At 45.1% G+C, this 50,224-nt stretch carries 48 protein-coding genes (1 of these 48 only partly in view); 31 read left to right on the top strand and 17 right to left on the bottom strand.

Features of this window, described 5'->3' with window-relative positions; all coding sequences use genetic code 11:
- From QUA27_RS27260 to QUA27_RS01665, 3 genes are all read right to left on the bottom strand, one after another.
- Positions 1–1,818 (bottom strand): ABC transporter ATP-binding protein (locus QUA27_RS27260; RefSeq protein WP_445251460.1); only part of this gene is annotated, 1,818 nt, incomplete at its 3' end.
- Positions 1,819–2,230: 412 nt separating this feature from the next.
- Entirely contained in the window at positions 2,231–3,874 is a 1,644-nt protein-coding gene (locus QUA27_RS01670) for a WD40 domain-containing protein (protein ID WP_333065929.1), read from the bottom strand.
- Positions 3,875–4,035: 161 nt separating this feature from the next.
- The gene (locus QUA27_RS01665; RefSeq protein ID WP_333065928.1) at positions 4,036–4,242 is read right to left on the bottom strand and encodes a hypothetical protein; all 207 of its coding nucleotides are present in this window, start codon (positions 4,240–4,242) and stop codon (positions 4,036–4,038) included.
- Between the two features lie 256 nt (positions 4,243–4,498).
- Between QUA27_RS01665 and QUA27_RS01660 the strand changes: the two genes are divergently transcribed.
- Together QUA27_RS01660 and QUA27_RS01655 are read left to right on the top strand one after the other, a co-directional pair.
- Positions 4,499–4,897 (top strand): DUF4160 domain-containing protein, encoded by a 399-nt coding sequence (locus QUA27_RS01660; protein WP_333065927.1) that lies wholly within the window; start codon positions 4,499–4,501, stop codon positions 4,895–4,897.
- 137 nt (positions 4,898–5,034) lie between these two features.
- Positions 5,035–5,514: a DUF2442 domain-containing protein gene (locus QUA27_RS01655; protein WP_333065926.1), complete on the top strand. Its 480-nt coding sequence runs from the start codon at positions 5,035–5,037 to the stop codon at positions 5,512–5,514.
- Between the two features lie 76 nt (positions 5,515–5,590).
- On the opposite strand, the gene QUA27_RS01650 is transcribed toward QUA27_RS01655, so the two are convergent.
- Complete coding sequence (locus QUA27_RS01650; RefSeq protein WP_333065925.1) at positions 5,591–6,289, bottom strand: pirin family protein; 699 nt, start codon at positions 6,287–6,289, stop codon at positions 5,591–5,593.
- Positions 6,290–6,405: 116 nt separating this feature from the next.
- Here QUA27_RS01650 and QUA27_RS01645 point away from each other — a divergent pair, with 116 nt between their 5' ends.
- Positions 6,406–6,744, top strand: a complete 339-nt coding sequence (locus QUA27_RS01645) for a winged helix-turn-helix transcriptional regulator (protein WP_333065923.1) — start codon at positions 6,406–6,408, stop codon at positions 6,742–6,744.
- Positions 6,745–6,817: 73 nt separating this feature from the next.
- A complete protein-coding gene (locus QUA27_RS01640) occupies positions 6,818–7,216 on the top strand; it encodes a DUF4112 domain-containing protein (protein ID WP_190737102.1) in 399 nt (132 codons plus the stop codon).
- Between the two features lie 199 nt (positions 7,217–7,415).
- On the opposite strand, the gene QUA27_RS01635 is transcribed toward QUA27_RS01640, so the two are convergent.
- Entirely contained in the window at positions 7,416–8,438 is a 1,023-nt protein-coding gene (locus QUA27_RS01635) for a threonine aldolase family protein (protein WP_333065920.1), read from the bottom strand.
- 82 nt (positions 8,439–8,520) lie between these two features.
- On the opposite strand from QUA27_RS01635, the gene QUA27_RS01630 reads away from it, so the two are divergent.
- The 5 genes from QUA27_RS01630 (at position 8,521) to QUA27_RS01610 (ending at position 13,046) form a co-directional block, all read left to right on the top strand.
- The gene (locus QUA27_RS01630; RefSeq protein WP_333065919.1) at positions 8,521–8,733 is read left to right on the top strand and encodes a DUF2997 domain-containing protein; all 213 of its coding nucleotides are present in this window, start codon (positions 8,521–8,523) and stop codon (positions 8,731–8,733) included.
- A gap of 11 nt (positions 8,734–8,744) precedes the next feature.
- Positions 8,745–9,527, top strand: a complete 783-nt coding sequence (locus QUA27_RS01625; RefSeq protein WP_333065918.1) for a nucleotide exchange factor GrpE — start codon at positions 8,745–8,747, stop codon at positions 9,525–9,527.
- A gap of 96 nt (positions 9,528–9,623) precedes the next feature.
- The gene (locus QUA27_RS01620) at positions 9,624–11,321 is read left to right on the top strand and encodes an Hsp70 family protein (protein ID WP_333065917.1); all 1,698 of its coding nucleotides are present in this window, start codon (positions 9,624–9,626) and stop codon (positions 11,319–11,321) included.
- Positions 11,322–11,430: 109 nt separating this feature from the next.
- A complete protein-coding gene (locus QUA27_RS01615) occupies positions 11,431–12,288 on the top strand; it encodes an HIT family protein (RefSeq protein WP_333065916.1) in 858 nt (285 codons plus the stop codon).
- Positions 12,289–12,476: 188 nt separating this feature from the next.
- The gene (locus QUA27_RS01610; RefSeq protein ID WP_333065915.1) at positions 12,477–13,046 is read left to right on the top strand and encodes an Alr1449 family protein; all 570 of its coding nucleotides are present in this window, start codon (positions 12,477–12,479) and stop codon (positions 13,044–13,046) included.
- 91 nt (positions 13,047–13,137) lie between these two features.
- Here QUA27_RS01610 and QUA27_RS01605 read toward each other — a convergent pair whose 3' ends face one another.
- Complete coding sequence (locus QUA27_RS01605) at positions 13,138–13,692, bottom strand: GNAT family N-acetyltransferase (RefSeq protein WP_333065914.1); 555 nt, start codon at positions 13,690–13,692, stop codon at positions 13,138–13,140.
- 334 nt (positions 13,693–14,026) lie between these two features.
- Between QUA27_RS01605 and QUA27_RS01600 the strand changes: the two genes are divergently transcribed.
- The 6 genes from QUA27_RS01600 to QUA27_RS01575 all read left to right on the top strand — a co-directional run bounded on the left by QUA27_RS01600 (position 14,027) and on the right by QUA27_RS01575 (position 19,734).
- Positions 14,027–15,376 carry an ATP-binding protein gene (locus QUA27_RS01600; RefSeq protein ID WP_333065913.1) on the top strand — a complete coding sequence of 450 codons (1,350 nt, stop codon included), beginning with the start codon at positions 14,027–14,029 and terminating at the stop codon, positions 15,374–15,376.
- Entirely contained in the window at positions 15,373–16,278 is a 906-nt protein-coding gene (locus tag QUA27_RS01595; protein WP_333065911.1) for a tetratricopeptide repeat protein, read from the top strand. Before QUA27_RS01600 ends, QUA27_RS01595 begins: the two co-directional genes overlap by 4 nt.
- Before the next feature lie 87 nt (positions 16,279–16,365).
- The gene (gene ilvA, locus QUA27_RS01590; protein WP_333065935.1) at positions 16,366–17,898 is read left to right on the top strand and encodes a threonine ammonia-lyase, biosynthetic; all 1,533 of its coding nucleotides are present in this window, start codon (positions 16,366–16,368) and stop codon (positions 17,896–17,898) included.
- Between the two features lie 33 nt (positions 17,899–17,931).
- Positions 17,932–19,140, top strand: coding sequence for a hypothetical protein (locus tag QUA27_RS01585; protein WP_333065909.1), 1,209 nt, complete (start codon positions 17,932–17,934; stop codon positions 19,138–19,140).
- The gene (locus tag QUA27_RS01580) at positions 19,137–19,316 is read left to right on the top strand and encodes a hypothetical protein (RefSeq protein WP_333065908.1); all 180 of its coding nucleotides are present in this window, start codon (positions 19,137–19,139) and stop codon (positions 19,314–19,316) included. Before QUA27_RS01585 ends, QUA27_RS01580 begins: the two co-directional genes overlap by 4 nt.
- Before the next feature lie 274 nt (positions 19,317–19,590).
- Positions 19,591–19,734, top strand: a complete 144-nt coding sequence (locus QUA27_RS01575; RefSeq protein ID WP_333065907.1) for a hypothetical protein — start codon at positions 19,591–19,593, stop codon at positions 19,732–19,734.
- Between the two features lie 280 nt (positions 19,735–20,014).
- On the opposite strand, the gene QUA27_RS01570 is transcribed toward QUA27_RS01575, so the two are convergent.
- A complete protein-coding gene (locus tag QUA27_RS01570; RefSeq protein WP_333065906.1) occupies positions 20,015–21,070 on the bottom strand; it encodes a 2-oxoglutarate and iron-dependent oxygenase domain-containing protein in 1,056 nt (351 codons plus the stop codon).
- A 190-nt stretch (positions 21,071–21,260) separates the two neighbouring features.
- Between QUA27_RS01570 and QUA27_RS01565 the strand changes: the two genes are divergently transcribed.
- The 3 genes from QUA27_RS01565 (at position 21,261) to QUA27_RS01555 (ending at position 22,516) form a co-directional block, all read left to right on the top strand.
- Positions 21,261–21,554, top strand: a complete 294-nt coding sequence (locus tag QUA27_RS01565) for a helix-turn-helix domain-containing protein (RefSeq protein WP_333065904.1) — start codon at positions 21,261–21,263, stop codon at positions 21,552–21,554.
- A gap of 408 nt (positions 21,555–21,962) precedes the next feature.
- Positions 21,963–22,169 (top strand): hypothetical protein, encoded by a 207-nt coding sequence (locus tag QUA27_RS01560; RefSeq protein ID WP_333065903.1) that lies wholly within the window; start codon positions 21,963–21,965, stop codon positions 22,167–22,169.
- On the top strand, positions 22,169–22,516 hold the full coding sequence (locus QUA27_RS01555; protein WP_333065902.1) for a type II toxin-antitoxin system PemK/MazF family toxin: 348 nt from the start codon (positions 22,169–22,171) through the stop codon (positions 22,514–22,516). The genes QUA27_RS01560 and QUA27_RS01555 overlap by 1 nt, the downstream gene beginning before the upstream one ends.
- A 361-nt stretch (positions 22,517–22,877) precedes the next feature.
- On the opposite strand, the gene QUA27_RS01550 is transcribed toward QUA27_RS01555, so the two are convergent.
- Both QUA27_RS01550 and QUA27_RS01545 read right to left on the bottom strand, forming a co-directional pair.
- Positions 22,878–23,738, bottom strand: a complete 861-nt coding sequence (locus tag QUA27_RS01550) for a DUF6920 family protein (RefSeq protein ID WP_333065901.1) — start codon at positions 23,736–23,738, stop codon at positions 22,878–22,880.
- A 46-nt stretch (positions 23,739–23,784) separates the two neighbouring features.
- Complete coding sequence (locus tag QUA27_RS01545) at positions 23,785–24,159, bottom strand: DUF1257 domain-containing protein (RefSeq protein WP_242724949.1); 375 nt, start codon at positions 24,157–24,159, stop codon at positions 23,785–23,787.
- Positions 24,160–24,421: 262 nt separating this feature from the next.
- Here QUA27_RS01545 and QUA27_RS01540 point away from each other — a divergent pair, with 262 nt between their 5' ends.
- The 4 genes from QUA27_RS01540 (at position 24,422) to QUA27_RS01525 (ending at position 30,342) form a co-directional block, all read left to right on the top strand.
- Positions 24,422–25,612, top strand: coding sequence for a WD40 repeat domain-containing protein (locus QUA27_RS01540; RefSeq protein WP_333065899.1), 1,191 nt, complete (start codon positions 24,422–24,424; stop codon positions 25,610–25,612).
- A 517-nt stretch (positions 25,613–26,129) separates the two neighbouring features.
- Positions 26,130–28,505, top strand: a complete 2,376-nt coding sequence (locus QUA27_RS01535; RefSeq protein ID WP_333065897.1) for a PAS domain-containing sensor histidine kinase — start codon at positions 26,130–26,132, stop codon at positions 28,503–28,505.
- Complete coding sequence (locus tag QUA27_RS01530) at positions 28,505–30,202, top strand: putative bifunctional diguanylate cyclase/phosphodiesterase (RefSeq protein WP_333065896.1); 1,698 nt, start codon at positions 28,505–28,507, stop codon at positions 30,200–30,202. Before QUA27_RS01535 ends, QUA27_RS01530 begins: the two co-directional genes overlap by 1 nt.
- A complete protein-coding gene (locus tag QUA27_RS01525; RefSeq protein WP_333065895.1) occupies positions 30,163–30,342 on the top strand; it encodes a hypothetical protein in 180 nt (59 codons plus the stop codon). The genes QUA27_RS01530 and QUA27_RS01525 overlap by 40 nt, the downstream gene beginning before the upstream one ends.
- Before the next feature lie 67 nt (positions 30,343–30,409).
- Here the strand turns inward: QUA27_RS01525 and QUA27_RS01520 are convergent, their stop codons facing one another.
- Positions 30,410–31,891 (bottom strand): J domain-containing protein, encoded by a 1,482-nt coding sequence (locus QUA27_RS01520; RefSeq protein ID WP_333065893.1) that lies wholly within the window; start codon positions 31,889–31,891, stop codon positions 30,410–30,412.
- Positions 31,892–31,915: 24 nt separating this feature from the next.
- Positions 31,916–32,119 (bottom strand): transposase, encoded by a 204-nt coding sequence (locus QUA27_RS27615; RefSeq protein WP_510175253.1) that lies wholly within the window; start codon positions 32,117–32,119, stop codon positions 31,916–31,918.
- Between the two features lie 515 nt (positions 32,120–32,634).
- Between QUA27_RS27615 and QUA27_RS01515 the strand changes: the two genes are divergently transcribed.
- On the top strand, positions 32,635–34,614 hold the full coding sequence (locus QUA27_RS01515) for a sensor histidine kinase (protein ID WP_333065891.1): 1,980 nt from the start codon (positions 32,635–32,637) through the stop codon (positions 34,612–34,614).
- A gap of 23 nt (positions 34,615–34,637) precedes the next feature.
- Here QUA27_RS01515 and QUA27_RS01510 read toward each other — a convergent pair whose 3' ends face one another.
- Together QUA27_RS01510 and QUA27_RS01505 are read right to left on the bottom strand one after the other, a co-directional pair.
- Complete coding sequence (locus tag QUA27_RS01510; RefSeq protein ID WP_333065889.1) at positions 34,638–35,297, bottom strand: response regulator transcription factor; 660 nt, start codon at positions 35,295–35,297, stop codon at positions 34,638–34,640.
- Positions 35,298–35,458: 161 nt separating this feature from the next.
- Positions 35,459–35,728, bottom strand: a complete 270-nt coding sequence (locus QUA27_RS01505) for a hypothetical protein (RefSeq protein ID WP_333065887.1) — start codon at positions 35,726–35,728, stop codon at positions 35,459–35,461.
- Positions 35,729–36,119: 391 nt separating this feature from the next.
- On the opposite strand from QUA27_RS01505, the gene polA reads away from it, so the two are divergent.
- The 4 genes from polA (at position 36,120) to QUA27_RS01485 (ending at position 42,966) form a co-directional block, all read left to right on the top strand.
- Complete coding sequence (gene polA, locus QUA27_RS01500) at positions 36,120–39,143, top strand: DNA polymerase I (protein ID WP_333065886.1); 3,024 nt, start codon at positions 36,120–36,122, stop codon at positions 39,141–39,143.
- 68 nt (positions 39,144–39,211) lie between these two features.
- The gene (locus QUA27_RS01495) at positions 39,212–39,727 is read left to right on the top strand and encodes a thermonuclease family protein (protein WP_333065884.1); all 516 of its coding nucleotides are present in this window, start codon (positions 39,212–39,214) and stop codon (positions 39,725–39,727) included.
- 544 nt (positions 39,728–40,271) lie between these two features.
- Positions 40,272–40,793 carry a hypothetical protein gene (locus tag QUA27_RS01490; protein ID WP_333065883.1) on the top strand — a complete coding sequence of 174 codons (522 nt, stop codon included), beginning with the start codon at positions 40,272–40,274 and terminating at the stop codon, positions 40,791–40,793.
- 457 nt (positions 40,794–41,250) lie between these two features.
- Positions 41,251–42,966 (top strand): sensor histidine kinase, encoded by a 1,716-nt coding sequence (locus QUA27_RS01485; RefSeq protein WP_333065881.1) that lies wholly within the window; start codon positions 41,251–41,253, stop codon positions 42,964–42,966.
- 285 nt (positions 42,967–43,251) lie between these two features.
- Here QUA27_RS01485 and QUA27_RS01480 read toward each other — a convergent pair whose 3' ends face one another.
- On the bottom strand, positions 43,252–43,944 hold the full coding sequence (locus QUA27_RS01480) for a DUF2259 domain-containing protein (RefSeq protein WP_333065880.1): 693 nt from the start codon (positions 43,942–43,944) through the stop codon (positions 43,252–43,254).
- 249 nt (positions 43,945–44,193) lie between these two features.
- Between QUA27_RS01480 and QUA27_RS01475 the strand changes: the two genes are divergently transcribed.
- Both QUA27_RS01475 and clpB read left to right on the top strand, forming a co-directional pair.
- A complete protein-coding gene (locus QUA27_RS01475) occupies positions 44,194–44,349 on the top strand; it encodes a hypothetical protein (protein WP_333065879.1) in 156 nt (51 codons plus the stop codon).
- Positions 44,350–44,354: 5 nt separating this feature from the next.
- Complete coding sequence (gene clpB / locus QUA27_RS01470) at positions 44,355–46,970, top strand: ATP-dependent chaperone ClpB (RefSeq protein WP_333065878.1); 2,616 nt, start codon at positions 44,355–44,357, stop codon at positions 46,968–46,970.
- Positions 46,971–47,087: 117 nt separating this feature from the next.
- On the opposite strand, the gene QUA27_RS01465 is transcribed toward clpB, so the two are convergent.
- Entirely contained in the window at positions 47,088–47,264 is a 177-nt protein-coding gene (locus tag QUA27_RS01465; RefSeq protein ID WP_190737742.1) for a type II toxin-antitoxin system antitoxin, read from the bottom strand.
- A 201-nt stretch (positions 47,265–47,465) separates the two neighbouring features.
- On the opposite strand from QUA27_RS01465, the gene QUA27_RS01460 reads away from it, so the two are divergent.
- Positions 47,466–47,699: a hypothetical protein gene (locus tag QUA27_RS01460; protein ID WP_333065877.1), complete on the top strand. Its 234-nt coding sequence runs from the start codon at positions 47,466–47,468 to the stop codon at positions 47,697–47,699.
- Positions 47,700–47,861: 162 nt separating this feature from the next.
- On the opposite strand, the gene QUA27_RS01455 is transcribed toward QUA27_RS01460, so the two are convergent.
- Complete coding sequence (locus QUA27_RS01455) at positions 47,862–48,524, bottom strand: hypothetical protein (protein WP_333065876.1); 663 nt, start codon at positions 48,522–48,524, stop codon at positions 47,862–47,864.
- 231 nt (positions 48,525–48,755) lie between these two features.
- Complete coding sequence (locus QUA27_RS01450) at positions 48,756–49,781, bottom strand: YihY/virulence factor BrkB family protein (protein ID WP_333065875.1); 1,026 nt, start codon at positions 49,779–49,781, stop codon at positions 48,756–48,758.
- Between the two features lie 129 nt (positions 49,782–49,910).
- Between QUA27_RS01450 and QUA27_RS01445 the strand changes: the two genes are divergently transcribed.
- On the top strand, positions 49,911–50,224 hold the 5' end (the start) of the coding sequence (locus QUA27_RS01445; protein WP_333065873.1) for a hypothetical protein. 319 nt of this gene lie beyond the right edge of the window; the window shows 314 of its 633 coding nt (coding positions 1–314); it begins with the start codon at positions 49,911–49,913; its stop codon lies beyond the right edge, outside the window.

The following is a 50,224-nucleotide window of genomic DNA, read 5'->3' as shown; positions in this document are numbered from 1 at the left end:
AATCGGTTCTGGTTGAGGATGTTCAATCGACTCTACCGTCTGTGAAACTTCTAGATTTTCAACAATCGGTTCTGGTTGAGGATGTTCAATCGACTCTACCGTCTGTGAAACTTCTAGATTTTCAACAATCGGTTCTGGTTGAGGATGTTCAATCGACTCTACCGTCTGTGAAACTTCTAGATTTTCAACAATCGGTTCTGGTTCCTGATGCTCTAACGACTCTTGCCTTTCGACAACTGGTTCGGATTCTGGTTCACGATGCTCTAGCGACTCTAAGGTTTGTGAAACTTGTAGATTTTCGACAACTGGTGCTGGTGGAGAAGGTTCTATCGGGAGTATCTCCCTTTTGGAAAAAACATTTTTTACAAAAGTGAGCATCCTGCTTGCTTGTTTAGATATCTGTAGCGAGTAAGATGATCGGGTTCCTGTGACACCCAAACTGAGATGCTTCCCTTTTATCGGCTGTACAGTTTCTGCAACTGGTTCTGATTCTGGTTGAGGATCTTCAATCAACTCTACGGTTTCTATAACTGGTTCTAATTCTGGTTGAGGATCTTCAATCAACTCTACGGTTTCTGCAACTGGTTCTAATTCTGGTGGAGAAAGTTCTATCGGCTGTACGGTTTCTGCAACTGGTTCCGATGCTGAATGAGAATGATAAAGCAACTCTTCAGTTTCTGCAACTGGTTCCGATGCTGAATGAGAATCATAGAGAGACTCTGGTTGATTTGAAACTGGCAGATTGTCCACAATTGGTTGTGATTCCGATTGATGAGAATCCGCGATCGAATTTTGAATTTCTGTAGCTTCTTGGAGATTGCGATCGACCTCCGGTTCGCTGTGAACCAGACTTTCTTCCGGTTTCTTTTCAGCCGCTGTCAGCCTTAAAAACACATCTTCGAGAGTAGCGCGAGAGCGGCGCATTTCGCAGAGTCCGAATCCAGAGGCGAGGATAGCTGTAGCAATTTCTCGTCCGGGTTCTCTTTCCGGTTCGCACAAAGCCCGCAGGCGGTAGCGATTCACTAAAAATTGCTGGCTGGGAATTAATTCGACCGATCGAACTCCCCGCAAGTTTTCCAAAGAAGGCAACAGCAGACTGTTTACCAAATCTGCCTCGCCTTCGACTTCGAGTTCGTAGCCCTCTCCCACCGCCAACTCTCCCATCAAATTTTCGGGACTACCCGCAGCGACGATTTTTCCGCGATTGATGATGGTGACGCGGTTACAAGTCATGCTGACTTCCGGCAGAATGTGCGTGGAAAGGATGATTGTGTGCTGGCCGCCAAGACTTTTGATTAAATTGCGGACTTCGATGATTTGTCGGGGGTCGAGGCCGACGGTTGGTTCGTCTAGGATAATCACTGGGGGGTCGTGGACGATCGCCTGGGCGATACCGACGCGCTGGCGAAATCCTTTAGAAAGCTTGCGGATTAAAACTTTGCGTTTATCAACCAGACCGCAGCGTTCGATCGCGGAGGTTACTCGTCGCGCGCGATCGCCTGCAGGTACTTGCTTGATCCGGGCGACAAAAAACAGAAACCCTTCCACAGTCATTTCTGGATACAGTGGCGGGTTTTCCGGCAGATAGCCGATGCGCTGTCTGACGGCCATCGAGTCTTCGTGAACATCCATGCCGGCGATGCGGGCCGTACCGCTGGATGCCGGCAAATATCCCGACAAAATCCGCATCGTTGTGGTTTTGCCCGCGCCGTTTGGCCCCAAAAAACCGAGAATTTCTCCTGATTCGACCGAAAAAGACACGTCCGCGATCGCTGCGGTCGAACCGTAAGTTTTGCTTAAGTGTTCTACTTCAATCATTTGTCAGAAGTCACGCGATTTTAGGTTTTAGATTTTAGATTTACTTTGCCAACCACAGGCGGGACGCCTGTTCCACGAATTTGAGAGTCCCGCCCGATCGGCGGGTCGATCGAATTTATGGCGAAATTTTTAATTTGATTTTGTCTTCCAGTGTAGTCTGGCAAGAACCAAATCTATCATAAGGGTCGAGCGTACTTTGAAGCAAAATGCTAGGGAGTACGGTGCGAAGCGCGGAAATGATTAGCCGATGTACATCGAATCGCTACCAAAGGACGCACCCTACCAGTAGAGTCCGTGCTTAACCGAACCCTCCACTAGCTGACTTCGCTACAGACGTGGGGCTGTTTCTAGGTTGAGTAGCGCTTGCGCGCCCCTCCGCCTAACGCGCCTTTGCGGTTCGTTCAAAAAAATCTCAACTCCTTTTCCAAATCTTAATTTCCCCCAACCAACCCGCACTAACAATAGTCTTACCGTCGCTGCTAATCGCCACAGCGCTAACGTAGCCAGCATGACCGCTCAAATTACCTCTCAATTCGCCCGATCGCACATCCCAAAGTCTCACACTCTTATCCCAACTCCCAGTAACCAGCGTAGTGCCATCGCGACTGAATGCCACCGACCAAACTCCGTCGGTATGCCCGCTTAAACGCCTGATTAGTTGCCCGTTTCCGGCATTCCACAACCCAACAGTGCCGTTGCTATTTCCCGCCGCTAAACTCTTGCCGTCGGGAGTAAAAGCTAGCGACAAAACAGACAAGTTTTTGCCACTAATCGTGCGAATTGCTTGACCAGTGGTGAGGTTCCAAAATCTAATTGAACCGTCTTTGCTGCCGCTAGCTAAAGTTTTGCTGTCGGGACTGATAGCAACAGCATTCACCAACCCAGAATGCCCGGTCAAAGTCCGCAGCAACTCCCCCGTTTTCGCATTCCAAATCTTCACAGTTTTGTCCCAACTGCCGCTGGCTACAAATTGACCGTCAGGACTGACGGCAACGCTCGAAACAGCATTGGAATGCCCGCTTAAAGTGCGTACAACCGCGCCAGTTTCTAAATTCCAAATTTTCACAGTTTTGTCGTCGCTACCGCTAGCTAACACCTTGCCATCCGCACTCGCTGCCAGTGCGTTTACTGCTTCCGTGTGTCCTTGGAGGGTAGTTTTTAATTGCCCGCTGGGGAAATTCCAAACTGAAATTGTGCCGTTGCTATTTCCTGTAGTAAAATAAGCGGAAGCTAGGGCAAGGGAACTGACAACTTCCGAAGGCCCTTTGAGGGTATTTGTAGCCGCAAAGGCGATCGCACTTGCGGGCGTGCGGGGCGCATTATTCGCCGGAGTTTTTGGGCTTCCGGCAGTAGGAGATTGGGGAACTACTGGCAGCGAAATAGTCGATCGCCATTTCATGAAAGTATTAATTTCTATCCCGGCCGCCACGATTTTATCCGAGTTATCCTCTAACCTGACAATACCGTTAATTGCGACAACTCGCCCTGCATCGTCGAGTACCGGCCCGCCGCTCATGCCGGCTCTCACTAAGTTGTTGTAGACCAAAGTATAGCCGTTCCAGGGAGTTTGGCGGCCGGTAAGCTGACCTTCCGTGGCGATGAAAATCGGCTGTCTCAGAGAACCGCCGGATATCGGCCAGCCGGCCACATAAGCCTTGTTTCCCTTAGTTGCTGCGGAATTGGCTAATTGAGCCAGGGGGTAGCTTTGAGTGCTGCTGAAAGGTACGACGGCCAAATCCGCACCGGGCATTCGCCGCACGAGGCTATAGTATACAGAGTGAGCTTTGCCGTCCGGAGTTACGACCTCGTAATCGCCAGCTTTATCGACAACGTGCCAGTTCGTGAGAATATAGTATGTGCTGCCTTGTTTCTCTAAAATTACTCCAGAACCGCCTTTTGGCCCCTGGATGCGAACAGTAATTTGTTGGGCAACGGTTTTAACTTTGTCGGCCGTTAATGCGAGGGCGATTTGAGGTGATGTCAGTGGGATGAGGGCGATCGAACTCAGAGCGATCGTAGCACTCAAAATAGCCGGAATTGTTCTGCTGTAATTCATTATTGTGTAAATTTAACATACCCACATATCAACTGACAGATAACTTTTCCGGTTTGTGGCATATTGACGGTTGAGAACGCCAAAACGCCTGCGCGATCGAACTTTCGACATTCGCACAAGCCTCACAATATTTGACACAGCCCTCTGCCTAGCAGAAAAATTTAGAATCGGGAACCGCACCTAGCCTCAACAATAGCAACTGGCTGATCTCTATTCTTTTCTCGGCAAATCAGAATTTGAGCCAAACGCTGCTCGGAATAATACCCATTAGCCATCCAGCCGAGGGGTGCGCCCGCGATCGCGCCGACAGCTAAACCAGTGATCAGGCTCCAAATAAGATGCTTTCTGGCGATCGGCTGTTGTTCCATAAAAATTTATCCTAAACATTTATCCTTAGAAAAAATACCACAAATAAAATTTACTTTCTTCCTCCTATTTACTTATTTCCTAAGTAGTAACCCATGAGTAAGTATCATGTTCTTCACAGTCCGCTTAAGACAATCCCAGGCAACAGCAAAAGGTGCGTCAGGATTGATGATTTTTTACCAGATTGTTATTAGCTTCGCGCTGACGCACCCTACGCACAAGTATTAGTAGAATGCGTCACTTGACAAAACCCAACGCTTGGGTTATTATTCAATTAGGGCTTATGCCACAATCCAAAAAATAGGGGCAACAACGGGGGCGATTGCCCCTACTACAGGCAGGCTGTGCATAAGTCCTGCAAACCCTAACGTTGGAGAACAGCGTCTGATGCCCAAAGTTCTTGAAGACCGCCAGAACAATCTATTTATATATATTTATACTAACGACCATATTCCAGCTCACGTGCACATCTTCAAAGGTAGAAAAAATGATAAGAACCAGATGGAAATCAAAATTAATATTGGCACTGAAAAACAAGCTCCTAGCTTAGTTTACGCACACGATCGAATAAAGGATAAAGATTTAGTGAGCGCTCTTAGATTAGTAGCCGATAATCAAGAAATGTTGTTAAGCAAATGGCAAGAAATACATCAATGAGTATGGAAAAAATAAAATTTGTTTACCAATCTGAAGCTACTGTAAAATCAGTAGTTCCGCCTTAAATTGATGAGAGATTCTGTCTTTCGTTACCGGAAAGACAGAATCCATACGGGACAAGAGTTTGAGAATATTTAATGTCGCAAGTCACAAAAGAGGAATACATGGCAGTTAAGAGCTGGGACAAAGAATTAACCGAGGAAAATCTCCGAGAGCAAATAGCCCAAGCTAAGCAAGCATGGAAAACCGCTGAGGCTACAGAACCGCGTGCCGAATCCGTGCAATATAATCAGTCTGAAGATTTAATAGTTATCCAACTGAAAAACGGCGCTATTTTTTGTTTTCCTCCAAAGCTGGCACAAGGCTTAGAAGGTGCTTCACCAGAACAGTTGGCTGATGTTTGGCTGCCTCCTTCTGGCAGCAGCGTACACTGGGAAAGCTTAGATGTTGATTTTGGCATTCCCGAACTTGTAGCAGGTATTTTTGGGACAAAATCTTGGATGGCTGAATTAGGTAGGAAGGGAGGACAGGCAATTTCAAGCTCTAAATCGGCAGCAGCACGAAAAAATGGTAAGAAAGGCGGACGACCTAAAAAGAATATTTCTGTTAATTCTTGAAATCCATTTGAGCTGTCAGATGCCAGCGGATTAAATCCCCGACTTCTGGGAGAAGCCGGGGATTTCGTATGCAATTCTATGCCAAATCAAACAGCAAAAATTCAGCATCTTCCGTAGCTTCAATCGCCAATTCAGACTCGCCGCTAACCGCCGCCGCGTCGCCATTTTTCAAAGGCAAACCGTTGAGCAAAACCGAGCCGCGAGCAACTTGCACCCAAGCGTGGCGATTCGGCTGCAAAGCATGAGAAACCCGCGAATCTTTATCCAAAACAGCGGCATACAAATCCACATCTTGATGCACTTTGACAGCACCATCTCTCGCATCTCGTGCCGCCACTAAACGCAGTTTTCCGTGCCTTTCTGCTACGGGAAACTCCCGCTGTTCGTAACTCGGAGGCAAACCCTGTGTATCGGGTAACAGCCAGATTTGCAGCAAATGAACCGGGTCTGTTTGCGAGTTATTGAACTCGCTGTGCTGGATACCCGTACCTGCACTCATCCGCTGCACTTCACCGGGTTTAATCACTGCACCAGTACCCAAACTGTCCTTGTGCTCTAATGCTCCTTCTAATACATAAGTAATGATTTCCATGTCACTGTGCCCGTGAGTGCCGAAACCTCTGCCGGGGCTAACTACATCCTCATTAATTACCCGCAAAGATCGAAAATTCATATAATTTGGATCGTAATAGCCGGCAAAAGAAAATGTGTGGTAACTGTCCAGCCAACCATGATTAGCGTGTCCTCTTGCTTCACTTTTTCTAACGGTAATCATCTTGTGAATCCTCAGTGAAATTTATCGGGTATTTCTTTGATGTTTTTATTTTAAACCTAGTCAAGCTATTATGGATAGTACGCACTTAAAAGTGCGGTACTTACCAAAAAGATACTATGCAAGTTCAAGAAGCAAAGGTCGATCGAGCAAATTGCCCTGTAGAACGCACTCTAGAGGTGATTGGCGGGCGCTGGAAAGTCTTGATTCTGCGGGAGTTGTTTCAAGGAGTGAAGCGCTTTAACGAGCTGCAACGAGCTGTCAACGGAATTACTCAGAAGATGCTGACGCAGCAACTGCGGGAAATGGAATCAGACGGGATTGTACACCGGGAAATTTACCTGCAAGTGCCGCCAAAAGTTGAATATTCGCTAACGCCTTTGGGCGAAAGTCTCAAACCGATTATTAATGCCATGCACGAATGGGGAATTCAGCATATTAGCGAAGATGGAAAATGAGCGGTTTCTAGAGGTTTTTTTTTTCCGTCTTCCGACAGATTTCAAATTTTCAACCTAGTTCAACAATAATAATATGAACAACATAGAGCGTCTCGCCACCCTCAACCGCATCCGCAAACTCAGCCGCCTGATGGATACCGCCATTGGCATCCCCGGCACTAAATTTCGCATTGGTTTAGACCCCATTATCGGTTTAGTTCCGGGTGCTGGGGATATCGTAGATACCGCGTTTTCCGCTTACCTAATTTATTTGGCAACTCGATTCAACATTCCCCAAAAGACTCTAGGGAAAATGATTTACAATATCGGTCTAGAAGCCGTCGTTGGTTCAGTACCTTTAGTCGGAGATATCTTCGATGCTTTTTATAAATCAAACATGAGAAATCTGGCGCTTTTAGAAGCACACCTCGAAGAAGCTGAACCAGAACTAGCCGCAGTTGCCGAACCTGTTCCTCAATCTATTAAATTGTAGGTACGAATTTCACAAACAATAATTTTAAATAACCAACAATCTCTCAAGCTCGCCCCCATTAAACGAAAAATCAGAATGTAGATTTTCCGCATTCGATTCAAATTTAATATTGATGTGGGTTATCTGTTGTGGGGGGGGGTTTATCTAGATTGTTGGTACTCGTCACATATTATTCGTAAAACTCGCCCTTACGAAATAATCACTGATGTCGTTTAGCCACTTCCACCAAAGCAATAACATCTGCTTCCAGAGTATTAAAAGCCGTTACCAGTCTAACAGTACATTCATCCCACCTATAAAACAGAAAACCCTCAGCTAAAACCGATGTAATTACAGATTCGGGAAGTTGAATAAAAATCTCGTTTGCTTCAACCCGATGGCAAAACTTCGCTCCCTTAACTTCCGCCAAACCTTGGGCTAATTTAGCTGCCATATTATTTGCATGAGCCGCATTCTTCAGCCACAAATCATCCGTTATATACGCTTCCAACTGCGCCGACAAAAACCGCATTTTCGAGAAAAGATGCCCGCTGCGCTTGCGGTAAAAAGGGAAAGTCTTTGCTAATTCTCGATTAAAAAAAACCACAGCTTCCGCACCCATCGCCCCGTTTTTTGTCGCTCCAAACGAGAGAATATCCACACCAGCCCGCCAAGTGACATCCGCCGGAGAACAGCCAAGACTGGCGACAGCATTGGCAAAGCGAGCTCCATCCATGTGCAGGTGCAAATTGTGAGCGCGAACCACTTCCGAAATGTGGGAAATTTCTGCTGGATTGTAGACTGTGCCAGCTTCCGTTGCTTGAGTGATGCTGACGGCTGCAGGCTGTACGTGATGGACGACACCTGCACCAGCGCGATCGAGCATTTTTCCTAAAGTCTCGGCCTCTATTTTACCATGATTTCCTGTTACTGTCACTAACTTTGCACCGCCTGTAAAAAACTCCGGCGCACCGCATTCATCCCGATTAATATGAGAGTCCGCGTGACAGTAAACAGCCCCGTAAGGAGGAGTAACAACCGCAAGGGCTAGAGAATTAGCAGCAGAACCAGTTGCTACCGGAAAAACAGTCACCGATGTCTCGAACAAATCAGAAAATTTAACTTGCAAACGCTGCGTATATTCATCATCTCCGTAAGACATCACAGCACCGGAATTAGCCGCTGCAATGGCCGCCATAATCTCCGGCGAAACCCCGGTTGCATTGTCGCTACAAAAATTCATTAGAATAATTGGTAAATAGAATCTATAATATAGCTCAATCCTCAGCAGTCAACACTCAAGCATTAAACCAAGAGGCAGAATTATGGCAGAATACCGCCAAATAGAATACCGCATCGGCAAAGACGGCAAAATTACCGAAACCGTCCTCAACGCCACTGGTTCGAGTTGCACTGAAACCACCGCCGAAATTGAAAAAGCCCTCGGAAAAATAGAATCTCAAGACTTGCTGCCAGAATACTACGAAGGCGAAGAAAATTTGATCGTTGAACAAACGCAGACTTTAAAACAAGTTTAGAAGAGTTAAAGATGTTTGAGATCCTCGGTGCAACAGTTGATGTAACAACAGTGCCTGCCTTCAGCTTCGCGCTGGCTGTCGGGGGCATTTTTCTCATTTTAGTCTACCTTTATGCTGCATCTGAGGCGGGAGACGCGATCGAGTTTAAGTACGATAAAATTCTGCGGGAACGCATGAATCAGCTAGACATTCTCGATTGGCAAGACTTAGGCGAAAAAGCAGGCTTAAGTCGCTTTGGGGTACGCCTAGTGCGGCAGGGAGACGTGGGAAAACTCACGCTAGACCAACTGAGACGGCTGGCAACAGTGCTGAATTTGAATTTTCAAGAGTTCGATCGCACTTTGCTCGCACTGCCAATATCCGCTACAATCACAACTGATCCCAGCGAAATAGAAGAATTGAGGCAGCAGTGTTTCCGGCTGCGATCGGAATTGCAGCAGCAAAAAGCTCAACTAACTGCCGATTTTCGCCGCGCTACTTTTGAACAGTTGCAAACTTTGTTAACCAACTATCCCGCCGCCCGCAAAATGGCAGAAGCCAAGCCGGATATGCCCGCCAAAAATCTCTCAGCTTTGTTTACTCCCTTAGAAAATCTCTTGTCAAGTTGGGATTTTGAAATGATTGGTTCTGCGTGGGAACAGACTGCTTACAATCCGCAGTTGCACCAGCCGGATGTTGAGGATATAACCGAAGGAGAATTAGTTTATATTCGGTTTGTCGGCTATCGAGAGGGAGAGCGAATTCTTACTCCTGCTAAAGTTAGTCGTACCCTTCCAGCGGGAATGAAAAATTAAATCTACCATCTAAAATCTAAAATCTAAAATTACCATGACTACACTTGCCAATGAAAAATTAAATCTAAAATCTAAAATCTAAAATCTAAAATCACCATGACTACAGTTGCCATTGACTTCGGTACCAGCAATACGGTTGTCTGCATTCTTAACCCGGATACGCAAACACCAGAAACTTTGCGACTGGGCGAGATGTCCCGCATTTTTAAAACGAAGAATTTGAGCGGAGATATTCGCGAAATATCTGTAGTTCCGACTTTAGTCTTTGTGAAAAATGCCGGAGAGTTGGTGCTGGGAGAAAAAGTGCGATCGCAGCGTTTGGGGCAATCCCAGCCCGACCGTTTTTTCAAAGCTTTTAAACGCAATTTAGCTGCCGACTTTCAGCCGCCGCCCCGCAATATCGACGGCGACACCTACACAGCAGAATCAGTAGCAGAACAGTTTATCAAAACTATTTGGAAACAATTATATTTACAAAATATACAGCCAGAAAAAGTAATTTTTACAGTACCCGTCGGAGCATTTGAGCGATATCTAGATTGGTTTCGCGACTTAGGAGAAAATTTGGGAGGTTCTGAAGTTCAGGTAATAGATGAATCCACAGCCGCCGCCCTGGGATATGCAGTAAAACGCCCCGGATCTCTAGTTTTAGTAGTTGATTTTGGCGGCGGAACTTTAGATTTAAGTTTAGTCCGTACTGCTCTAACCCCCCCCTTACCCCCCCTTACCAAGGGGGGGAGAAATCTCGCTCCCCCCCAAAGCCAGGGGGAGAGAAATCTCGCTTCCCCCCAAAGCCAGGGGGAGAGAAATCTCGCTCCCCCCCTTACCAAGGGGGGGCTGGGGGGGGTGCGTGCCGAAGTGTTGGCAAAATCCGATGCTTATGTAGGCGGCGAAGATATTGACATCTGGATTGTCGAAGATTATTTGCGACAAATTGGTTCGTCGCGGGCAGAAGTCGGCCCAGTTGGCTGGCAAAATTTATTAGAAATAGCGGAAAAATTAAAAATTCAACTTTCTCAAGTTAATGAGGCTAAGGAAAGTTGGTTGGACGATGAAAATTTTATGTCTTACGACTTGCAGCTAAACCGAGACAAGCTTGAGGAAATTCTGGAATCTAGGCAGTTGTTAGAACAGTTGCGGGAAAGTTTAGATGAAGTGCTGAGCATTGCCAGGGGAAAAGGTATCGCAAAAGCAGATATCGAACAGGTTTTGCTGGTAGGAGGAACTTCTCTAATTCCCGCTGTATCTAATTTAGTGGTTTCGTATTTTGGGCGGCAAAAAGTCCAAAGAGACAAGCCTTTTGAAGCAGTGGCACACGGTGCTTTAGCGTTCACACAATTGGTAAGTGTTGACGATTATTTGCGCCACAGCTATGCAATTCGCCTCTGGGAACCTTATGCTAAAGCTTATACTTATTCGCCGATATTTAGCAAGGAAATGAAGTATCCCTGTCAAAGTTCCGAAGAGTTGACGCTGCAAGTGGCAATAGAAGGGCAAAGGGAAATTCGGTTAGATATTGGGGAAGTTGCGGAGGTATCGCAAGCGGAGGTTATTTTTAACGAAAAAGGGCAAATGACGAGCAGTTGGCTCAACAAAAAAACGGATTTTCGGTCTCTGGAAAGCCACCACCAGCAGGTTTGCGTAGCGCATTTGAATCCGCCCGGGGTATTGGGAATTGACAGGGTTTCGGTGAGTTTTGAGGTGGATGAGAGGCGGGTTTTGTTGGCGACGGTGCGGGATTTGGTGACTGGTAAGGTGTTGGTGGAAAAAGGGGCGATCGCCAAACTGCAATAATGGTAAAATTTTTAGATAACATTCGTATCTGGAAATTGCTACTCCACAAACTCTCGTCTGGATGGTGCGCTGACTGAAGAATATCGCTTTAAATCAAATTTATGCCGCCATGAAAAAGCAACAAAATAAATTCAGCCACCTGACGGCCATCGAAAGAGTTTACCTGTCATTTCCAGCCAGATTTTTATTGGATAAAAACTTGCTGCAAGGGAAAATCTTAGATTTTGGGTGTGGCTTGGGCAGCGATGTGAGATTGTTGCAGCAAAAAGGCTTCGATATTACGGGTTATGACCCTTATTATTTCCCGGAATTCCCCGAAGATAAATTCGATACAATCATTTGCTTTTATGTTTTGAATGTTTTGTTTCCCGAAGAACAAGCTAATGTCCTGATGGAAGTGTCGCACCTGTTGAAACCGGGAGGGAATGCGTATTTTGCGGTGAGAAGGGATATTAAAAAAGAAGGCTTTCGAGAACATTATGTCCACAAAAAACCTACATATCAGTGTATTGTCAAACTTCCATTTCAGCCAGTTCACCTAGATGAGTCTTGCGAAATTTACAAATACGTGCATTACAACCATCAAAGGAATTCTACTAATAACTGCATCTTCTGCAATCCGTATAAAAACCTAATTTTGCTAACAGAATCAGCAACAGCTTATGCGATGTTTGACGGTTATCCCGCCAGCAAAGGTCATGTTTTAATCATTCCCAAGCGTCACGTTGCTAATTATTTTGAACTGCCTTTTCGAGAGCAATCGGCTTGCTGGTTTATGGCTAATAAGGTGCAAGAAATGTTAAGTAAAGAGTTTCAGCCTGACGGGTTTAATGTGGGAATAAATATTAATAAACAGGCTGGTCAAAGTCGCAGTCACGCGGCTATTCATGTTATCCCCCGTTACCAGGGCGATGCGGCTGGGAATAAAGGCGGAATTAGGTATGTGATTCCCAAGAGTGAAAAATAAAAGTTAGCCAATTGTGAAAGGAATTATTTTTTACCGCAGAGGCGCAGAGAACACAGAGGTATAGAGAAGAGAGGAATTCATAATTTTTGTAAGGATTGTTATATTTGAGCAAACGGCGATCAAAAGAGAGTTAAAATGTGTTTGCAAGGTCTAAAACTACACATTAGCAGCAATTTGGTGTTCTGTTTATGTCTAAGCGCAAAAAGCAAGAATGGCTCAAGGAAACTCTAGAACTCAAAGAAGACCACAATTGGAAGTCAAAGCCTGGAACTCGAATTTTTGTAGCAGGAAGAGGTGCAGTCCGCTTTGATGTCCCGGAAGATTGGCATTTTGAACCGGATACTAATTCGTTCCGATTTACGGATAAAAAGCCGCCGGATGATGATTGTCGTTTGGAGGTTTCGTTTAATTTGCTACCACCTGGTAACTGGGCAGATTTTCCGCTGGTGCCGCTATTACAGAAGGTGGTTGAAGATGATACCAGAAATCCGATCGCTCCTGGGGACATTATCCAATTGAAGCGGCAAACAGCCCGCATTGTTTGGACTGAATTTAAGTTTATCGACCCTCCAGAGCAGCGGGAAGCTTATTCGCGAATCTGTATTGGGTTGGGTTCTAATGTTCAGTGTTTGATTACTTTTGATTACTGGGTTGACGATGCAGAGCGTTTGACTCCTGTCTGGGATACGGTGATGGATTCGTTAGTTCTGGGTTTGTTTATTAGCGACCCTCGAACGGGGTTCGCACGTCCAGACTAGACCGATTTTCTGGGAAACTTTCAACAACTAATTTTGCTAAGTGTTGAATAGACAAGCGACCGGCCAGTAAATTTAGAACCTACATTAAACTTTACAACCGCTTTGCCATGAAAATATCTGGCTTGCCAATTCCGTTGGCGTCGGGCATCACTCCGACGATCGCAAAACCCATTTTTTGATAAAATTCGTAGGGATGACCGCGCAAATTTCTAATTTTGGCGACGTGTTCCCAAACGTTAGGATAAAGATTGATGCCGGAAAGAGTGGTTTGATTGTCTTGGTCGTCGGTACCCACCCAAAGCACGAGCCCTCCCCGGTTTTTAGCTTCTGCTGCTAAATCAGCTACGAGCGATCGACCAATTCCTTGTCCGCGAAATTCTGTTCTCACTACCAGCGGGTGCAGTTCCCAAACATTACCGTCATACTGTTTAATCCCGCCAATCCATCCCAAAACAAGATTGCTGTCGCCGACAGCAATTCGACTGATGCGATCGGCTCCTAAAGATTCTTGGACTTCTTGCAAAGCAGAATTTAGATCGGGCCAAGCATCGGGCCAATGCTCTTTAAAACCTTCAACTATTAATCTAGCTACCTGTTGAATTTTTTGCTCGTCAACCGCACGCAAATCTGTAATTTGTACGTTCATGAGTTTACATACTAAATTAAGGATTACGGACTAATACGCTCACAAACTCGATTTTATAACGGGGGAAACGGCAAAAACGAAGTCAGGACTCACGAGGGCAATATTCGCTACAGCTTGCCCGATCGCTAGCTTTCATATTTCAGTCTAGGCTAATTTTGCCATAAAATCGGATTTTGCGATCGGGTAAGGGCGATCGATATTCTGTGGAGATAGTTGGCGATCGCTAGTTTGCTAGATTTGAGGCGATCGGCTAATCCCGAAAATTCTATCCTCCTTCAATACCTTGTAGATTATACTGGTGCTTGTGAAACAATTTTACTTAAGGTAGCTGGTGATGCTAGATTTGCTAACTGAAATCTACAGTTCCTTTGAACCATTTCAGCCTCCGTCGAAAGAGGCTTATGTCGATTGTCAGGAAGTCCGTGGTGGTTGGGAAGTAGTACGGGAGTTAGGGCGAAAGATTACGCGATCGAAGAAACCGACTTGCCAGCTTTACTCCGGCCACCGAGGAGTAGGAAAATCCACAGAACTTCTGCGCTTGAAGGAATACCTAGAACAACAGAAGTATTTTGTGGTTTACTTTGCAGCAGATGATGAGGACATTGAACCCCAGGATGCGGAGTATGCCGACATATTGTTTGCTTGCACTCGGCATTTAGTAGAAGCGATCAAGCTACAAAACCATAACCCTTTACTAGATTGGCTGAAAAATCGAGGCGAATCTCTCAGAGATTTGGCACTGACAGAACTATCATTTGAAGGTTTAAATTTAGAGGGACAAGTTGCCCAGTTTGGCAAAATTACGGCAAATTTACGAGCAAATCCAGATAAGCGACGCGAACTGCGACAGAAAATTAATGCTAATACTCCGTCTTTGGTAGAGGCCCTGAATGATTTCATCAAAGAAGCTGAGAAATCCCTATCTACTGACTGTCGTGGCATTGTGATGATTGCCGATAATTTGGATAGAATCACAGAAACTAAAGAGGAAGGAACTCCCAGCAATTATGACGAAATTTACTTAAATCGGAGTGAAATTCTGCGGGGCTTGGTCTGTCATGTAATCTATACGGTTCCGATCGCAATGGTATATTCGGGACGAGCGACACAGCTTGAAGATAACTACGAAAAGACTAATATTTTACCGATGGTGATGGTGAAAAATCCCGATGGTACAGTCAACTCAAATGGACTAGGCAAATTGCGGGAAATTATCTCTCGGCGGCTTGAGGCGATCGACTCCAGACTGACTCAAACTATGGATGGTAGTGTGAGCGGTTTAGATCTTCCCGCTGTGTTCGATAGTTCAGATACATTAAACCAGCTTTGCATCATGAGTGGTGGTCACGCGAGGAATTTGATGCAGATGATCCGAATCGCTGTCAACTGGACGGACGAGTTACCAATTAGCGCTGAAGCAGTGCAAAGGGCAATTGCAGAAACACGAGAAACCTATCTCAATGCAATTCTAGAACATCAGTGGGGAATTTTGGCTGATGTTTATTGCACAAAGCAGGCAAACAATAACGAACAGTTTCTGCGCCTGTTGCTCACCCGCTGTTTGTTGGAATATCGCTATTATGATAAGGGTAAGCTAAAACGCTGGTACAACGTTCATCCTTTGATTGAAGAAATCGAGCAGTTTCAAGCTGCAGTTGCCAAAATTCGGCAATTACCATCATGAGTCAATCTTCTTCTACTCAAGCACTTGACACTAGCCCAGAGGGAGTCTATCGGGCTTTATTGCGATGTCTCAAACGAACTAAAGGGTTCGGTATTGTGTTTGTGCAATGCTCTCCGGCAGAAGGTACTGAGTTAATTTATAGGGTGCAAGAAGATTTATCTGATAAAAAAATAGCAGTTTTAAAATTGACAGAACCAATTGATAATCTGTATGACCTTGTTGCAAATCGGGGCGATCGCAACGATCTAAACATTCTCTTCATTCAAGGACTAGAAAAGTCACTGGAACCTTATATCAAACCAGGATATGGTGGTGATGGTGATTATTATAATTTAGATACAGTACCTGCTATTCTCAGTCACCTCAATCAACGACGGGAAATTTTTCGCGATCGTTTGGGTAACATTTGCTTTGTTTTTATACTGCCACTTTTTGCTATTAAATATATTATACGTCGTGCTCCCGATTTTTTTGATTGGGGTTCTGGCGTGTTTGAGCTATCTACTACTATTATCTCCAAATTTATTAGCAGCTCTCTAGAGCTAAATAGGGCTCAGCCGGGGTCACTACTTTGGATAGTAAAAAATATATTAGTTAAAATATCTGAAGAACCGCCACAAGAAATCGATCTTAAGCTTCAAGCATTGCTATATGTACTATACATGAAAGCAGGGAATTCATTTATTGAATCCCGTCATTATGAACAAGCGATACAACAATATGAAGGAGCTATTGAATGCAAGCCTGATTCATGCGAAGCGTGGAATTTACGCGGTATTGCTCTACTTGAACTAGGGCGCTATCAAGAGTCAATTGCCAGTTTTGATAAGGCATTAGAAATTAACCCAGATTATCAAGAGGCTAAAACTAACCGAGATATTGCATTAAAGGAATTGAATTAGGGTAACTTTGGCGATCGAACTATCCTTCTCCCTAAAATTTCAACCTAAATATCGCACAAGTGCCGTACAATTATCCCACCATCCGGCATCAACCAACCTGCTAACCCCATGCTTTGCGATTACCTGGTACAAATCCTCACCGCCCGCGTCTACGATGTTGCTCAAGAAACAGCCCTAGAATGCGCCCCGAATCTATCAGCACGGCTCAACAATAAACTTTTGCTGAAGCGAGAGGATATGCAGTCGGTGTTTTCCTTCAAACTGCGGGGCGCGTACAACAAAATGGCGCAACTGTCGCCGGATTTGCTAGCACAAGGTGTGATTGCAGCTTCCGCCGGCAACCACGCCCAAGGAGTCGCCCTCGCCGCCCGCCACCTGGGAACTCGCGCGATCATAGTCATGCCCGTAACGACGCCGCAGGTGAAGGTAAATGCGGTGATAGCCCGTGGTGGAGAGGTAGTCTTGCATGGGGATGCTTACGATGATGCTTACGCTTTTGCGCGTCAATTAGAGGCGGAAAAAGGTATGACTTTTATTCACCCTTTTGATGACCCCTACGTGATTGCTGGACAGGGTACGATCGGCATGGAAATTCTGCGGCAACATCAAAAACCAATTCACGCGATTTTTGTGGCAATTGGCGGCGGCGGATTGATTTCGGGAATTGCGGCCTATGTCAAGCGGTTGCGGCCGGAAATTAAAATTATTGGCGTCGAACCGGTGGATTCCGATGCCATGAATCAATCGCTGAAAGCCGGTAAACGGGTGCGTTTGTCGCAGGTGGGTTTATTTGCAGACGGCGTTGCTGTGCGGGAAGTGGGGGAGGAAACTTTTCGCTTGTGTCAGGAGTATGTGGATGAGATTATTTTGGTGGATACGGATGATGTTTGCGCGGCGATTAAGGATGTTTTTGAAGATACGCGATCGATCTTAGAACCTGCTGGCGCTTTGGCGATCGCAGGTGCGAAAGCTTACGTCGAACGGGAACAAATCGCAGGACAAACATTAATTGCTGTTGCTTGCGGCGCGAACATGAATTTCGATCGGCTGCGTTTTGTAGCAGAAAGAGCCGAGTTTGGCGAACGCCGCGAAGCCATTTTTGCAGTCACAATTCCCGAACAACCGGGAAGTCTCCGCAGGTTTTGCGAATGTCTGGGCAAACGCAATTTAACGGAATTTAGCTATCGAATTGCGGATGAGAAAGAGGCACATATTTTTATCGGCGTACAAATTCAAAACCGTGCCGATGCGGTGAAGATAGCCGCAAGTTTTGAAGATTGTGGCTTCAAGACTTTGGATTTAACTGATGATGAATTAACGAAATTGCACGTGCGGCATATGGTGGGCGGGCGTTCGATGCTGGCGAATCATGAATTGTTTTATCGCTTTGAATTTCCCGAACGTCCGGGTGCGTTGATGAAGTTTGTGGGTTCGATGAGCCCTAACTGGAATATCAGCGTTTTTCACTATCGGAATAACGGCGCAGATTACGGGCGAATTGTGGTGGGAATTCAAGTACCGCCCGATGAGATGCAAGAATGGCAGGCTTTTTTGGATACGCTTGGCTATCAGTATGGAGATGAGAGTCAGAATCCGGCTTATAAGCTATTTTTAAGATAGTTTGGTTTGTGGTTTAGAAACAAATTAATATTTATGAATGCGATCAAAAAAATATTGCCGTTTTTTTTGATGATTTTTGCTGTTGCTGTTGTGGCAGCAGTTGCACATTTTGCGATCGAACAACTTTCCAGCCCAGTCAGTTATTTTCAACCTGTGGATACCAGAGATGGTGCAGAGTTGTACAAAAAAGAACTACCCAACGGAAATGTGGCTTATTTGCAAGTTATTAACGTCCAAAAAATGCAAATAGACCAGCTAATTGGAGAGGTAGATCGGATGGCTTTCAATAAAGGATTGTATTATCAGGGAGAAAACAAATATTACAGTCCTTTCTTTAAGAGCAAGTTATTCTCTGAAGTTACAGGAGGATACAAAAAGCTTTACGCTAACGGTGTTTTTTCCGTCATTAACTGTTCTTTTTTTGAACAATACGAACGCAGCACGCAGCTATCTTTTCCTATCAAATTCAACGGTCAAGTTATTACGGGCGGTAACGGCCTCTACGGCCCGGTCAAGAAGCCCAAAGATGGGCAGTATAAAAATGTTCGATTGAAAGCTTTGGTGTGGAACGATGGAGAAGCATATATCACCAATTACGAACCGCAAACGGGAAAGCCCTTGAATCAAAAAGAAGTACAAAATGCAGTTGTGACTTACGAATACAAGCACCATCCAGCTAAACTCATATCTAAAAATCCAGCAAATAGGTATCACGTCATCGGTACGCTGGACAAAGATGGTCGCAAGGGTAATGAATTGCTGGCAATTATCACGGTTAATGAAGCGACATTAGATGCAGCAGCTAAGTTAATGCGAGAATTCGGAGTCAAAGGAGATATCGTGACGATCGACGGCGGACTCTCAACTTATCTATTCAATCCTAAAATCGGGGAGATTATGTTGCCTCAATCAAATAATATTGCCACTCGCGAACTGCCGCACTATTTAGGATTTAGGAATAGAAAATCTCAGACAGCTTCACCAAAAATATTGGTGGATAAACCAGCAGTCCAAGTGCAGGTGGAAGCAAATAAACCTTATTTGATTTTGTGGAGAGACAATATTCAGGATGAGGTGAAGATTGAGCTGTATCGAGAGAATAAGTTGGTTGAAAGCATAGCCAACCGCGCGACTAGCGATGGGGTTTATGAATGGAAGCCTAAGATTGCTGTAAAATCAGGCTCTTTGATTCGGATTTCAAGTGTTAAAAATGCCAAGGTGTCTGGGACTTTGCAGTTGTGATGATTGTTGGTCAAGAAATCTCATGGCGATCGCAAATTCCGCACATCCTCAATACTGAGTCCCGTTGTTTGACCGATCGTTGCATCATCCAGGCGATCGACCAATTGCCGCGCGATCGCCTGGATGATGCGATCGCCCGGCTGTATGATATTCCTTACGTTGAAACGATTTGGTAGTTGCGGGCGATCGCACTTGGGTTTTCTGGTTAGGGCGATCGGGCAAAACGTACAATGCCCAAACCTTGCTATAATAAAGAATCTTAAAAACTTAACACTAAAGGCTGAGGTTAAATTCCTGACAATAACTTCACAAGAAACGGATGTAGAGATTCAATAATTTCCCATTGTTCTGGGACAGGGAGGGGAAATTACTATTCCCCAGTTTTTACAATATTCTCTCAATGTTAATCAGGGAGATATGCTGGTATTACTCCCAATAGGTAATCTGATTGTGATCGATTCCAAACAACCTCAAGCTCCCCAATTAATCGATCGGATTGCAACGATTATGGAAAATGAAAATGTGGCTTTGACTGATTTATTGGCTGGTTTAGAAGCCGATAGAGAGGCGATTTGGCGGGAGAAACAATCTTGATGCGTAGGATATTTACACAGGAAACTCTAGAGGCAAGCCGATGGAGTTAATCTTCAAGTAGCGTGAATTATGCAATTTTAAATATTTTCGGAAGTGAGTTTAAAAGAAGATATTGCTGAATCCAATTTGCCCAAGGGAACTACTGCAATTATACCTCAGTAGGTGAGCGCGCACTGATTTTGAAGCTGGATACATGGATAAAGACGATCGCTATGGTGAAAGCATCGTTATCCCTGCTACCGAAAAACTTTGCTTCTTATCTCTGCAATGCGATGGCTTTTTACACTGTCGTCAAACGACGAAGACCCTCATTTTTCAAAACACCTAAAATTGACAAGCGGTTTTCGTCAATAATCCGGCGTGTGGTAATTCGGTCTGGATAACACCTCATAAACATATTTGTAAAGTGCGAGCCGTAGTGGATATGCTCATCGCTTGAGGGAGCGAAAAGAGGGCGGACACAAGCCTCGAAATTCGGCTCGTGGAAGTAGGCTAGAGCAAATCGCTCCCTCGTATTCAGCCTGACTTTATGTGGTGTTGAGAGGAGGTAGCCATTGGTGAGGAATTGCAGAATATCGCCTGGAAACACCGTTAGTACGCTTGGCACAGGCTTCACGAATATCCAGGGTTCCTCATTTTCATACATACCCCCCATACTTTCAGTCGGCAGCCAATTTCTGTTTCTCTTTTCCCCTTCAACTGGTGGACGTATATAGAGGCCACCCACATCATCCTGGGCCGCGATCACCAATAGGCCGTAATCAGTATGTGCACCGATTCCTCTCGTTGATTTTTGAGATAACGCCGGGAATCGCAATACGCGCATATGATGCCAACCATCCTTGGTCAATTCCGTCAAAGCGTTAATGTCATCCAGTTCCAAGCCCAGGGCCGTCAGTTTCAGCAATTTCTCGCCGATTGAGCCTAGCTCGTCCATGTATGCTTTCATGCTTTGTTGGTAGTCCTCATCAGGCCAAGGCGCCGGACCATGACAAGGCCATTGCGCTTGTACACGCCTATCATTTAGTGGAACATCTTTGCAAACAGTGAATATCTCGGAATAATCGGACTCCCCAGCGGTGACTTCCTCGCCCGAAGCAATATACCCACTGTAGGTAAGATCGCTAATGAATTGGGATTTCGACTCCAGAGGCATACCAAAGAACCGCCTGCTCGCGGCAAAAGTTCTCTCGCTCTTTCGCTCCTGTATTTTGTTCGTGGCCACGTGAAAGATACCGTCCCTTCTCCATGCCTGAATCATCTGGCGAGCTATGTCAATATCGGATTGTATTCCAGTGATACATTCGGGCAGATGAAATATTTGCAAATTAGACACTTCGATTTTCTCTTGGTATTTATGGGTCAGATGTATATAGCAGTTATTGGATAGATGAGGTAGAGATTTCAACTTAAAAAGCTTGAGCACACTGGGTTTAGGCTTACTCCATCTTTGTGAGAACCGCTATATGTATTTTTATATATAAATAGATATAATAGCTTGCTCACCACCTGTCAAGCCAAAAAAGTTGGAAAAAGTTTGGTATAGTAACCATACCTATCTCACCATCGCACCTATGGACAGTCCTGAGATATTGCAATTTGTCGATAAAGCTGTTTGCGCCAACACAGGCAAACATCTAAATAACTTGCAGCGGGGGATTCTTGCCGGAACACTGAAGCCTCAAAGATATGCTGACGTTGCAGAAACTTATGGTTATAGCTCCCAGCACGTTAAAAAGGCTAGTCACGAACTTTTGCAAATGTTATCTGAGGTGTTTGGTGAACAAGTTAAAAAAAGTAATCTTGAATCCGTTCTATAACGACATATAAATCAGAATATAACAACTTTGGTTAATAAAAATAATCAAAAATTTATTGTATTAGCTATATTAACAATTGCCCTACTCCCTCTACTCCTACCCCAGATCAAAGTCAGCCGGAAACTCCCGAATTGTAGGAGTAAACCAAAAATAAAACTAAGATTGAAACAATAGATAAATTACGGCAGTTTGGCTTGAGCGACGAGCAAATTGCAGAAGCGCTAGATATACCTTTAGAGCAGGTTAAGCAGGTGGACTGGGAGGAGTAAATCTGTGGTATCTCCGAATTTTACTGGATCTGGCGATTCCCTAGGGGATACCTTCGCTTCACGCTCTTAGTTGTTTTGTTATAATCATCGAAGGTGGCCTTGTTGAAGTAAAATAAAATATCCCTAGATATTTTCAGCTATGAACACAAAACTCATTGAATCCTTAGTACAAATCATCCAGACACTCTCAGAAGAGGAGCAATTGCTAATAAAAGCAAAACTATTTAGTAACATCCCCTATCCTTCTACTGTGGAAATAACCCAGTTAGCCCAAAGCGGGGGAGCATTTCAATTCCTGTACGAGGAACCTGATATTTACACCCTTGAAGATGGAGATCCAATTTAGTGAAGCTAAAAAAAGGAGATATTGTTTTAGCTGAATTTCTCTTTACAGATTTGAGTCATAAAAAATTACGACCGGCTTTAGTGCTGTGGGCAAGTTCAACCATAGATGAAATTACTATCTGCTTCATTTCTTCGCAAAATGTCACTAGCTTAAGTTTAGATGAATTTGCTTTAAATGCTTCAGAGCCAGAATTTCCCAGCACGGGATTAAGAGTATCTTCTAAAGTTAGAGTGACTCGGATTGTCTGTCTTGAAAAGAGATTAATACTGAGACGATTGGGCGAGCTAGGAAATCAGCAAATGCAGGAATTGAATGCAACTATAATACAAGCATTTCAATTAGTATAGCCTTGTTTAGTCTCGCGCGCTTGCCGGAAACGCTCCAAAATCCCTGCCTGCAATAAAGGTTTCGCTGTCAATCGGTGGAGTATGTTCGGACATGGCAACAGCAGCATCTATTTTAACTCGTACAGCATCGATCGATTGGCGATCGGCGAGAGCTGCTTGGAACTCATCAAGCCATTCTAGAAACTCTGCGAGTTCATTTTCTGGAAGTTCCCTTACTGCTGTCTTGAACTCTGTAATGTTGACGCGTAATTAACTTTTTTTGCTAATAGCCGTTTACCCGTGTACTCTAATTATCAGATGGTTCCCATGAAATAGGGGAGAAAATTTCAGACTCAGACGCACCCTACAACACAAACTAGAATCATCCTGCAAACTCATAGGCAATATTCGTGATGCAGCCGCGCCAGTAGGGCAATAGCGAGCCATCAGGCAGTTGCCACGCCACCTCACCGGAGAGGGGAATCCGCATACCGTCTCGCAATTCGTAGTCCCAGAAGCGGCCAATCCAGGGCGCAAATACCAGCCCACCCTTAACTGTACGGGCGCGGGCCTCGGCGCGGACAGTGGGGATTAGCCCTGCTTCATCAAAGCGGAAATCCAGGGAAACAGCGGTGTCGCCATCCTGTAGCGTTGCTCTGGCGGAAGAATTGTCGATCGCCTCCCAGCGAACACCCTGACTCGGCAGCAGTCTCGTCGGATACCAAGCCGCCTCCGCGAAAAAGCGCATCAGTTCCCCTTGTGCAGCTTCTGGAGTGCCACGGATATCCGCCAGAGTCACCAGGCCAAGCAGCGCCGCATGGAGGATGCCTTCGCCAGAAATGTAGGCATCATGAACAAACGCATTGATACCGGGCATCATGGCAATTCGCCCGTCCCAATCAAAGCCAGGGCGTTGAGTAATCACCAGTTGAGTTGAGTTAAAAGCACTCCATTTTTCTGCGGTTTCGCTCATGTTAAACGTGCCTTCGTGGGAAACCCGCGCTGTTGCAATTAGCGGTTGTCCATCCTTCAGTACCGCGCGAAAGTAGCGCTGCACTGGCTGGGGTAAATCGGCGATTTCCCGCGCATCAAATGTGAGAGGTTTAATCCGCAAGCGTGCAGCTTCCAGATTGGCTCGCAGTTCCTTGGTACCCAGATGCCAGCGGTATGCTCCAAGGGCGATCGCCCCAACAATGCCAACTACCAGCGCGAGGATAATTAGTACGATCGCCGAGCGCCACATGGTGATTCCTCTTGATACCTAAAAACGAGTTAATCAAGCGCGAGTCTTAAACCCATCTACCCACTACAACTCTCAGCGTTCCATCTGCCAAAGTTTCCTCTTCTTCAACATTAAAACCCTCTGACTGCACCGCCGCCATCAAACTTTTCCGCGCGTATTTTTGACTAATTGAATTGACAAATTCCTGCTGGTTAATTCGAGCGCCCCAAAAATCCGCTACCAATTCGTAATCCTCTCCGCTACGGCGAAAACCCAAATCGTAACCGTTCGATTGCCGAATCACGTACTCGGCATTAGTTTTGTCACCCCGATAACCCCGCACCTGCACATTGCACTCTACTTGATAACCCAACTCTTCCAACACTTGATGCAGCAGTTCGCCGTTCTTGATCTGAACCTTGATCGTTGTGAAGTGTGACATATCACTTTCGGATTTTTGTGTGAAACGCTGATTTGATTATAATACTATCAACTCCAACAGTCAATAAGTTAGAAGTTGCGCTCTTAAACGCGGTTTGACCGTCACCTAAAGCAGCCAGGTTACAAACCCCCGGATTCATAGGTTCAGAAAATTACAACTGAGTATCCGATAACAATTCCCCCGATTTATCCGTGCGTAAGTTCGCTTTTTTTACTCATCCAATTCTTCAATCTTCCATCTAAAATTTAAAATCTAAAATCGTATGATGCCCGATAATCCTAACCAACCTAGAGAATATGATGCCGTCCTCGGCGGTCAAAGTCAAATCCCGATCGCCGGCGCTGTTTTGGGAGGCATCGCGGGGGTAAAGCAGCGCTTCAACAGTCCTAGTATCGAGTCGCGGATTGCCGCCGTTAAAGATGCTCCTAAATACGGAGGCACTGGTTTAAATTTAGCAATTGAGGCGCTGCTTGACCCCGCACCAGAAGTGCAGCGAGTTGCTTATTTAATTTTGCGATCGAGGACAGAACCTCTAGTGCGGCAAGCTTTAAAAGACTTCGTGCCTTACAAGCTTTTTGACTGCATCCGCACGGTCAAAACTGGCACAAATGTTGCGATTAGTCCCGGAGGTGATCGCACGGCGAGTTTGCACGGGAAAATAATTAGAATTTGCGATGTAGATACAGGAGAAATACTCTATACTGTTGACAAGTATCCCCGCGCTCAAGAAACTTTTGTCCTTTGCCAAGAAAGTGAAGTGTTTGTGAGGAGCAGAAATACTCCAAAACACCGCGCGATCGAAATTTGGCAGGGAGGAGAATTGCAGCATACTTCCCTCGGACATGAAGCGGAAATTAGCGCAATTGTGGTCAGTCCCGACAGTCAAGTTATCGCCAGCGGTTCGGCAGATACTACTATCAAAATTTGGAATTTAGAGACGGGAAAGTTAATCTGTACTTTTGGCAGTCTTTTAACTTGGGGAGCTCATAAAGCAGGAATTGTTAGTCTTGCTTTCAGCCCGATCGCACAAACTCTCGCTAGCAGCAGTTCTGACGGTACAATTAAACTGTGGAACCTCCGCAGCAGAGAATGCTTCCAAACAATTAAGGGTTACGCGAATTGTCTGGCTTTCAGCCCAGACGGGCAGACTTTGGCTACTGGCGGCTGGGACAGAGATATTCAACTGCGGCAGCTATCGAATCCAGATAGTTCAATCACTTTGGCAGGGCATTTTCACTCGATAAATGCGATCGCCTTTAGTGCCGATGGACTGACTGTTGTCAGTGCTAGTGCCGATGGTAATATCAAATTTTGGAATGCCAGTACGGGCGAAAATTTTTACACTCTCAGCGGACATCAAAGCTCTGTTACTTGTCTTATTTTTAGCAGCGATGGCGAAACAATTATCAGCGGCAGTATAGACAAAACTGTAAAATTTTGGGGAGTTAATTGAAGAAAGAAGGAAGTTCGGCAACGGATTCTGTAACGGATGTAGCGGATGGAAGAAATAGAGAATAGGGAAGAAGGAATAGGGCAGAAGGCAAGGCAGAAAGAAGAGGGAATCGACCTCATGATTTTCATAAATTAATTACCTCCTAACGATTCAGGCGCTGGCTATATTTACAAATTCCAGATTCCCGATTCCTCACTGCGTGAATCTACGCAAACAAATATAATAAATTTACAATCCCAGTTCTTGTGCAAGCCGAGGATTGCGGAACTTGTTTTTGCACTACTACAAATAGTTACCGTAAAAATACCGACTGGCAGGCATTATTCAGCTTATTATAAATTTGTAAACTGTAGCCCAAAAGCCTGAACTAGCCGCAATTTCTGAATCCTTTAAAGTACCTTTAATATTATCGCATCTTGGTCGGATGAGTATTCCTGCTAATTGTAATATTTCACTTAAAAAGTTTATGCTTAAAAGATAGGCTGGGGTTAAATATACAGTGCGCCCTAGAGTAACCATGTCACACTGCAACCAATCCATCTGTCGTTCCCGCCATTTCGCAGAAATGTGCGATACTGCTGCCAGTTGGCAGCAAAAAGCCGATCGACTAACGGTAGAATTAAACACCACCCAAGATCGGCTTCACGCAGAAATCGATCGGCTCAAACAAGCCAACGAAACCCTTCACGCCGCTGTCAGTTGTGCCCCAATTTTCCTGTGGGCAACAGACAGAGAAGGCAAGTTGACCCTTGCAGCAGGAAAAGGATTAGAAAAATTGGGACTCAAACCAACAAGTGCAACTGTCGGGCTGTCGATTTTTGAAGTTTACAGCAGCCAGCCAGATATCTTAGAAAATATTGCTGAGGTAATAGCAGGAAACGATCGCACTTGGAACGTCCGAGAGAGGCATTTTATTCACGAAATTCGATCGGCAGCGCTGCGAGATGGAAACGGCGAAGTGGTTGGGGCAGTGGGTGTTTCTACTGAAATTAGCGAGCGCGAGCAGTTGATCGCAACTCTGGAGACGGCAAATCAAGAATTAGAAGAGAGACTTCAGCAGCAGACGAAATTCTTCAATGCAGCACTTGCCGAAAGCGAAAAAAAGTACCGCAACCTCGTAGAAACCTCCCAAGAATTGATTTGGTCGATTGATATTGAAGGCCTCTTGACTTTTGTCAATTCCGCCGCCAAACGCATCTACGGTTACGAACCGCCAGAAATGATCGGACGCCGCTTCACCGATTTTTTAGTTCCCGATCAAGGAAGTAGACCAAGAGAAATATTTGCTCAACTTTTAGCAAGAACCAAAATTGAGCCACAAACCGCTAATTCTCCTTACGAAACAGTACACATTCGTAAAGACGGTACTCCCGTCCACCTGCGCGTCAATAGCATCGTCAACCAAGCTGCAAACGGCGCTATTTTAGGCTTGTGCGGAACGGCGACAGATATTAGCGATCGCAAGCGATCGGAACAAGCACTCCAAGAAGCTACAGACCAACTTCGCGCCGTTTTGGATGCGGTACCGGGACTGATTTCTTGGATCAGTTCAGATTTGCGGTATATTGGAGTCAACCAGCACTTAGCAACCTCATTCAACCTGTCTCCTGAAAGCTTTGTCGGTCAAGAAATAAACTTTCTCGAGAAAGGCTCGACTTTTGGAGAACTGATCCGAAATTTTTTTGAGAGTTCATCTCAGCAAACCTGGCAAGAAATAGACATTGAAATTAACGGTTTCGTCCGCAACTATTTGATAGTAGCTCAGAAATATCATCAGGGAACTGCTGCGGTTTCCGTAGGAATAGACATTACCGACCGCAAGCGTGCAGAAGCTCTAAAAAACCAATTGATATGCTCGCTGCAAGAATCAGAACACAAATTTCGTAGCCTTTATGAAGCTACCAGCGACGCAGTAATGTTGCTTGACGAAAAGGAGTTTTTTGACTGCAACCCCGCTACCTTAAAAATATTTGGCTGTAGCAACACAAAAGAATTTTACGGCAAGAGATTGAGCGACTTTTCCCCACAATTTCAGCCTAGCGGACAAGACTCATCCAGTCTAGCAATACAGAGAATATCGGCAGCAATGCAAACAGGTAGCTGTCGCTTTGACTGGGTACACAAACGACTTGACGGTTCAGAATTTTCCGCAGAAGTTCTGTTAAACGCAATGGAAATTAACGGACAAAAATTTCTCCAAGCTGTAGTACGCGATATTACAGAGCGCAAACGGGATGAGGATCAAATCAAAGCCTCCCTCGCCGAAAAAGAAGTCCTTCTCCAAGAAATTCACCACCGCGTCAAAAACAACCTCCAAGTTATTTCTAGCCTGCTGAAACTTCAGTCTCGCTACATTCAAGACAGCCGCGTTAGTGAAATGTTAAAAGAAAGTCAAAACCGAGTCAGATCAATGGCTCTGGTTCACGAACAATTATATCACTCCAAAGACTGGTCAAACATTGATTTTGCTGAATATATCCAAAATCTCGCACACAATTTATTCCAAGCTTATGAAATTCATGCAGAAGGCGTTAAGTTGCAAACAAATATTGCGCCGTGTTCTCTTAATATTGATACGGCAGTTCCTTGCGGGTTAATTATCAACGAGCTTGTGACAAATGCTCTCAAATATGCTTTCAAAGGACAAATTAAAGGTAAAATTAACATAGATTTCACTTGGGATAAAAATCGACTTTGCGTGCTAACCGTGAGCGACAGCGGAATTGGTTTTCCTCAAGACTTAGATTATCGAAAAGCCCGAACGTTGGGTTTGCGACTCGTCGGGTCTTTAGTCAAGCAAATCCGGGGGGGAATAGAACTGTTAGAAACTGCTGGCACAACTTTTAGAATAACCTTTTGTCAACCTAAATTGCAGTCTGAGGAAAAAAATTAGTGTCTAACAAAAAAATTCTGATAGTTGAAGACGAGAGCATCATTGCGGAAGACATTTCCGACAGTTTGATATCTCTAGGATATAGAATAACTGGCATGGTCTATTCGGGAGAAGAAGCGATTGAATCGGCAGCCAAATTGCGCCCGGATTTAGTTTTAATGGATCTTAACCTGCAAGGAGAAATCGACGGCATTACAGCAGCAGAAGAAATTCGCTTGCGCTTTCAAATTCCCGTAGTTTATCTGACAGCTTATGCCGATGAAACTACTTTGCGACGAGTTAATAGTACAAAACCGTTCGGCTATATTGTCAAGCCATTTGAAGAAAAAAACTTGCACACAACTATTCAACTGGCACTCTACCGACATCAGTATGACAGCTTGACGAACCTGCCGAATCGTTCATTTTTGCGAGAAAAGTTAAGTCGAGTATTAGATGGTCAAAAAGAATTTTCAGGATTCGTTCCAGTTGTCACGCTTAGCTTAGATAAAATCAACCGCATTAACAGTACCTGGGGACACGATATCGGCGACTCAGTGCTTTGCACCATCGCCCAGCGGCTAAATAACTGCATGGAAAACATTAATATTGTTGCTCGTTTGGAAGCGGCAGAATTCGCGCTGATTCTTAAACCAGTTGCAGAAAAACAGGATGTGGCAAAGATTGCTCAAAACATTTTAGATCTTGTATCCCAAGGTATGATTGTCAAAGATTGTGAAGTGTATGTCACTGCTAGTATGGGTGTCTGCTTGTATCCCGGTGACGGCATCGACGGAGATGAAATACTGAAAAATGCTTATATAGCAATGTATCAATCTCAGCAGAAAGGCGGCAATACTTATCATTTTTATACGGCAAAAAATGCTAATTTTTTTATCAATACACTTCTTCAAGAAACTTGCTTGCGCCATGCTTTAAAAAGCTCAGAGTTTGAAATTTACTATCAGCCGCAAATAGAAATTAAAACAGGTAAAATTATTGGGGCTGAAGCTTTGCTCCGCTGGAATCATCCAGAACGGGGGCGAGTTTCCCCAGGGGAATTTATTCCCATGGCTGAAGAAATGGGCTTGATTGCACCGTTGGGTGAATGGGTATTAGAGACTGCTTGCAGGCAAGCTAAAACATGGCAAAGAGCAGGTTTACCGCCCCTCCGAGTGGCAGTTAACGTATCCGCCCGTCAATTCGAGCGAAAAAATTTCACGGAAAGAGTCAGGGAGATATTAACAGAAACTGGCCTCGATCCCAAGTGTTTGGAATTAGAACTGACAGAAAGTCTGGTTTTGCAAGACGAAATTGCAGCAGCTAAAGCTTTTACGGTGTGGAAAGATCAGGGGATTAGGATAGCAATTGATGATTTTGGAACGGGATATTCTTCTTTGAGTTATCCCAAACTCTTTCCGTTTGATGCGATCAAAATAGACAAGAGTTTTATTCGCGATATTGCAGACGATCGCCAAAATGCAGCGATAACAATAGCGATTATTCAAATGGCACACTGCATGAACATGACGGTGGTTGCTGAGGGGGTAGAAAATCAGCAAGAACTTGATTTTTTGTGCGAACACGAATGCGACGAAATTCAAGGCTATCTTTTCAGTCAGGCTTTGCCAAGGGCTGAGTTTGAAGCGCTACTCAAAAGCGATAAGTCCTGGGATTTATGCTGGAGGAAGCAGGAAGTTCGGCAACGGATTCGCTAGGGGAAGAAGGAAGTTCGGCAACGAGCACTGTACGGGATGTAACGGATGTCAGAAATAAGGAGGAAGGAAGAAGGAAGAAGGAAGAGGGAAGGGTGTCAGCAAATAACGTCCTAATCGTCTTAGTCGTTGCTAAACAATAGAATAATGGGGAAGTGGTAGTTGGTAATTGGTAATTGGTAATTTTGCCTAAAGACTAATGACTGATGACTAATTTAAAAGATCCGCTCGCCCAGCCAACCGTCCCAGCCACAGCCCGAAACCCGAAGTAGCCACCAACAGGATAAACGTATAAAGCCCGCTGCCGTTGTTGCTCAACCTTTCTGCAGCGACCATCCGCGCCACAACTCCAGCAATAATGCCGATCGCAGCCCAAGCCCCATAAACAGTCTTAGACCCGGCGATAGCGAAAGCTTGGACGATCGCCCCCGAACCCGCCCCAGCCCACACCCCAGCCCACGCCCCAATCCCCAGCCCGATCGCACCTCCGAGCCCGACGGGGCCGCCAGAATTCCCACCTACTTCCGCCGCCAGCCCGCACGTCAAGCCGACAATCGCCCAACACACGGCCGCCGCCAACACCTTGACCCAATTCCCAGAATCTGTTCCCGCCATCAATCCCACCACTGTCACCACTCCCCCTACACCCAAAACAGCAGCCACAGCCCGCGACTCGGCCTCGGAACTGGCGATCGCGCCCAAACCAGCTCCAACTGCGCCCCAAGCAGCCCCTGTTTCCATTCCTCCCGCCTGAAAACCGGCGATCGAACCCCCCACCGCCCCAGCCAAAACTAAGGCCGCCAGCCACACTCTAGGCGTTGCTGAACCCTCCGCCAGCAAAATCGCGGCCCACAGCCAATCGGCACCGCAGATTAAAGCCCACATCCACGGCCGGGCGACTGATTCCCTTGATTCCGTCAAAATCCAACCGGTCAAAGCGTAACTCGCCACGGCGATTGCCAGCGGCCACCAAGGGAAGCTTGAATAGTGTTGAGATGGCCGCACTTCCCTCGGCGCGCTTCGCGGTTTTGAGTATTGAGTTGAAAATTCTTTTTTCCTTTTCGAGGTAAGCTTTCGATAGTGTTGAGATGGCAGTGCTTCCCTCGCAACGCTTCGCCCTGGCTGCTTTCTGCCCCGCCGCGCTTGGCGATTGTGAGTGGTAAATCGTTTCTTGCTTGAAGAGTTTTTTTGAGTGAGAAATTTTTTGGAGGCGGCTTTTGGGCGGGTTTGACGGCGCTGGGAACCAGGCCTGGCGACTGATTTTCCAGAACGCCTTCTCAGCGGCTTTTCCGGCGCAGGGGGCGGTGGCTGCTGAAACTGTTTTTCGATCGACCTCGATTCAGGCTGACTCAAAAACGACAGCAACTGCTGGTAAGCTTGATTAATTTCTGTTAATCTTTGTTGAGCTTTTTGTTGGAGGCGATCGTTGTTGGCAAACCGATCGGGATGCCACACAAACACTAAATCCCTGTAAGCGCGCTTAATGTCTTCTAAGGAAGTTCCAGGCTCAATTTCGAGGATTTCGTAGCATCGGTTAATGTCACCCATAGGCTTCGATCGGCACTTGTTGGTAAATTTGCGTGAAGCGAAGCTATCCCGCAGGGAATCGTACTTAACATCTTCTACTATTCTCAGCCAAGCTGCACAGTCAAGCGACTTGAGATTTGAGATTTGAGATTGGGACTTACGCATCAAAACCTTCTGAAACCCGGTTTTTTACCGTTTCTGCGAGCTGTAACGAAGTATGATGCAACAAGCCCGGTTTCTGACCACCCGTGCGTTTACCGCTTGCGAGTCATAAAAGATAACATCCAAGATTTCTCTCTTTGACTGAGTAGGCGGTCTGGTTTTCTTGTTTCGTGGTAATAATGGCTCGATGAGTTCCCACTCTTTATCGCTTAAGCTGCGGGAGTACGACATTTTTTTCCGATCTTAGCTCATCATCACAGCTCCCCAATGGGTTCTATAAGATTTACAGCTATTTAGGTGTACCTCACCAAACCGTGAATTGCTATATACTGGAGAAGACAATTCGCCCTCAAAGGCCAATGTCAGAGTTGTACTATTGAACTAAGAATAAATGGCTCATGCTTCCTTTTGCATCTCGTATTGTATGCCAAGCTTTACTTTTATTGACTCTGTTATATCTCCCAGCCACAGTAACCTAAGTCGGGATTAGTGCTGGACGAATTACTGATGGTATTGGACAAAGAGACTTGGTTAAACTGAAACTATAAATTGACGGCAATAATGTCCGCTCAATATACAGGTTTCATTTGAATGGTAGTATCTATGATGGAACGATTAGTACAAAATTGGATCGTTGGCGGTTGAGACAGTGTTCACAAGATTTGTGTGTAACTTTAAACCGAATCCCACCCAAGCCAACAATTTTATATTGACTGCACCTCACAAATAAATAATATAAATATCGAATGAAGACTATCAGATATCGTCCCTCAATAGGTATTGGCTTAGTAACTGCTTGGAGCTTGTTTTACTGTGCAGTAGCTAGCAACTTACCTATGCTCAATAAAATGGAACTCGACATTCAGGATCATCTAATACGACTTCATAAACCAGCGCTTAGACCCAAAGAAATTCTACTGCTTAAGATCGAGCAGCCTGCCCTTTTAGGATATAACTTTCATAACTTATATAAACTGAATACTTTCTATGCAATTTTAGTGAAAAGCTTAATCAACAGTGGTGCAAAGGTTGTAGTCATAAATTTGCCTACTCAAATGAGCCAGTACATTGAGCTTGATACAGATACTCAGGTAGAACATCCCTTTCAAGAGTTGATTAGTAAATATTCAAACCAGATTGTTTTGGTGGCTCGTCCAAGTAAGTTCCCCTCAGAAAATTCAGTCATAAATGATTATCATAATTTACTTCCTTTCGATAATGAAAGTATAAATCCCTCTATTCCCCCAGAGCACATAGTAAGTTACTTCAGATATGCAGCACATCCCCAAAGCTTAGACAGCCCAGCTCGCAAAGCGGAGTTATTCTCCTATTTTAGCTATGAAGATGATCCCGATATTAATATACATCATAAGGTTAAATCTGTGGCAACGATGGCCTTAGAAAAATTCTATATGAACTCAGGAAATATCAAAGGTTTTCAAAAAATTACCACTTTACAAACTCTTTTATCTTTTCAAATGAACTTCTGGGGTGCGGCTGATACATTTCCTAGTATTGATATTCATTTTCAATGTCCTTCCTCTCAGCTAGAGATAGAACACTGTAATCCTTCCTTTGACCCCCAATCTCTTCAGAAGCTCCATGATAAACTTGTATTAATCGATCTTCCCGAAGGGAAAGGGTTTGAAACCTATCGAGAACTATCTCCTTTTGGGGAGATGTCTCTTGCAGAAGTAGAAGCTAATCAAATAGCTAGTTTGATGACCCATTCATTTCTCACAAGAATCCCGAATTGGTATGACTACATCATCACAACTTTGGGTCTTGACTTCATAAGCCTATATATACTTAGCCCAGGCAAAAAGCATAAACTTATACCTGTTCATCTGCTGGTTGGCTGGCTTCTTCCGATCTTGGTAGGAAGCTATGTAGCTCTAAGTTTTATCTTGTTCTATCAAGGGTTAATTCTTCCATTATCCATCCCCATCTTAGGTTGGGTTGGAACAGGTTCAGGTGTAGCAATTTATTCAATTCTCAGGCAGTCTATCCAACAACAGCAGAAATTAGCTGAGCGACAGGCTGTTCTTTTGCAATCGCGGAAACTCCTCCATCGAGTCGCAACAGACATTCATGATGGCCCACTTCAAGAACTAAAATTGGCAATGGATAGTATTGAGCTTCTAGCCCTCAGTCATCCATCTCCCATGATTAACTCAATCTTAGATCGATTAGAAGCAGTTGGGCTTGCACTTCGCAATCAGCTCAGCAGCACACGCACAATTGCAGAAAAGCTAGAGATTACACCAGAATTGCAATCTGGACTGGATCGGGGGATACACCAATGGCTCCAAAAACTAATTGACTCAAGAGAACTAACCTTGAGTGTCAAAGAGCATCTACAACCCTTGCGAGAACCCAAATCTGATAGTGCTTGGATTGATTCGAGAGAGGATATCTTTCGCTTTTTTCGAGAAGCGATCGCTAATGTGATTCGCCATGCCCAACCTCCAAACGGATCGGCAACGCAAGTTTCAGTCTCGCTTACTCAAAAAGATCATCAGTGCCGATTAGCGATCGAGAATAATGGAACTAGCCTAACCCCTCTCTTATTAGATATTCCTCACAAGAAACGTCGTAGTGGTGGATATGGCACTAAACTGATGAAAACTATTGCTGCTGAGATCCCAAATGGCGCTTGGCAAAGGGTTCCATTAGAAGAAGGTGGGATGCTAGTAACACTTGAATGGACTATGGACACCCCATAAGATGATAAAAAATAAGGGTATAACTACCCGATTAACCTACGTTTAATTGCCTCCATGCAAACTGCGATTCGGGTATTAGTAAGTTGACCATCAAGCTGATCGACATTCAGTTTTGCTTTGAGACTCTGGACGTAGTTCTGAGCTGTTTTGAGGGATATATGCATCCGCTCTGCAATTGCCTGATCGGTAAGGGCTTGGTTGCATAACAAGTCCAATACCGTTCTATCCTTATCAGTCAATGGCATTTCGTTCATTAAATTACGAGGAATCTTACACTGTCCAGCTAAAGCATTACGACCACCTTCTAGAAAAGCATTCCGTCTTTCCATTTTATTAACGACAGCAAATCCCCCTTGATGTTCAAATATTTGCTTCACGACTTGCCTTAAATAGCTTGGTTCGCTGGTATAGACGAGAACATTTAACAGAGGGTGATGCTCAAAAATGTGGTTGAGTAACGCTAAACCTGGCTTGGCTGACTCCTCGCCTGTCAAAGTCCCAAATTGTAAGTCAACTACTACTAAATCTATGTTATCTTGCTTGAGTTGCTCAATCCCCTCTTCAGGGGTTTCCTGAATAATGCAGGAACACTGAGGGTCTATCATCCTCAAAAAATCACAATTATTTTGACCCACTTCAGGGTGATCCTCAATGACCAGAAAGTGTTGTGTTTGATAACTCATAGTTTGATTGCCATAACTATTTTATCATTTCTTCAGCAGACTCGTTTTCACGACTATTTAGACTTGCTATATAACCTGTGCTTTTACTGATAATGATAATCGTGAGGGAGAGAAAAGGCGAGTGCTACCCGCCTTTTCTCTCCCTGCTCTATTGTCTAAGTCTACAGAGTTACTATTTTGGCTTTATAACCTTTATGCTCTAGTTTTTGAACCTCTTTGTTAGCAGCTACACGATCTCGGAAAGTGCCAGCATTGATCCATTTTTTTTGATTGGGGCGGTGATACTGGACGCGGTATTCATGGGTATGTGGGGATGTAACCGCAACTTTTGTTGTTTGCTTCATAGGAGGCTGAGCATTGGCTTGGAGGGGAACAGCAATGCCTAGCCCAAGGGTAGCTAGAGAGATGAGTGTAACCATTACCTTTTTCATAATTCAGACCTGTTTGTAAAGTTGATAGTTTTATTCTGTCCTTCAAGTCTTCCGGTTGATAGGGGAGTAAGCGCAAATAATATTGCGTGTTTACGCAAGTCCATTCAGAAAACGACTTAGAAGGAGAGCGATTGTTTTCGGGGAGAGGGGGGCAATCAGGGGTTTTAAAAATTTATCATCCCAAAGACCTTGTAGAGAAACCTTTTGAGATATTTTAGGCGAGCGAGTAAAATCGACGCAGAATAGCAAGAATCGTTGCAGTTGGTCTGACTTACCCAGATATCTACTCCATACTCTACTGTTTTTTGGCATTACAAGAATTGGTGCAAAGATGAGCTACTTCAAAACATCAGACATCCTTCTGCTATAGCTACAATGAGAAAATACTTTCGTGCGATCGGGATCTGTGTCAGTGTCGGAAAATCAAGCACCCACCTTCATCTTAGTTGACGGTCACTCCCTGGCCTTTCGCTCCTACTTCGCCTTTGCCAAAAGTCGAGACGGAGGCTTGCGAACTACGACGGGCATTCCCACCAGCGTCTGTTTTGGCTTTCTCAAGTCGCTGCTGGAAGTTATGGCGGCCCACGACCCCCAGTACATGGCGATCGCCTTTGACCTCGCCACACCCACATTTCGCCACGAAGCAGACGACACCTACAAAGCGGGCCGAGCAGAAACACCGGAAGATTTTAAGCCGGATATCAAAAACCTGCAAGAATTGCTCACCTATTTGAATTTACCTGCAATAACTGCTCCGGGCTACGAGGCGGACGATGTTTTGGGAACTTTGGCAAACAAAGCCAGCGCGGCCGGTTATCAGGTCAAAATCCTCACGGGCGATCGCGATTTGTTTCAATTAGTAGAAACCGAAAAACAAATCAGCGTATTATATTTGAGTACCGATGAGCTCCGGCGATCGGGCAAAGGCAAATCCCAAGAATACGGCCCGGAAGAAGTCAAAGCCAAACTCGGTATTTTGCCAGAACAAGTAGTAGATTACAAAGCCCTCTGCGGCGACAAATCCGACAACATCCCCGGAGTTAAAGGCATCGGCGACAAAACCGCCCTGCAATTGCTGGAAGCTTACAATTCCCTCGACGGAATTTATGCAGCAATAGACGAGATTAAAGGAGCAACTAAGAAAAAGCTAGAAGAAGGCAAAGAAGCTGCTTACCATTCTCAACGCATGGCGACAATTGTCCAAGACGTGCCCTTGGAAGTAGACTTAGAAAATTGCCAGCTCAAAGGTTTTGATGAAGCAGCCTTGATCCCGATGCTGGAAAAATTAGAATTTAAGACATTTTTAAGCAAAGTTAAACAAATTCAAAAAAGGTTCGGCGGTGTAGAAGAAACCGTAGTAGAAAAGGGCGTAGAAGACACAGTAGAAAAGAGTGTAGAAGCCACAGTAGAAAAGGGCGAACCCAATCCCCACCCCACAATAGATAAGTCACCTGCAACTTCTGAAAGTTCAGAAGACGATGCGTTGTGGTTTTTTAGTCCCGCAGAAACCCTAGCCGCCCAGCAGGAAAACAAACTGCCAATTAAACCCCGAATAATTCAAACAACCGAACAGTTAAACGAATTAGTCCAACTGCTGCAAACCTTCACCGACAAAGCCTCACCCGTGGCGTGGGATACCGAAACCACCGCCATCGAACCGCGAGATGCCGAATTAGTCGGAATTGGCTGCTGTTGGGGAACAGGCGAAGAGGATGTTGCTTACATTCCCACGGGACATAAAACGGGCAAAAACTTGGATAAAGCCACAGTTTTAAATGCTTTGCGTCCGATTTTGGAAAGCGAGAATTATCCGAAGGCGCTGCAAAATGCTAAGTTCGATCGATCGATCCTGCGCTGTCAGGGAATCAAACTAGCCGGAGTCGTCTTCGACACCATGCTAGCCAGTTACGTGATCAATCCCGAAACCAGCCACAGCCTCAGCGAATTGTCAAGGAAATACTTAGGCATTGTCGCCAAAAGTTACAATGAATTAGTACCCAAAAACAAAACAATTGCTGACATCAGTATTCCGGCGGTAGCCGACTACTGCGGCATGGATGTTCACACCACATTTCAGTTAGTAGGTAAACTGAGAACTGAATTAGATAAAGCTGATGAACATAACTTTCCCGATAAGTCTTTGCACAAGTTGCTGCTGGAAGTAGAACAGCCCCTCGAACCTGTTTTAGCTGAAATGGAATACTGTGGAATTCGCATTGATTCAGCTTACCTGCAAGAACTATCGCAACAGCTAGAAAAGAGCTTAAAAGAAATAGAAGAAAAGACTTATCAAGCAGCGGGGAGAAAGTTTAATTTAGGTTCCCCGAAACAACTCAGCGAAATATTGTTAGAAAAAATCCCGGATGAGTTTCAGAAAAAATCTCGCAAAACGAAGACGGGATACTCTACAGACGCCACTGTATTGGATAAATTGCAAGGAGACCACCCGATTGTAGACGATTTATTAGAACACCGAACATTATCCAAGTTGAAATCAACTTATGTCGATGCTTTGCCGCAGTTAGTGCGTGCGGATACCGGGCGAGTGCATACAGATTTCAACCAAACTGCAACGGGTACGGGAAGGCTTTCTTCTTCTAATCCAAATTTACAAAATATTCCCATCCGTACCGAGTTTTCGCGGCAAATTCGCAAGGCATTTTTGCCGGAAGAAGGTTGGCTGATGGTGTCGGCTGACTATTCTCAAATTGAACTGCGAATTTTAGCTCATTTGAGTCAAGAGCCTGTGTTAATTGAAGCTTACCAAAATAACCGAGATGTGCATACCGTAACGGCTCAACTGCTGTTTGAAAAAGAGGAAGTAACGCCGGACGAAAGACGGTTTGGCAAAACGATTAATTTTGGGGTAATTTACGGTATGGGGGCGATTAAGTTTGGTCGTTCGATGGGCAAAACTTCAGCAGACGGTAAAAAGTTTATTGAACGATTTAACCAGCGTTACAGTAAAGTTTTTGAATATTTGGAGAAAGTAAAAAAAGAGGCGATCGCCCTCGGATACGTTACCACAATTCTAGGCCGCCGCCGCTATTTAAAATTCGAGAGCGAAAGCCTCCTCGACTTAAAAGGCCGCAATCCCCAAGACATTCACTCCGATAGACTTAAATCTGTCAGCAGAGATGACGCCCAATCTTTGCGGGCTGCAGCCAACGCTCCCATTCAAGGCTCTAGTGCTGATATCATTAAACTTGCCATGATTGAAGTACACAAAATTTTGCAAAACTATCAGGCGCGGCTGCTGTTGCAAGTTCACGATGAATTAATCTTTGAAGTACCTCCCGATGAATGGGAAGAATTGCAACCGAAAATTAGAACTGCGATGGAAAATGCTCTGCCACTTAGCGTACCGCTGATAGTTGACATCCACGCTGGGCAAAATTGGATGGAAACTAAATAAAACAGAGAAATATGATCCCGACAAAAATCACCCTTTTCCCAACAATAAAAACCTTAAGTGCAGTTGCTATGCTATTGCTACTATTCGGGTGTCCACAAAAGTTAGCGCCCAACAACTATGCTGTCAAGCGAGTCAGCGACGGCGACACCCTTGTCGCCAGCGATAGCGCCGGAAAAGATATCAAAGTGCGTTTTGCCTGTGTAGATGCACCGGAAGTCGCGCACACAAATGCTGAGAAAAATAGCAAAGCATCAGCACTAAAAAATCAATTTAAGTGGGGAAATTTAGCGCACCAAAGAATGCAGCAGCTCGTCAAACAAGGGGGGGGTCGCGTTGTCTTGACAGTCACCGATACTGACCGCTACGGCCGCAAAGTTAGCGAAGTTCGTTTGCCAAACGGCACATTTGCCCAAGAAGTTTTGACCCGCGAAGGATTAGCAATGGTTTACCGTCCTTACTTGAAAAACTGTCCCAGTGCCAGTGTTCTGGAACAAGCGGAAGCCGAAGCTAAGAAAAATCGCCGCGGCGTTTGGGGAGATTCCAAGTTTGTTCCTGCTTGGAAATTTCGGAAGAGTGATAAATGATTGGAAGAAGGAAGTTAGGCAATGGATTGTAGAAGGGATTTAACGGAGGGATTTTGAGTAGGGACACGGCATTGCCGTGTCCTTACGGTTCGCTTTGACTTTTAATAATTGGTATAAGATTGAGGATGCTAGCAAGACTTTTTTAAATTTGTATTATGTTGTTGACAGAGAAGCTGGGAACCTGTATCAGAGATTTACAGTCTTGGACAGATTCAGGTCTTGTTAAACCCGGTCTCTACTATAAATCGTAGGTTGAGCTGCGAGGCATCCGCCCAGAAACCGGGTTTCTAGATACTGATGGCGATCGTCCTAATTTAGTAAAATACAATCAGGACGGGGTTCTGCTCCTACAGTCCGCAATCTGTAGAGTTTCGGCGATAGCTGACGCCAGATTCATCTAAAACCAGACATGAGTTCGATCGCACTTTTCTCCGACCTGTTTTTTCGGAAAAGTCAACAAATGTGATAGGCTCCAGATAAACTAATAGATTGCTGACAAAAGCGGTCTATTGCAATCACCCAAAATTAACTTTAAGGGACATCAATGAATTTCAAACATCTGGTTATTTCCGGCCTTGCCCTGCTCCTCGGTACAGCAATTGTAGGAAATGCGATTGCTCAAGAACTGACGGAAAACCAAAAAACGGTGATTTGTCGCTTGAAAACAGAAGTTGACCAGCGGAAAGGCAACGGTCAAAAATTAGTATTTGTGCCGTTGCTGGGCCAAGTTCGCAAGCAAGTTTCATCTCCTTTTAGAGCAACGTTGCATCCTAATGTGGAGTATGTTTTTGTTGCCACTTGCGACGGAAATTGTCAGGATTTAAACTTATCTCTCAAGGATGAAAGCGGTCAGGAAATCGCTGTGAGTCAAAAAACAGGCGAACTGGCGTCAATCTCTTTTACTCCCCCATCCCAAGGCCAATATCAAATCACTGCTAAGCCTGGGGAATGCACGACGGCAGAGGGTTGCAGTTATGGCCTGGGAATCTTCGTTCCAGCAAGTGCAAACGTACCTAATGCTTCCAAAATTCCTGCGGAGATAGCACAATTTCGACTTTGCCAGTAGGAGAACAGCGATAGAGTTGTGGGTTGCGAGTAGAGTAGAGTTTTAAATGAGAAATCTAACTCATAACTTGCAACTTATAACTCACCACTTATATCGCAACCACCAAAACGGTGAGGATGTTCTTAATTACTGAAACCATGCCTTTGACTCGTTCTTCCTTCTTGCTTTTTTTTACTCTGAGCGACTTGCACTACCCTTTGACTTCGCTCAGGAACCGCGACTTGCCTGCTCGCATCGCTGAAGGGAAGAAAGCTGAATACAGCCGAAGATACTTCTTCCTTCTGCTATAATTTTTTACGCATAACTGCTGCAAACTGTCAAGCCGATCGAGCTGTGGAACCCTGCAAAGACCCTACAACTACCAAAACCTAGTCCGAAGCCAGAACTTTATTTACCCTCCGGCAGGCATCAATTAGAATATAGATGGTGCCTCTCAAAGGTGACGAGTACATTGCCCATGTCTTTAACCTTAGCTTTGAAAAATCAACTGCATAACCGTCCTCAAATAGGGTTGAAAAGTCTGTTGGGCCGCTTGGGTATCAGGCAGAAAATCGGCTGCGGATACGCCTTGGTCATTAGTATTGCCGTTTTGGGTGCTGTGGCGGGACGCGGAGTAGAATCCTATCACAAACAGCAAGTTAGAGAAAAACTAGCGATCGACCGAGATAAAGCGGAAATCCTGACAAACCTCAATAACACGGTGCAGGAAGTCAGAATTCAGCAGCAAGAGCTGGCGAGTCTGACGGCCAAACCGCAAATTTTCGATCGCCAACGCTCGGAATTCCTGACTCGCGTTGCTCAGATGAGCGGCATCCTCGAACAACTGCAAACCCCGTCGCAGACGAAGAATCCCGAGATTGCCAAAGACTACCAACAGCTTCAACAGTTCGCTCAAGTCAACGGCAAAACCGTAGAATCATACTTTCAACAAGTACAAAAATTGTTGGCTGCTGCGAAATTATCTGCTTTGAATCCGAAGCAGCAGCAGGCATTGAGGCAGAACTTGAACAATTTTGTGGCGGGCGAAACTGCTTTGAAACTCAAACAGTTTTCCGAAGATTCTGCCCAACTGGCCGGCAACTTTCGCGATAAAGCAGATGAGGCATTTAGAACCTACGAGGAAGCAGAAAAACTTGGAACTCTGATTCTGGTTTGCTCTCTAGCGGTATCCGCCGGTATCGCAGCCCTACTTGCAGCATACACCAGCCGGGCGATCGCCCGCCCCTTAGAAGCCACCACCCTCATCGCCCAGCGAGTTACCGAAGAATCAAACTTTGATTTGCAAGTACCCGTCACTACTTCCGACGAAGTGGGAATGCTGGCAGTTTCGCTCAACGAACTCATTCAGCGCGTAGCAGAATATACAGAAGACTTGCACGAAGCAAAAGTAGCAGCCGAAGCTGCCAACCGCTCGAAAAGTGCATTTCTCGCCAACATGAGCCACGAACTCCGCACCCCCCTCAATGCCATCATCAACTACAGCGAAATGCTGCAAGAAGACGCTCAAGATTCCGGTTCCGAAGATTTTCTCCCCGACTTAGAAAAAATTCAAACCGCAGGCAAACACCTGCTGGATATGATCAGCGACATCCTCGATATTTCCAAAATAGAAGCCGGTCACGTCACCCTTTATTTGGAAAACTTCGACGTGGCAACGATGATTGAAGAAGTGATGACTACTGCTCAACCGCTAGTAGAAAAAAAAGGTAATGCTTTAGCACTGAAAACAAAAGGCGAACTCGGCACAATGTACGCCGACCAACCGAAAGTACGGCAAATTCTCCTCAATTTGCTCAGCAATGCTGCCAAATTTACCGAAAAAGGCGTCATTACTATCGGCGTCGAAAGAATGAAAATTGAAAAATCACGACCGACGAAACCAAATAAAAATAATGATTTTCAATCGGGTTCAAACTATACTTCTCAAGTTTTAATGTTTCGAGTCAGCGACACCGGCATCGGCATGACGGACGAGCAATTAGAGCAGATATTTAAACCTTTTACCCAAGCTGATGCCTCGACTACCCGCAAGTATGGAGGCACGGGTTTGGGATTGACAATTAGCCAACGTTTGTGTCAAATTCTCGGCGGCGAAATTAGCGTCGAAAGCGAAGACGGTAAAGGTTCAACTTTTATTGTCAGTCTCCCGGAACGGGTGGTGATGCAGGCATGAAGTCAGTCAGGCAAGATATGGATTTTGACAGGGATACACGGATTAATGATGGAGCATTCGTCAATAGTCAGGAGGCAGATGTTCAAGGAAAAAGAAAGAGGGAGGAAGGAAGAGGGAAATTTTAAAATGTATTGATATATCAATTATCAAAATAAAGAATAATTAACAACCCGATCGGGACTAACGCACAGACTCTATCTGTAGGTGGGCCGCGTGTACCTTACATATAGGGGTTCTGCGTAAGTTTTGATAATTCCCAGGTCAAAACCTGGGAATATAGCAAGCCTAAAGAACAAAGCCTTGTACAACAGTAGTTTTCAAGACTCCCTCAAAAGTGCGTTCTGTCTTGTCCACCAGGACAACGACATTGCGGCCGTTCGGAGACAAACGAACTTCTCGGATTGAATAAGAGAATACCCAATCTTCAAAATTGTTCAGCGATCCGAGGACACGCTGCCGACCGTTATGATTAATTACAAGACGCATTGCCGCGCTTTCTTTGCCAGCAGAAGCATTTTTTTGCCGCTGTTCCAGGCGAATTTGTAAAGGCTTTGCTGTATTGACTTTGACGGCGACTGTCTCGCTTCCATTGGCTCCGGGAGTACGAGAAATAATGTTCAGTTTAGTTCCAGCTTGAGGAGGAGTTAACTTCAAAGTTTGCCTGTTATTCCAACTTTTTTTAAGCAAGTCATCTTCTGCCATTTTAGTGCTTTTATTCGAGTCTGGCTCGCCATATTTAGTTTGGATACACCCATTTTTGATGCAGGAATTTGCAGCAACTTGGACAATTTGCAATTTTGCTTTGGGAATTCCCGCTCCTGTATCTCTGGAACTTTCTAGATACAAGTAGTAATTGCTGTCGGCGGAAAAACCAGACATCCGGTGTGCGGCACGCCAGGTATTTGCCAAAGCTTCAGGGGCTAGTGCGATCGCAGCACTTGCTATAATACCTAACGAAATTAAAGGTAAAATTTTCATAGCTATATTTTCTAGGTGTGAGAGTTATAGCGGCTGTTATTGATGAGTAAAACAATAACGCTTCGGGTTTAGCTATAGGACTGTGACGCTTCTCCAGTCCTCTCTCCTATTTACATGAGTATTTCTCCATTTTCCGCAGCAGGAGACTGTTTAAGAATGTGCAGTTTTTTCAAGTGGCACTAGAAAGCATTTTTAATGTGAGAGTTGCTTTTATCCAAGAGTGCAACTTTTAGGGGCGACAGTTTGCTTTTGGCTGCCAGAGACTGCGACAAAGGACGGAAATACCTATCTACAGATAGGGGAACACCGATCCGATCGCCCTCCGCAACTCCCTACAATGACAATTGTACGGGCGATCGAGCAATTGCCTCTACAGCAGTCATCATTTTTAATGCAGGGAATTAAAATTTATGCAACCGAATAATCCAAACCAATTTACCGAAAAAGCCTGGGAAGCCCTCGCCCGCACCCCCGAAATTGTCAAAGCAGGTCAGCAGCAGCAGCTAGAAAGCGAACACTTGATGAAAGCTTTGCTGGAACAAGAATCGGGGCTCGCTAGCAGCTTATTTAACAAAGCGGGAGTTTCTGTAGCAAAATTGCGCGATCGCACTGATGAGTTTATCAGTCGTCAGCCGAAAATTACTGGAAGCGGCGGCAACGTTTATCTAGGTCGTTCTCTCGACACTTTGCTCGATCGCGCCGAAACTTATCGCAAAGACTACGGCGATGAATTTATTTCGATCGAGCATTTGATACTAGGTTACGTTAAGGACGATCGTTTCGGCAAAAATCTGCTGCAAGAATTTAAACTAGATGAAGCCAAGCTCAAAGATATCATTACCCAAGTCCGGGGGAAGAACAAAGTGACCGATCAAAATCCAGAAGGCAAATACGAAGCGCTGGAAAAATACGGCCGAGATTTGACAGAAGCCGCGCGTCAAGGCAAACTCGATCCGGTAATCGGACGGGATGACGAAATCCGCCGCACGATTCAAATTTTGAGCCGTCGCACCAAAAACAACCCGGTATTGATTGGGGAACCGGGAGTCGGCAAAACTGCGATCGCCGAAGGACTCGCCCAGCGAATTATCACCGGAGATGTGCCGCAATCTCTCAAAGACAGACAATTAATTAGCTTAGATATGGGCGCGTTAATTGCAGGTGCAAAATTCCGGGGAGAATTTGAAGAACGCTTGAAAGCGGTGCTCAAAGAAGTTACCGACAGCAACGGCAAAGTCATCTTATTTATCGATGAAATTCACACCGTTGTCGGTGCTGGCGCAACTCAAGGTTCGATGGATGCCGGTAACTTACTTAAACCCATGTTAGCTAGGGGAGAATTGCGCTGTATCGGCGCTACAACTCTCGACGAATACCGCAAGTACCTCGAAAAAGATGCGGCACTAGAACGCCGTTTTCAACAAGTTTATGTTGACCAACCGACAGTTGAAGATACTGTCTCAATTTTGCGGGGCTTGAAAGAACGGTACGAAGTTCACCACGGCGTAAAAATTTCTGACAGCGCCCTAGTGGCGGCGGCTACTTTGTCTACTCGATATATTAGCGATCGCTTCCTGCCCGACAAAGCCATTGACTTAGTGGACGAAGCAGCCGCTAAACTCAAAATGGAGATTACCTCCAAGCCGGAAGAACTAGACGAAATCGACCGCAGGATTTTGCAGCTAGAAATGGAAAGACTATCCCTACAAAAAGAAAGTAACTCTGCTTCGATCGAACGTTTGGAAAGACTGGAAAAAGACTTAGCCAACCTCAAGGAACAGCAAAACGGTTTGAATGCTCAATGGCAATCGGAAAAAGGTGTCATCGGCAGCATTCAAAAGATTAAAGAACAGATTGATAAGGTCAATATTGAAATTCAGCAAGCTGAATTAAAATATGACCTGAACCGCGCTGCTGAGTTGAAATACGGCACGTTAACTCAGTTGCAAAAACAATTGCAAGAAGCGGAAACTCAACTGACAGCAACTCAAACCACAGGTCAAACTCTGCTGCGGGAAGAAGTTACAGAAGGTGACATTGCGGAGATTATTTCCAAGTGGACGGGAATTCCGATCAGCAAGTTGGTTGAATCGGAAATGCAGAAACTTCTGCACTTGGAAGATGAACTGCACAAGCGGGTAATCGGACAGGATGAAGCGGTGACGGCGGTTGCAGATGCAATTCAGCGATCGCGCGCAGGTTTAGCCGATCCAAATCGTCCGGTTGCGAGTTTTATCTTCCTCGGCCCCACGGGTGTGGGTAAAACCGAGTTAGCCAAAGCATTAGCTTCTTATCTGTTCGACACCGAAGAAGCGATCGTGCGAATTGATATGTCGGAATACATGGAAAAACACGCGGTTTCGCGGTTAATTGGTGCGCCTCCGGGATACGTCGGCTACGATGAAGGCGGACAATTAACTGAGGCTGTGCGCCGCCGTCCTTACTCGGTGATTCTATTCGATGAAATCGAGAAAGCGCACCCGGATGTATTCAACATCATGCTGCAAATTCTGGATGACGGCCGCGTTACCGATGCTCAAGGTCACACGGTAGACTTTAAGAATTCTGTGATTATTATGACATCGAATGTCGGCTCTCAATACATCTTAGATGTGGCGGGAGATAACGAACAAATGCGGAGTCGGGTGATGGAAGCGATGCGGGGAACTTTCCGCCCGGAATTCTTGAACCGGATTGATGAGATGATTATCTTCCACGGTTTGAGTAAGACGGAACTGCGGCAGATTGTGCTGTTGCAAGTTAAGCGCTTGGAAAAACGGTTAGCCGATCGCAAAATGTCTCTGAAATTGTCGGAATCTGCGATCGATTTCTTAGCAGAAATAGGTTACGATCCGGTTTACGGTGCGCGGCCATTGAAGCGGGGAATTCAACGCGAGTTGGAAACGCAAATGGCGAAGGGTATTTTGCGGGGAGATTTTGCTGACGGCGATACCATTTTTGTGGATATCGAGAATGAAAGATTGGCGTTTAAGCGGCTGCCGGCACAGTTGGTGACTGCGAAATAATTTGAATAGGGTGGGCTGCGGCCCACCTTATTTTTTTGAGGCGATGGTTCTTTTTTTGACCGCAGATGTAGGCGGATGGACGCGGATGGACGCGGATGGGATGGCGGGCGATAGTTCTTAAGGGCGATCGCTTTCTGATTTATCTTTTTTCTGTTCTTGGCGTTCTCGAACAGATTTCGTCAGCAGGTACGTTGTCAAACTGCTAACGGATCTGCTTTCTTCTTCTGCCCATTCTTCGAGAGCTTTTTGAATCTCTTCTGGTAGGTATGCGGTAACTCTTCCCCGTGAAGCCATTCGTTGTACTGCAAAACATTTCAACACAGTCCATCTTAAGCTGTTTTGAGTTAAGACAGATAAAAATATTTCATTTTAAGTCATTTTATATTGTACGTCATAATGCGTTATAAAGCGACCTGTAAACAGTCAAAAGCCAGCCCCTTACTGTCCAAGGTTCCGGGCTGGCTCTGGCTCCAACATTCAATGGAGATAAATTCTATGATGACATACAAACAACGCTTGTGTTGTTGGGCGATCGCCCGTTTGTTACCCTCTCAGCAATGGATTATTGTTGCCCGCTTCCGCAGTCGTTCAGATGCAGACGGGCATTTTCAGTTTCTGCGTCAAACTATACCCCACGTTAAGTTTGAGGTTGTGTTCGATCGCAGTGGGGACAGTCACCGTTTATCGGCGTTGGGCCGCCCTTCCAATTACGTCAGCAGCCCGTTATAAATGGTAATTTTCGCGGCGATTTCAGTTAACTAAACATTGGCGATCACACTTTTTTGATAAGTGCGATCGTCTTTCCTTTCTTGAGTCCCCCTCTGCTGGGACGATAGTTTCTGTAGAAGCGATTTCAATCGCCGAGTTATCTGTTGGGCTGTCTCTCCTAACTTACTTCCGCACCATCACAGATCGAATCACAGCATTCGGCTGATACTTATTAGTCTGATAAAATCCCCCTTGACCAGCGCCATAAACTCCCGCAAATTGTTTCCCTTCAGCCTTGGGAACAAACATAATTTTTCTAGTGGGTTGCTTGGCAAATACAACCCCTTCTCTCATTTCATTATCCACGTTATAAGATAAAGTCGCTTTGCCGTAAATTGCCTCGGCTTGTTTCAGACTCATTCCCGGCCCGACGCCCTGACCTGTTTTATAACTAGAATTGTCAGTCATCAAAAGTTCAATGACATCGGTATCTTTTAGCTTTGTACCCGCAGCATAGATAATCCGATATTGCACTTTTCCCGACTGACTGACAGCCACAGCATCAAAGTCTACCATAAAAGGAGACTGTACCTTAAACTGTGCTGTGGGGCCCAAAGCCTTTTTCAATTGTCCGAAAGCCATCCCCACCTTCGCCGCTCCAATTGTGCGATCGGAAATTGTTAAACTTGCAGAAGGTGTTTTTTGAGCAGCATTTGCCGCTTCTCCCAGCACATTTGTAGCCCTCAGCGCAACAGTGGAACCGGGAGTAGAAATTAAGGTGAGGTAACTGCCGATCGCCAGCAAAGCAGCTATCATTGATCCAGACAAAACTTTAACATTAAACATGACTAATTCTCCTAGATTTCAAATGCGACTATCTACCCGCATCTTTTTGACGATCCTGGGCCTCACCCTCCTAGTTTGGATTCTCAGAGGTGTTGGCCTCTTGACATTCATTCCCGGTGGTGTCATTTGGATACTGATTTTTCTGTCTTTTGTTGCGGGCATCCTCAGCACTGTACTCCGTAGGTAAGCCAGCATCCGGCAAATAACAATTAACAAATCAAAATTAAAAAATTATTTTAATTTTGATTGTTTAATAGCCTTTCCCACTGTCACATTCAACTGAGCGCCTATCAGCATTACCAAAGAAGAAATATCGAGCCACAGCAGCAACACAATAAAACTTCCGATTGTGCCGTAAGTCCAAGTGTAATTGCCCAAATGCAAAACATAAAACCGAAATAAAGCTGAAAATAGCGCCCACAAAATAGCAGCAAAAACAGCTCCTGATACAATAGGAATATCTGGTTGACGGCGGCTAGGCCCGTAGCGGTAAATAAATGCAAAAGCCAGTGATACAATTCCCAAAGAAATCGGCCACCTCCACAGCCGCCAAGCACCTAACAGTTGCGACTCTAAAGGGCAATTGCCGGCGAGGAGCAAGCAATTTTGGACATCTTTTAAATCGCAATTGGCGACGGACTCCAGCAGGCAGCTCTGGCGGGCAATAGCTTGTACAATTAAGTCGCTGACAAATACTACTCCCGATGCTAGAATTAACAGCACAATTGTACCGATACTGAGCGCCAGAGAAATAAGTTTGGCTTTCCAAAATGGTCTAGTTCGATCGATCGGGGTTTCATGGATGCGATCGAGTGCAGCCATCGCCGCGCTCATTACTCCAGAAAATGCCCAAATCGCCCCAAGAAAGCTCACCGAAAACAGCCCTTTACTCCGAGTTAACAGAATTTCTTTGATTAAGCCACCAATTAAATTCCGCACGTCATCGGGTATAATTTCGCCCAAAAGACGGGCGATTTGATAAAGTGTTGACTGCAAAGGTTCAAACAGAGCGATCGCAGATAAAATAGCCAACAGCCCCGGAAACAGCGCCAGCATAGAATTGTAGGCCATTTCCGCAGACAGCCCCGGCAAGCGCTGCTCTCCCGCCTTCGCCCCGACTTCCTTGAGCGTGCCCCAAGTCAAACACCGACAAAACAGCCAAAAACCCCCAAATTTCCGTTTGAGAGCTCGAAGCAAGCTTAAAAGCGCCTTAAACAAAGCTAAAATCAGGTAGCGCAACCAGTAATAAATGTTCATAGCGCACAGGAGAGGGGGAACTCGAAAATGGAAAATGGATGCAGGACGATCGCGCAACTGGAAATAAGGAGCGTTACTTAATTAAGCCATTGCTAATTTAAAATCTAAAATCTAAAATCTAAAATCAATATGGCTCAGGATGTCAGACAGTGGTTAGATGAAATCAAGCGGCTGCAACAGCAGTTAACAGAAGTTTCGCGCGATCGCGATGAGGCCGGTGAAAGTGCGGCTCAGTGGCGGCAACTCTACAATACCGAAGCCGAGCAGCGGCGGAATGATGCTAAATTAACTCAGCAAAGCATCGCTTCTCTGGAAGCACAAATAGAGCAATTACAAAATTTTTCCCCCCTTGTGCCCGAAGGCGACGATGCTGGAGTTGCTCGCCAGCAGGAAATCGCACAACTGCACACAGTAGGCGAACTTAAAGCTAAGTTAGCAGAAGT

This window comes from Microcoleus harperi Pol14_C6, assembly GCF_036701295.1.
GTDB lineage: Bacteria > Cyanobacteriota > Cyanobacteriia > Cyanobacteriales > Microcoleaceae > Microcoleus.
The sequence above is the reverse complement of the archived record's forward strand: the minus strand, read 5'-3'. Positions and strand labels throughout refer to the sequence as shown.

Bases quoted from the DNA above. Each gene is read 5' to 3' on its own strand.
- QUA27_RS01620 (WP_333065917.1), top strand. From the start codon at position 9,624: ATGACTACAGTTGCCATTGACTTCGGTACCAGCAATACGGTTGTCTGC.
- QUA27_RS01625 (WP_333065918.1), top strand. From the start codon at position 8,745: ATGTTTGAGATCCTCGGTGCAACAGTTGATGTAACAACAGTGCCTGCC.
- QUA27_RS01670 (WP_333065929.1), bottom strand. From the start codon at position 3,874: ATGAATTACAGCAGAACAATTCCGGCTATTTTGAGTGCTACGATCGCT.
- QUA27_RS01485 (WP_333065881.1), top strand. From the start codon at position 41,251: ATGTCTTTAACCTTAGCTTTGAAAAATCAACTGCATAACCGTCCTCAA.
- QUA27_RS01520 (WP_333065893.1), bottom strand. From the start codon at position 31,891: ATGCGTAAGTCCCAATCTCAAATCTCAAATCTCAAGTCGCTTGACTGT.
- QUA27_RS01560 (WP_333065903.1), top strand. From the start codon at position 21,963: ATGAACACAAAACTCATTGAATCCTTAGTACAAATCATCCAGACACTC.
- QUA27_RS01495 (WP_333065884.1), top strand. From the start codon at position 39,212: ATGCTATTGCTACTATTCGGGTGTCCACAAAAGTTAGCGCCCAACAAC.
- QUA27_RS01645 (WP_333065923.1), top strand. From the start codon at position 6,406: ATGCAAGTTCAAGAAGCAAAGGTCGATCGAGCAAATTGCCCTGTAGAA.
- QUA27_RS01640 (WP_190737102.1), top strand. From the start codon at position 6,818: ATGAACAACATAGAGCGTCTCGCCACCCTCAACCGCATCCGCAAACTC.
- QUA27_RS01490 (WP_333065883.1), top strand. From the start codon at position 40,272: ATGAATTTCAAACATCTGGTTATTTCCGGCCTTGCCCTGCTCCTCGGT.
- QUA27_RS01550 (WP_333065901.1), bottom strand. From the start codon at position 23,738: ATGTGGCGCTCGGCGATCGTACTAATTATCCTCGCGCTGGTAGTTGGC.
- clpB (WP_333065878.1), top strand. From the start codon at position 44,355: ATGCAACCGAATAATCCAAACCAATTTACCGAAAAAGCCTGGGAAGCC.
- QUA27_RS01510 (WP_333065889.1), bottom strand. From the start codon at position 35,297: ATGAGTTATCAAACACAACACTTTCTGGTCATTGAGGATCACCCTGAA.
- QUA27_RS01480 (WP_333065880.1), bottom strand. From the start codon at position 43,944: ATGAAAATTTTACCTTTAATTTCGTTAGGTATTATAGCAAGTGCTGCG.
- QUA27_RS01525 (WP_333065895.1), top strand. From the start codon at position 30,163: ATGCTGGAGGAAGCAGGAAGTTCGGCAACGGATTCGCTAGGGGAAGAA.
- QUA27_RS01650 (WP_333065925.1), bottom strand. From the start codon at position 6,289: ATGATTACCGTTAGAAAAAGTGAAGCAAGAGGACACGCTAATCATGGT.
- QUA27_RS01585 (WP_333065909.1), top strand. From the start codon at position 17,932: ATGAATGCGATCAAAAAAATATTGCCGTTTTTTTTGATGATTTTTGCT.
- QUA27_RS01635 (WP_333065920.1), bottom strand. From the start codon at position 8,438: ATGAATTTTTGTAGCGACAATGCAACCGGGGTTTCGCCGGAGATTATG.
- QUA27_RS01515 (WP_333065891.1), top strand. From the start codon at position 32,635: ATGAAGACTATCAGATATCGTCCCTCAATAGGTATTGGCTTAGTAACT.
- QUA27_RS01535 (WP_333065897.1), top strand. From the start codon at position 26,130: ATGTCACACTGCAACCAATCCATCTGTCGTTCCCGCCATTTCGCAGAA.
- QUA27_RS01460 (WP_333065877.1), top strand. From the start codon at position 47,466: ATGATGACATACAAACAACGCTTGTGTTGTTGGGCGATCGCCCGTTTG.
- QUA27_RS01450 (WP_333065875.1), bottom strand. From the start codon at position 49,781: ATGAACATTTATTACTGGTTGCGCTACCTGATTTTAGCTTTGTTTAAG.
- QUA27_RS01540 (WP_333065899.1), top strand. From the start codon at position 24,422: ATGATGCCCGATAATCCTAACCAACCTAGAGAATATGATGCCGTCCTC.
- QUA27_RS01610 (WP_333065915.1), top strand. From the start codon at position 12,477: ATGTCTAAGCGCAAAAAGCAAGAATGGCTCAAGGAAACTCTAGAACTC.
- QUA27_RS01505 (WP_333065887.1), bottom strand. From the start codon at position 35,728: ATGAAAAAGGTAATGGTTACACTCATCTCTCTAGCTACCCTTGGGCTA.
- QUA27_RS27615 (WP_510175253.1), bottom strand. From the start codon at position 32,119: ATGTCGTACTCCCGCAGCTTAAGCGATAAAGAGTGGGAACTCATCGAG.
- QUA27_RS01600 (WP_333065913.1), top strand. From the start codon at position 14,027: ATGCTAGATTTGCTAACTGAAATCTACAGTTCCTTTGAACCATTTCAG.
- QUA27_RS01605 (WP_333065914.1), bottom strand. From the start codon at position 13,692: ATGAACGTACAAATTACAGATTTGCGTGCGGTTGACGAGCAAAAAATT.
- QUA27_RS01655 (WP_333065926.1), top strand. From the start codon at position 5,035: ATGTCGCAAGTCACAAAAGAGGAATACATGGCAGTTAAGAGCTGGGAC.
- QUA27_RS01615 (WP_333065916.1), top strand. From the start codon at position 11,431: ATGAAAAAGCAACAAAATAAATTCAGCCACCTGACGGCCATCGAAAGA.
- QUA27_RS01465 (WP_190737742.1), bottom strand. From the start codon at position 47,264: ATGGCTTCACGGGGAAGAGTTACCGCATACCTACCAGAAGAGATTCAA.
- QUA27_RS01595 (WP_333065911.1), top strand. From the start codon at position 15,373: ATGAGTCAATCTTCTTCTACTCAAGCACTTGACACTAGCCCAGAGGGA.
- QUA27_RS01455 (WP_333065876.1), bottom strand. From the start codon at position 48,524: ATGTTTAATGTTAAAGTTTTGTCTGGATCAATGATAGCTGCTTTGCTG.
- QUA27_RS01630 (WP_333065919.1), top strand. From the start codon at position 8,521: ATGGCAGAATACCGCCAAATAGAATACCGCATCGGCAAAGACGGCAAA.
- QUA27_RS01665 (WP_333065928.1), bottom strand. From the start codon at position 4,242: ATGGAACAACAGCCGATCGCCAGAAAGCATCTTATTTGGAGCCTGATC.
- QUA27_RS01545 (WP_242724949.1), bottom strand. From the start codon at position 24,159: ATGTCACACTTCACAACGATCAAGGTTCAGATCAAGAACGGCGAACTG.